27 protein-coding genes (1 of these 27 running past the window's edge) are annotated in these 40,675 nt (G+C 45.0%); 6 read left to right on the top strand and 21 right to left on the bottom strand.

Annotated elements, in window-relative coordinates:
- Positions 1–53: 53 nt before the first annotated feature.
- Positions 54–8,966 (top strand): invasin domain 3-containing protein, encoded by an 8,913-nt coding sequence (locus ABWP91_RS15185; protein ID WP_353243957.1) that lies wholly within the window; start codon positions 54–56, stop codon positions 8,964–8,966.
- A 44-nt stretch (positions 8,967–9,010) separates the two neighbouring features.
- Here the strand turns inward: ABWP91_RS15185 and rtcR are convergent, their stop codons facing one another.
- Positions 9,011–10,588, bottom strand: coding sequence for an RNA repair transcriptional activator RtcR (gene rtcR / locus ABWP91_RS15180; RefSeq protein WP_353243953.1), 1,578 nt, complete (start codon positions 10,586–10,588; stop codon positions 9,011–9,013).
- Between the two features lie 979 nt (positions 10,589–11,567).
- On the opposite strand from rtcR, the gene ABWP91_RS15175 reads away from it, so the two are divergent.
- Positions 11,568–12,623, top strand: a complete 1,056-nt coding sequence (locus tag ABWP91_RS15175; protein ID WP_502935818.1) for a slipin family protein — start codon at positions 11,568–11,570, stop codon at positions 12,621–12,623.
- A gap of 2 nt (positions 12,624–12,625) precedes the next feature.
- Positions 12,626–13,852, top strand: a complete 1,227-nt coding sequence (locus ABWP91_RS15170; RefSeq protein ID WP_353243952.1) for an RtcB family protein — start codon at positions 12,626–12,628, stop codon at positions 13,850–13,852.
- A 62-nt stretch (positions 13,853–13,914) separates the two neighbouring features.
- Here the strand turns inward: ABWP91_RS15170 and ABWP91_RS15165 are convergent, their stop codons facing one another.
- From ABWP91_RS15165 to ABWP91_RS15140, 6 genes are all read right to left on the bottom strand, one after another.
- Positions 13,915–14,745, bottom strand: a complete 831-nt coding sequence (locus ABWP91_RS15165; protein WP_353243951.1) for a hypothetical protein — start codon at positions 14,743–14,745, stop codon at positions 13,915–13,917.
- Positions 14,746–15,046: 301 nt separating this feature from the next.
- Entirely contained in the window at positions 15,047–15,469 is a 423-nt protein-coding gene (locus tag ABWP91_RS15160) for a DoxX family protein (RefSeq protein ID WP_206086291.1), read from the bottom strand.
- 223 nt (positions 15,470–15,692) lie between these two features.
- On the bottom strand, positions 15,693–16,259 hold the full coding sequence (locus tag ABWP91_RS15155) for a molecular chaperone TorD family protein (protein ID WP_353243950.1): 567 nt from the start codon (positions 16,257–16,259) through the stop codon (positions 15,693–15,695).
- A 39-nt stretch (positions 16,260–16,298) separates the two neighbouring features.
- Positions 16,299–17,198 carry a dimethyl sulfoxide reductase anchor subunit family protein gene (locus tag ABWP91_RS15150; RefSeq protein WP_353243949.1) on the bottom strand — a complete coding sequence of 300 codons (900 nt, stop codon included), beginning with the start codon at positions 17,196–17,198 and terminating at the stop codon, positions 16,299–16,301.
- The gene (locus ABWP91_RS15145; RefSeq protein ID WP_353243948.1) at positions 17,195–17,836 is read right to left on the bottom strand and encodes a DMSO/selenate family reductase complex B subunit; all 642 of its coding nucleotides are present in this window, start codon (positions 17,834–17,836) and stop codon (positions 17,195–17,197) included. The genes ABWP91_RS15150 and ABWP91_RS15145 overlap by 4 nt, the downstream gene beginning before the upstream one ends.
- On the bottom strand, positions 17,833–20,253 hold the full coding sequence (locus ABWP91_RS15140) for a DMSO/selenate family reductase complex A subunit (RefSeq protein ID WP_353243947.1): 2,421 nt from the start codon (positions 20,251–20,253) through the stop codon (positions 17,833–17,835). The genes ABWP91_RS15145 and ABWP91_RS15140 overlap by 4 nt, the downstream gene beginning before the upstream one ends.
- 192 nt (positions 20,254–20,445) lie before the next feature.
- Here ABWP91_RS15140 and ABWP91_RS15135 point away from each other — a divergent pair, with 192 nt between their 5' ends.
- On the top strand, positions 20,446–21,219 hold the full coding sequence (locus ABWP91_RS15135) for an AraC family transcriptional regulator (RefSeq protein ID WP_353243946.1): 774 nt from the start codon (positions 20,446–20,448) through the stop codon (positions 21,217–21,219).
- Positions 21,220–21,334: 115 nt separating this feature from the next.
- Entirely contained in the window at positions 21,335–21,955 is a 621-nt protein-coding gene (locus ABWP91_RS15130; protein ID WP_353243945.1) for a flavin reductase family protein, read from the top strand.
- Positions 21,956–22,004: 49 nt separating this feature from the next.
- Here the strand turns inward: ABWP91_RS15130 and ABWP91_RS15125 are convergent, their stop codons facing one another.
- From ABWP91_RS15125 to ABWP91_RS15075, 11 genes are all read right to left on the bottom strand, one after another.
- The gene (locus ABWP91_RS15125; protein ID WP_353243944.1) at positions 22,005–22,520 is read right to left on the bottom strand and encodes a P-loop nucleotide/nucleoside kinase family protein; all 516 of its coding nucleotides are present in this window, start codon (positions 22,518–22,520) and stop codon (positions 22,005–22,007) included.
- Between the two features lie 361 nt (positions 22,521–22,881).
- Positions 22,882–24,528 carry a Na+/H+ antiporter gene (locus ABWP91_RS15120; RefSeq protein WP_353243943.1) on the bottom strand — a complete coding sequence of 549 codons (1,647 nt, stop codon included), beginning with the start codon at positions 24,526–24,528 and terminating at the stop codon, positions 22,882–22,884.
- A gap of 266 nt (positions 24,529–24,794) precedes the next feature.
- Positions 24,795–25,328 (bottom strand): MarR family winged helix-turn-helix transcriptional regulator, encoded by a 534-nt coding sequence (locus tag ABWP91_RS15115; RefSeq protein ID WP_353243942.1) that lies wholly within the window; start codon positions 25,326–25,328, stop codon positions 24,795–24,797.
- Positions 25,329–25,407: 79 nt separating this feature from the next.
- Positions 25,408–26,163, bottom strand: coding sequence for a maleate cis-trans isomerase family protein (locus ABWP91_RS15110; RefSeq protein WP_353243941.1), 756 nt, complete (start codon positions 26,161–26,163; stop codon positions 25,408–25,410).
- Positions 26,160–27,188 carry a carbon-nitrogen hydrolase family protein gene (locus ABWP91_RS15105; protein WP_353243940.1) on the bottom strand — a complete coding sequence of 343 codons (1,029 nt, stop codon included), beginning with the start codon at positions 27,186–27,188 and terminating at the stop codon, positions 26,160–26,162. The genes ABWP91_RS15110 and ABWP91_RS15105 overlap by 4 nt, the downstream gene beginning before the upstream one ends.
- Positions 27,189–27,203: 15 nt before the next feature.
- Positions 27,204–28,115: a fumarylacetoacetate hydrolase family protein gene (locus tag ABWP91_RS15100; RefSeq protein ID WP_353243939.1), complete on the bottom strand. Its 912-nt coding sequence runs from the start codon at positions 28,113–28,115 to the stop codon at positions 27,204–27,206.
- 159 nt (positions 28,116–28,274) lie between these two features.
- Positions 28,275–29,402, bottom strand: coding sequence for a cupin domain-containing protein (locus ABWP91_RS15095; RefSeq protein WP_353243955.1), 1,128 nt, complete (start codon positions 29,400–29,402; stop codon positions 28,275–28,277).
- A 28-nt stretch (positions 29,403–29,430) separates the two neighbouring features.
- Positions 29,431–31,728 carry a bifunctional salicylyl-CoA 5-hydroxylase/oxidoreductase gene (locus ABWP91_RS15090; protein ID WP_353243938.1) on the bottom strand — a complete coding sequence of 766 codons (2,298 nt, stop codon included), beginning with the start codon at positions 31,726–31,728 and terminating at the stop codon, positions 29,431–29,433.
- A gap of 16 nt (positions 31,729–31,744) precedes the next feature.
- Positions 31,745–32,167, bottom strand: a complete 423-nt coding sequence (locus ABWP91_RS15085) for an acyl-CoA thioesterase (protein ID WP_353243937.1) — start codon at positions 32,165–32,167, stop codon at positions 31,745–31,747.
- Between the two features lie 10 nt (positions 32,168–32,177).
- On the bottom strand, positions 32,178–33,692 hold the full coding sequence (locus ABWP91_RS15080; RefSeq protein ID WP_353243936.1) for an indolepyruvate oxidoreductase subunit beta family protein: 1,515 nt from the start codon (positions 33,690–33,692) through the stop codon (positions 32,178–32,180).
- 10 nt (positions 33,693–33,702) lie between these two features.
- A complete protein-coding gene (locus ABWP91_RS15075; protein WP_353243935.1) occupies positions 33,703–35,901 on the bottom strand; it encodes a thiamine pyrophosphate-dependent enzyme in 2,199 nt (732 codons plus the stop codon).
- A 753-nt stretch (positions 35,902–36,654) separates the two neighbouring features.
- Between ABWP91_RS15075 and ABWP91_RS15070 the strand changes: the two genes are divergently transcribed.
- Positions 36,655–37,662 carry an AraC family transcriptional regulator gene (locus ABWP91_RS15070; RefSeq protein WP_353243934.1) on the top strand — a complete coding sequence of 336 codons (1,008 nt, stop codon included), beginning with the start codon at positions 36,655–36,657 and terminating at the stop codon, positions 37,660–37,662.
- A 121-nt stretch (positions 37,663–37,783) separates the two neighbouring features.
- Here ABWP91_RS15070 and ABWP91_RS15065 read toward each other — a convergent pair whose 3' ends face one another.
- The 3 genes from ABWP91_RS15065 to ABWP91_RS15055 form a co-directional block, all read right to left on the bottom strand.
- The gene (locus ABWP91_RS15065; protein ID WP_353243933.1) at positions 37,784–38,677 is read right to left on the bottom strand and encodes a SphA family protein; all 894 of its coding nucleotides are present in this window, start codon (positions 38,675–38,677) and stop codon (positions 37,784–37,786) included.
- 81 nt (positions 38,678–38,758) lie between these two features.
- Positions 38,759–40,363: a phytoene desaturase family protein gene (locus ABWP91_RS15060; RefSeq protein WP_353243932.1), complete on the bottom strand. Its 1,605-nt coding sequence runs from the start codon at positions 40,361–40,363 to the stop codon at positions 38,759–38,761.
- Positions 40,364–40,366: 3 nt separating this feature from the next.
- Positions 40,367–40,675, bottom strand: the final stretch of a protein-coding gene (locus tag ABWP91_RS15055; RefSeq protein WP_219245536.1) for a cyclase family protein. The gene runs 474 nt beyond the window's last position; only the last 309 of its 783 coding nucleotides appear in the window; its start codon lies beyond the right edge, outside the window; the stop codon is at positions 40,367–40,369.

The raw sequence follows: 40,675 nt of genomic DNA, 5'->3' as shown, positions 1-40,675 counted from the left end.
AAGACATTCAAAGCATTGATGTCACCATTGATGGCAACACACACACCTTGCCTGTGACACCCAACGCCGATGGCAGCTACACCGCCGAACTGCCTGCTCTGCAAGCTGGCGATCATCAAATTACGGCCACGGTGAATGGCAAAAGCTCCGCTCAAGATACTTTAGAAGTTAAAAAACCAACACCAATTAGTTCAAATAACTCAAGCGGAACGGGTAATCGTGGCGAACGAGGCGTTATCAATAACATCACCATGGCGACAAGTGATATCACGCGTCTGCAATCAGGTGATAATCTAAGTATCACCGTAACAATTATTGATGCATTTAATAACCCGTTAACGGCTATCGCCCCTAATAATATCATTCTGGATGGATATAAAGCGAACTCGCTGAAATGGTTAGATAACGGTGATGGCACTTACACGACACCTTTGCTGTTAATGCAAACAGGTACTAGTGAGTTAGTGGCCTCTATTAATGGCCATAAATCACCATTGATCACCATTACAGTAGGCAATACGACTGATATCAATAAAGTTGCTAATATCGAACTGGAACCCATCACCCCAAGTGAAGCAGGCGAAGCCCAAACTATCACAGTGAAGGTTACCGATAAGTATCAGCACCCCGTTACCACGATTAACAAGATGATAACGGCGAATATCAACGGCCAGTCAGCACCCATTATTTTAACAGAGTCACTCACTCAAAAAGGGACTTATACCGGAACGTTACCAGCACAAAAAACGGGTAAATATACCGTTGAAGTGACAGCTAACAATAAAGCGGCATCGAAACCTTGGGACGTTAAAACCGCAGCAACCATCACTGCGAAAGAAAAAGATGGGAGTGGCACAGCAAATCAACGCGGTGTCGTTAAAACCGTGACGTTGGTTTCATCACCGATTAACGACCTAAAATCAGGCCAGTCATTACAATTAACCGTGGCGCTTAAAGATGCTTTTGGTAACCCCCTTGAAGGGATCAGCGGCGCTAGCCTTCAATTAAAGCATCAACAACCTAGTGTGAGTTCCGTTAATTGGGTAGACCTCCGTAACGGAGACTACACCACTATTTTGCCACTCACAAAGATTGGTCAAGACACTTTAACCGTGAAAGTGAACCAAATAACCACGTCTCCACTTAATATTAATGTTGGGAATGCCACGGGTACGACTCAAATTCACAAAGTTGATATCAAAAATATCGAAAAACCCGCAGCAGGTGAAACTAGTGCCATTACCTTGATACTTTCCGATGCCAATAACCAACCCATTACAGGGGTAAATAATAACGCAGTCGTCTCTATCAATGGCGCAGAAGAGCTGCTTAAGATAGCTGAAACAACCAACAAAGGAACTTATATTGGCACACTTTCTGGCCAAAAATCAGGAGACCATAAAGTCATTGTCGCGGTGGGTGGCGTTAAATCCACAGAATCAACCTTAACCGTTAGTGCTCCAGTTCCTATTGCGATTAATAACAGTGGTAAATCAGGCTCTCGTGGTGTGATTAACCATGCAACACTTGCCGTTTCACCAACCAAAGACTTAAAGTCTGGCGACGCGTTAACGCTAACGGCGACATTGGAAGATGCCTTTGGTAATCCATTGACGGGTATCGATTTAACACAATCACTCACCCATAAGCAAACAGGTAAAGTCACTTGGACAGCACAGAAAGATGGCACCTATACGGCTAACTTAGTCCTAACACAATTGGGGCCAGACCACTTATTTATCACCGCCAATAAGATACAAAGTCCAACCATTATTATTGATGTCAAATCACAGTTAGGGACTAACGCTATCCATAAAATCGATATCAGTGATATCACCAACGCTGCAGCAGGTGCGCAAAGTACCTTTACCGTTGTCTTGAACGATGCTCAAGGTAACCCTGTTAATGGTATCCAAAACCTTGATGTCACCCTCGATAAGCAAAAACTGCCAAACATCGTAGTGACTCAGCAAGCAGATGGCCGTTACAGCGGGAAATTACCGGGGCAACAAAGCGGGTCTTATGACGTGGTGATTAGCGCTAATAAACAATCATCCACGGCAAAAACACTGATGGTGGCACAACCCGATACCATAACCGCAAATGGTGGTGGCACAGCAGACCAACGTGGTGTGGTGAGTCAGGTTACGCTTCAGGCAATCCCAAACACCAAGCTAACATCCGGTGACACCGTACAGTTGACGGTGGCGTTAAAAGACAGCTTTAATAACCCATTGAAAGGCGTCGACAGTGCCAGCATTGTGCTACAACACAACCAACAAGCCGCTACCATGACATGGATTGACCAAAATAACGGCAGCTACACCACCACATTGCCATTAAACGGATTGGGCCGTAATACGCTGAAAACTACGGTGAATCGCAAAGAGAGCTTGCCTATCAATATTGACGTGGCCAGCCCACATCACGTTGCACAAGTTCACCAACTGACCCTTGAGCCTATTTCATCCTCATCGACAGGTTCAGCGCAAACTATTACCGTAAAAGTCGCTGATACGAATAGTCATGGTGTAACACAAGTTGCCGATGACATTAAAGCCACTCTTAATGACAAGCCACTCAACTTAACCTTTGCTGAATCTAAAACGGATAAGGGCACGTATACCGCCCCCCTACCAGCACAAAAAGCAGGAAGCTATCTGGTTAAAGTGGCCATGAATAAACAGGAAGCGAAAGAAACGTGGATTGTTAGCGCGGCGACGACCCTTAAAGCAATTCATGCAGATGGCTCTGGCGTTCAAAGTAACGCGGGCGTTGTAAATACCGTTGAACTAACAACGACCGCATCAAGCTTCAAATCCGGTGAGTCAGTAAAACTGACACTGACCTTAAAAGATGCGTTTGATAACGCGCTGAATGGCATTGACGTGAAAAATATCACATTAGCGCATCACCAAACAGGTACCAATGTGACATGGGTTGATAACCAAAACGGCACCTATACCACTGACTTACCACTTACCACATTGGGTGCAGACCGCTTAGTCACCACCGTTAACCAGATCAAAAGTACATCAGTTGACATCAACGTGGAAAAAGCAAGTGGAAATAGCCAGATCCATCATATTGAAATCGTTGATATCACCAACGCAGCAGCAGGTGCGCAAAGTACCTTTACCGTTGTCTTGAACGATGCTCAAGGTAACCCTGTTAATGGTATCCAAAACCTTGATGTCACCCTCGATAAGCAAAAACTGCCAAACATCGTAGTGACTCAGCAAGCAGATGGCCGTTACAGCGGGAAATTACCGGGGCAACAAAGCGGGTCTTATGACGTGGTGATTAGCGCTAATAAACAATCATCTACGGCAAAAACACTGACGGTAGCACAACCTGACACCGTGACTGCGGCCGCAAATGGTGGTGGCACAGCAGACCAACGTGGTGTGGTGAGTCAGGTTACTCTTCAGGCAATCCCAAACACCAAGTTAGCATCCGGTGACACCGTACAGTTGACGGTGGCGTTAAAAGATAGCTTTAATAACCCACTAAAAGGCGTCGACAGTGCCAGCATTGTGCTACAACACAACCAGCGAGCCGCTACCGTGACATGGATTGACCAAAATAACGGCAGCTACACCACCACATTGCCATTAAACGAATTGGGTCGTAATACGCTGAAAACTACGGTGAATAGCAAAGAGAGCTTGCCTATCAATATTGACGTAGCCAGCCCGCATCAAGTTGCACAAGTTCACCAACTGACCCTTGAGCCTATCACATCCTCATCGGCAGGTTCAGCGCAAACTATTACCGTAAAAGCCATTGATGCAAATAGTCATGGTGTCACACAAATTGCGGATGACATTAAAGTCACTCTCAATGACAAATCACTCAACTTAACCTTTGTTGAATCTAAAACGGATAAGGGCACGTATACCGCCCCCCTACCAGCACAAAAAGCAGGAAGCTATCTGGTTAAAGTGGCCATGAATAAACAGGAAGCGAAAGAAACGTGGATTGTTAGCGCGGCGACGACCCTTAAAGCAATTCATGCAGATGGCTCTGGCGTTCAAAGTAACGCGGGCGTTGTAAATACCGTTGAACTAACAACGACCGCATCAAGCTTCAAATCCGGTGAGTCAGTAAAACTGACACTGACCTTAAAAGATGCGTTTGATAACGCGCTGAATGGCATTGACGTGAAAAATATCACATTAGCGCATCACCAAACAGGTGCTAATGTGACTTGGGTTGATAACACAGATGGCACCTATACCGCGAATGTAGACTTAAAAATACTTGGCAAAGATGCACTAACAGCCACGGTTAATAAAATCAACAGCCAACCCATTGATTTCGAGGTGATAAAAACTGACGACATCAGTAAGGTCAAGAACGTTGAGATAGTATTGACCCCTACTGCAATTGCAGGCATGGACAGTACATTAGTTGTCGCATTGACAGATTTAAATCATCACGCCGTCACAGGTATTAAAGAGGTTACCGTTCAAATCGATAAGACACATTCATCGACAATTGCTGTCGCACCACTCGATAATGGTCACTACATTCTTACACTGCCCGCTAAGCAAAGTGGCTCCTATGATATTGTTGTTACGGCGAATAACATCAATTCAACGCCTAAAACATGGATAGTGTCGAACCCAAGTACTATCGTTGCCGAAAATAGTGACGGGAGTGGAACTCCAGGCCAACGTGGCGTGGTTGCTAACGTGCAGTTTAGTACCGTACCGTCAGGCAATCTACAAGCAGGCAGCCACCTGATATTAACGGTAATGTTAAAAGATAGCTTTAATAACCCACTGAGAGGTATCGATAGCAACAGTATCGCGATTACTCATCAACAATCAGGCGCAGTAACTTGGAAGGACAATGGGGATGGCACTTATACCGCTAACTTATTATTAAGTAAGTTAGGCACCGATACCTTAAAGGTTACGGTTAATACCATTAGCCAATCACAGGATATTGATGTGAAAGCTCCTCAGGGTGAATCCGCTGTGAACAAGGTGGAATTAAAAGCGGCTAACAAGACGTTTAAGGTAGGTGATTCTGTCGAATTACAATTAACCTTGACCGATAGCTATGGCAACGGTGTTGAAAAGGTACAAACCTCAGACATTCAATTAGATCATAACCATGTGCTTGTGACTAAATTGACGTGGCTAGAGAAAGGCGCAGGTATTTACACAACTACGCTCCCATTACACAAACAAGGGAAAAACACCTTTGTCAGTCAAGTGAATAACAAAGCAAACGCATCACTTACAGTCAATGTCAGCGCACTAACAGACCCAACACAGGTAAAAACCGTTGAGCTCAAAGCCAGCACAAACCAACTGACAGTAGGAAGTCAAACAGAACTGACGCTGACATTAACAGACCAATGGAATAATGGTGTTGAAGGGATCACCGCTAAAGATATCATCATTAATGATGCGCATATTAAGAAAAACCTCACAGGTTTAAGTTGGATATCAAAAGGGAATGGCATCTATACTGCACCAACAGTAGTCTCTATCGCAGGGATCCACTCGCTAAGAGCAACGGTTAACCAAATACAAAGCCATAATATATTGATTGACGCGCTGCCATCAACCAACCAAAGCCATATCAATAAGGTTCTGTTAACAACAAACTTAAGCGCCATTACAGCGGGCAGTAAAGTCACGTTATCTTTAAAAGTGACTGATGCGGATAACAATCCAGTCATTCACCTTAATAATACGATCACACTGACTGATGGTAACCATAAAATATCCACTGTCTGGGATGAAGATAACCATGGCTTAGGTCTCTACAGCACTAATATCCTGCTCAGTGATGTTAAAACACATAATCTGACGGCGAGTATTGGTCAGTTTACTGATACTGCAAGTGTCACGGTCAATTCACCCGTGGGTAAAGATGCCGTGAAGACAATCACCATGACACCTGTCGCCAACAGTGATGCAGGGCAGCCATCATCACTATCCGTTGGCTTAACTGACCAGTATAAAAACCCGGTCAAAAATGTCAGCAGTGGCGATATCACCGTGACAATAAATGGGCAAAAGCAAGACATTGTATTTATGGAAAAAAATGTATTGAATAAATATATCGCTCAACTACCAGCATCTAAAGCAGGCCGCTATCAGATAATGGTGGAAGCCAACGGGCAATCAGAAACTGTCGATTGGAATGTTAATTCACCGAAAGAAATCTCTATCACCTCTTACGATAAAAATGGGTTAAGAGGTTCATTAGAGACGATTTCGATTACCCACAGCGCGAAAAATAACACTGCAAATTCAGGTGATAACGTTACGCTAACGGTTGGGTTAAAAGATAAGTTCGATAACAAACTGACTGGCGCAGCAAGTTCATTGAAATTGTTGACTAATTTACAGTCTGCCTCTGCATGGAAAGAACTTAGCGGGGGGCTGTACACTCAAGAACTCACAATGAACAAGCTACGCAAGCAGCCAATTCAAGTGGTGGCAGATAAAGCACTCAGCGATAAACTGGAGCTAAACGTTGACCCTGCTAAAGGTGCAAATCATGTCCATAAAACCACACTTGAAACCAATGAAGATACCATTGAGGCGGGTCACGACGTGCTATTGACGTTAGCCTTAACGGATAAGGTTAATAATAGTGTTATTGACGTCGATACAAATGCTATTCAGCTCACCAACAATGGGAAACCCACAACGGTTACATGGGCGAATCCACAAGATGGCCTATATACCACCAAACTGCGGTTAGACACGGTAGGTAATCACCAATTTAAAGCCACGGTAAATAACCAACCAAGCCGTATTCAAACCATCGAGGTGACCGCCCCGAGTGGTCAAGCGAAGGTGGCTAAAGCGCAATTAGTCAGCAATATCGCATCACTAGATGCAGGTAAAGACGTAGAATTAACGCTAACCTTGAAAGATCAATACGGTAACCTCGTTATTGGCGTCAATGGTGCTGATATTGCACTAAAAGATAGCCACACCACTGAAACTATTGCTAGCAGTAATATTGCTTGGCAGATGATATCTGCCGGAGTGTATAAAACCGCCTTACCATTAACCAAAGTCGGTAAACACACATTAACTGCGGCGGTAAATAATATCACCGAATCCACAGATATCACGGTAACGGCATTAAAAGGGGCTAGCAATGTTAATGAGATTAAATTAACCGCAGATAATACCACCATCAGTGCGGGCGAAAGCACAACATTAACCCTGACCTTACTCGATAGCTATGGTAATGAAGTGGTAGATGTTGCACCTAAAGATATTCAGCTCAAAAATACCGATAGCACTATTACCACAACAGCATCGTGGGTGAAAGATCCGTCACACAATCATGTTTATACCGCTAAAGTCACATTAGAGAAAGTGAAACGACACACTTTATCGGTTGATGTGAATAGTCAGTCAAAAAATATCGCGATTGAAGTGAAGACACTAGAAGGCGCTAAAAATGTCGCGAAAATTGAGCTAAATATGTCAGAGGCTGCCAGATTAGGGGCAAATATGCCACTAACGTTACAACTCAAAGATAAGTTCGGTAATGGTGTCATTTATGTTGCAAGCCAAGATATTCAATTAACGAATAACGGCCAAGCAGAAAACATCACTTGGACCGAAGGTTCTCAGGGGCAATACGAAGCAAATTGGCTATCGAGGAAAGTCGGTAAACACCAATTAGATGTAGTCGTTAATGCTAATCGTTTGGCTAAACCTATCGATATCGAATTGGCACCGCCTCAAGGTGCAAAGAGTGTTGATAGCATAGGGATAGACATGTTAGACACCGCTGAGGTTGGCGATACCGTTAACGTCACTCTCAAATTACAAGATAAGTATGGTGTCGATGTTATTGATATCAGCTCAAATGATATTACTTTATTGAGTGATAAACAGACTTTACCTACATTAGTTTGGAGCGATGATAAGCATGGAAACTACACAGCGGATGTGAAGTTTGACACTGTAGGAAAACATACCTTAACCGTTAATATCAATAACTCAGCCAAAACAGCGGAGAAAAAAGAGATTAATATCAAAGCACTTCCTCCTGTGTTCGCTAATGGGAAAAGTGAGTTCTCTGTTGATACCGATTCGGTTGAAGGGAATGGCAAAGATAAAGCGACAGTAACCTTAAAATTGATGGATAAAAATAGCACCCCTATTTCAGGCAGAAAACCAAAGCTCACAGCGACGATGGGAAATATAAACTCAGTGATGGATGAAAAATCACCTGGTGAATATACCAGCACCTTTAATAGCTCAACAGTGGGCACATCAAAACTGGCAATCGATAGTAGTTCCATCGACTACTCAGGTTCAGTCCCTGAAATTACAATCGTGACCTACGGTACCCCTGAAATTCAAACAATAGGAGACCAAAGTGTTTTTGCGATAGATAGCGGGTTCCCTAATACGGGATTTGAGGGGGCACAATTTAGAATTACGGTTCCAGTGGGGCAACCGACTGATTATAGCTGGAGTGTTGATAGTGATTGGCTTTCTATTGATGATAAAGGTGTTGTCACCATGCAGCGTAAACCCACTACAAGCGCGATGACCCCTACATTTAAAGGTGTACCAAAACCACACACTGGCTATAAACGCACTGTTGATTATCGATTTACCCTGAAAAAATGGTATGTCAGATCTGGCCAGTCGTATAATTTTAATAGAATCGCAGCAAGAAATTGCGCAGCCCGTGGTGATCGTTTGGTTAAATACAATGACTTGGCGGCAGCTGGGGCCATCTCTAACCGTAAAGTTGGCGAACAACTTCTTCAAGAATGGGGGGCTACATTTACCCTAAACAAATTAGGTATAGTATATAGCCTTTGGACTGACGATTATGAGCACACTAGTACACTATATTCGTTTTTCAAGCGATCTTCTCTGGAGCACGTCACCTTGAGCAGTAGCCAACTTAGAGATTATGCCGAGCTTGATATTTTATGTGTCAATGATTTGAACTAAACACACAAAAGCCCCTTCGGGGGCTTTTTCCTTTATCGATAAGGCTAGTTTTTCACCCCATCCCAATCCAAGCCAAATTTCGCCAAATATTTTCGTAACCTATCCGCATCATTGGGTTGTTTTTTCTGTTGCCGAGAGACCGCAAATAACGCTCGCCCCGCCTCTGAAAGGGATGAAGAACGGCGGCATACATCCAGTACGGTAGCTAATTGCTGTTGGTCGAATAAATCAATTTCACCCACCTGTTTAGGTAATGAACTGCTTGATTTGACTTGCCATTGGGATTGCAAACGCCCAATTTCCTCTTCAGCTATCGGCTTGGTTATTCGCCCTTTTTCCGCAAAGGTCGCCATTCGGCTAATCGATGCGCCCAATTCACGGAAGTTACCGCGCCAGAGTGCTTGTTCAGAGCACGCAAATTTCACATACACATTGCGCGCTTCACTATCAAAACGGATTTGGTTTTGCGCATCTTGGCTGAATTTCACGAGTTCATAATCGATATTTGGTTCGATATCTTCACGGCGATCACGCAAGCCGGGTAAGGCAAATGTCCACATATTGATGCGGGCGAATAAATCCTCACGAAATTTGCCCTCTTCCACTTGTTGCGCCAAGTTGCGATGCGTTCCCGCAATTAATTGAAAATCACTGTGAATTTCGTCATCCGCACCATAAGGGAAAAAACGTTTTTCTTCGATGGCTTTAAGCAGCATCGCTTGCTCATCAAGGCCAAGTTCGGCAATTTCATCGAGAAATAAAATGCCGCCATCCGCTTCTTTTAACAGCCCTTTTCGGTAGTTTAACGCCCCCGTAAATGCCCCTTTCACATGGCCAAACAACGTCGACATGGCATTATCGCCGCGTAACGTAGCGCAGTTTACTTCCACAAACCGCCCTTTGACTTGATGGCGGCTTTCACGTAATTGATAAATTCGCCGAGCCAAGAAGGATTTTCCCGCCCCTGTCGGGCCATTGAGTAAAATCGGGGCTTTTGAGCGTAACGCCACCCGTTCAATTTGCTCAATCATGGTATTAAACGCGCTGTTGCGTGTGGCGATACCCGATTTTAAAAACGAGACTTGCTGCTGTTGCTCTTTCTGGAAACGGCTGGTGATATGGGTGTAGCGACTTAAATCGAGGTCAATCACCGTGTGAATACCAATCGGGTCTTTTTCCCTACCTTTCTCACTGGGTGACGTTTGAATAAGTTTAGCGGGCAAATAGTGTGCTTCGGTTAATAAAAACCAACAAATTTGCACTACGTGCGTCCCTGTGGTGATGTGCACAAGGTACTCTTCGTTGTCCGTATCAAAGGGGTAGCTCGCAGAAAAATCCAGTAGCGAGGTATACACTTCCTCGAAATCCCACGGGTCTGCAATATCCACCTCATGCAAAACAACTTCCGTTTGTGGTGACGCTTGCTCAATATCCTCTTTGACGCGGTGTGCCATCGAGTAGTCATTGACCTGATGAATTAATTCAAAGCGGCCAATATTGATATTCGGCTGTTGGCATAGCCCAACCGTTGGGCGCCATTTGGTCCAGCGATTGGCTTTTTTGCCCCGCCTGTCCAATACCGTACCAAGCACACCGATCACAACCTTGCGTTTTTCACTCATGATTTATATAAATTTATAAAATACGATATAAAAAGATAATAAATAGACTAATTCATTTTCTCGCTCATTGTAAGCCACCTTTAGCTCAAAAATAATTAATTGTTATTTTTCATTAAGATAAAAAAATTTATCACTTTTTTTAAAAAGTTGGCACGCTTCTGGCAATTATATATTCATCCACTGCCGGAAAATGTCTGAACTTCGCGTTCAACCGGTGCAGACATGGTGGCTATTGTCACTACATGGTCTGTATGCCGCCGTCGGTAAGATACCTTGGTAATAGCCTAGCTATCAGGTTCGACTCCTGAACTTAAAAATACGATTCCAAACGTAAATAAAACCTAGCTGAAGTTTAGCTAAAAGCTGGCACTCGAGAGCCTTACCGAGTGATGAGCAGAAATTTAGACAGCCAATTCGGCGCTCTTTCTTTCCCCTCATGACTTCGTTTTGTTCTTCAGCGTCAGACTCATAAATAAAAGGAAAAATAATGAAAAAAATAAATGTAGCTCAAGGACTTATTGCACTAACCTCAAAAAATGGTGATTTCAAACAACTGTTAGTGGCAGGCGAGCACCGCGTACAAGATTGGTTTAATAAACTGACGGTTTCATTTTTCACCTTAAACAATGAACCAATTGAAGAAAAGCTGGCAAACCATTTGCGCCAATTCCATATGGATTGGGTGAGTGAGTATTGTGTTGACATTAATTTATCTGATGATGAAGTCGCTTTTTTATACTTACATCACCATTTGGTTGAAATTATCGCGCCACAAACACGCCGTTTATACTGGAAAACCAACGATGATTTACGTATCGAAAAACATAACGTGACTCAATTAGCGATGACAAACGAGTTAACCGAACATTTAGTGCATAAAAAAGGGGTTAAAGGCCGTGAGTTATGTGTGATGGCGCAAATCTTTGCGGGGCAAATTGGCCTGCTTAAAGTGGATGGTGAAATAAAAAGCCTGTTAGAAATGGGTAATTACGGTTTTTGGTCAGTTAAGCAGAAGCCTGAGATTCAAATCATCGATGTTTGCTCGCAATCCATTGATAACCCAATTGACGCAGTACTTGCTGAGCAAATTCGCCAATATCACCCAAATTGGGTAGCCTCCTATGGTGTCGATATTGATTTATCTGATGATGAGATTGGTTTTTTATATTCACACAATAACTTGGTTGAGATCTTATCGCCCGCAACACGTCGCTTGTACTGGAAATCAGGCAATACACTGCGTGTCGAAAAACAAAAAGTGGGCCATTTAGTGTTACCAGAAGCGTTAACTCAGCGCTTAGCTGCAAAAAAACGCATCAAAGGCAGCGAGCTTTGCCTTGTGGCTCAAATACCGGCTTGGCATATTGGCGTATTAAAAATTGACGGTGAAATCACGGGATTACTTGAAGCAGGTACCCACGGTTACTGGCGTGTAGAACATACCCCAGAAATTGACATCATTGATACGCGTTTACAGTCACTGGAAGTTAGCGGGCAAGAAATCTTAACCAAAGATAAAGTGACGTTGCGTATTAATTTGTCGGCTAACTGGCGCTATGCCGATGTGCTACATGCATTTTCTCAATTGAGTCAGCCAGTGGAGCATTTATACCGTGAATTACAGTTTTCATTAAGAGAAATCGTGGGCACTCGCACACTGGATGAACTCTTAGAAAACAAGCAGTTAATCGATGAAATAATGCTAACACAAGTGGTGCAAAGTATTGCGGAGTTTGGCTTAGAGGTCGATAGCATTGGTGTGAAAGACATTATTTTACCGGGTGAAATGCGCACTATTTTGTCCCAGGTGGTTGAAGCTGAAAAATCAGCACAAGCTAATGTGATCCGCCGCCGCGAAGAAACGGCCGCCACGCGTTCGCTGTTAAATACCGCCAAAGTGATGGAAAACAACCCTGTCGCGCTGCGCTTAAAAGAGCTTGAAACCTTAGAAAGCATCGCACATCGAATCGACCAAATTTCCGTTTACGGTGGATTAGACCAAGTATTAAACGGATTGGTAAAAATTAAGGAATAACAATGAGTAATAATAACTTTAATCAATTAATTCAAGAAACTGGCGTACCGGTAAAAATGTGGACCAATGGAGTGCCCGTTGACCCAAAAGCGGTAACGCAATTGCAAAATACCGCCAAGATGCCATTTATTTTTAAACACTTAGCCGTAATGCCAGATGTGCACGTGGGAAAAGGGTCAACCATTGGGAGCGTGATCCCAACCAAAGGGGCGATTATCCCTGCTGCGGTAGGGGTTGATATTGGTTGCGGGATGATTGCGGTACGTACTTCCCTAACCGCGTCTGATTTGCCAGATAGCTTGCAGAATATTCGTTTTGCTATCGAAGCCGCTGTACCCCATGGCCGAACAACACATCGACATGGACGTGATAAAGGCGCATGGCACCGTACACCGGATATCGTCGATACCCATTGGGCGCATTTAGATGAAGATTTTAAACGTATTTGCGATAAATACCCGAAACTACGTGGAACTAACCATTACAACCACTTAGGAACGTTGGGAACAGGGAATCACTTTATTGAGCTGTGCTTGGATGAGCAAAACCGCGTTTGGGTGATGTTGCATAGCGGGTCACGTGGTGTGGGAAATGCGATAGGTAACCTATTCATTTCATTGGCACAAAAAGATATGCAGCAACATATCGCCAACCTGCCAGATAGGGACTTAGCCTACTTTGAAGAAGGCAGCGTGCATTTTAATGACTATATGGAAGCTGTGGGTTGGGCACAGGATTTCGCCCGTCATAACCGCGAAGTGATGATGCACCGTGTGTTGGAAGCGCTTTCACGTGAAATTCCAAAGCCGTTTACCACGCAACAAGAAGCGGTAAATTGCCACCATAACTATGTGCAAAAAGAGCAACATTTTGGTGAAGAAGTTTTGGTAACACGAAAAGGCGCTGTGTCTGCTCGAAAAGGCCAAATGGGGATCATCCCAGGGTCGATGGGGGCAAAAAGCTTTATTGTGCGCGGATTGGGTGATGAAGAAAGTTTTTGCTCTTGCAGCCATGGCGCAGGCCGTGTGATGAGCCGAACGGAAGCCAAAAAACGTTTCTCCGTGAGTGACCAAAAAATGGCAACCGCGCACGTTGAGTGCCGAAAAGATAGCGATGTGATTGATGAAATTCCGATGGCATACAAAGACATCGATGCCGTAATGGCAGCACAATCATCATTAGTTGAAATCGTGCATACTCTACGCCAAGTGGTGTGTGTGAAAGGTTAGAGTTAGGCTTAAGTATTAGGATATAGGCTATATATTACAAGATAAGGCCTATATCCTATAAATTAACGAGTAAAATTAGAAATAGGTTTATCAAATTGCGCTCTGTAAGATTTTTGCGTTCTTTTTACAAACGCCAAATAATCAATATGTTCTATTTTATCTATTTGCTTATTTACGAGGCGATTAATATCATCAAAGCTTTGTACATTATATTTTTTATTTTCACTGCCAATAGCTATGCTATTAATTGCACCACAAATGATGTTAAGTAATTTTATTTTTTCATTAGTCAAAAGAATACTATCTTTTCTAAAGTCTTGAACTGATTGAGGGCAGATAGTAAATGAAGTTGAATTTATCCACATATTTTGCATATTCTGAAAAGGGTTTAACCATTGACCATGAGCGACTTTATTTCGATTTCTAATGACAGGAGCTAGGTGCCCACTAATCCATGCTTTTATTCGCCCATATATCGTAAAAACAATAATTCCTAAGCTATCTTCATTAGCATCATCTTCAAACGGAATATTTCCATTCTTTTTAACCGCTATTGCAAGAGCGGTTAGCCATCGTTGTTCTAAGCTATTTTCGTTGTATATAATGCTGCGTTCACGTTCTGTAAAGACACTGTCTTCATAAATAAGCACATGTAATCTAGCTTCACACCATACGGATAATAACATTGAATACAAACGGGTAAATGTTAAAACATCATCTTGTATATTCTGATACGCTGAAGATGCGATAGTTTTTCTTAGCTGCCCCTCTAAATGACGCAATCCACTACCAACCTGCTCGAAGTTTTGTCGGTGATATTCTCGTATTTTATCTATATATGATGATGGGTCACAAGCATAAAGGGTATCTACTCTGCTTTTTATTTCTGTCAATGTACCCTCCCTTATCAACTCTATAAAATCCTGATGCCAAAACCGTTTCAATATATTAAACAGTTTTGGCATCCAGGATTCGAACCATGGACCTCCTATCCATAAAGATAGATGTGCGACCTTACACCAATGCCCCATAGTGATACTAAATCTATTTTTTCAATGATCAATACAAGGATTTAATTACCACGAGCCGCTTCGCAAATATATTGAGTAAATTAATTTCCAAAAAAATAAGACCATCAGAAAATTTTGATGGTCTTTTCTCAAAGCAATGTCGAAACTCTTAACTAAAATTTATTTATCGCCAGCATGCATTGCGCATCACTGAAAACCGTCCTGAGCCCATAAATGCTAACGCAATGGCACTTAAGAAGAAATACACGATACTTTCAATTGCCCATGCCCCTGTTTTATCCAGAACAAAGGTTTTATCTAAACCAATCATTAACCATGCAACCACCATGGTAAACGCCACTAACAATGCTGATGGGCGAGTTAAAATCCCTAAAATAATAAAGATAGGGGCAACGACTTCACCTAAAATAGTCCCGTAAGCAATAAATTCAGGTAGGCCATAAGAAGCCAGTAGCGCCTTGATACCGCTGGCACCTGTCATTAATTTGCTCATACCGTGGAACAACATCAAACCGCCCACAGAAAGACGTAACAGTAATTTTCCCGCATCTTCATGGGACAACAGCCGATTAAATAGATTGACCACTTTATACCCCCTTCGCTTTAAATACCGATCATTAAGTAGTATGACGTAAAAATGTATTATGGCTCAGAAAATTAAAGTGGGAATCATTTTAATTTGCATTTCTTATAACTAAATCAATTTTCATTTAATTATAAATTGTTAACTATTTCCTCATTCAAATATTACGTTTAATTAACCATTTAATAATCAAATATACTGAATGAAAAACACTATCAATAAACGATTAGCTACATGATTTTACCGTTACCAGTGCTAACTCCGTTAATGACGTATAAAACGAATTTGACGTTGTTCTATTTAGTTGATGAGAAAATTGTGGCAACCAACTTTCCAAGTGTTCAACCAGTAATTCTTTTAATGCACTTTCTCTGACCTCTGACGCTAATACTGCTGCCTGAAATAACATTAAACCAACATGGTCTGAAGGTTCAGGGTAGTGTGTTTGTACTTTTAACCGCTCACGCTGTAAAAACGCGCTCAACGCTTGTGTTGATGAACCTTGCAATACCCCCTCAGGGTCGAGATATACCGAGCCCCAAGGCGGAGCCGGTAATGTATTGGGGCCTACAAACAAATCAGCCCATTGCTCATGTAACTTTTGTCGTTCAATCTTTAAAGACTGCGTGATTCGATTACTCAATTGAGGGCTTATTTTGCAAGGCCACTGAGTAGCAAAGTCATCCAATTTAAAAAAGCTTAATGCATAGTGACTTGCATCATCATTGGGCGAAAACAGATAACAAGTCCCCAAAATATTAAAGGCCGCTGCATAATGTGAAAAATGGATCATAATGACGGATAACTTCCTAAAAAATTAATCACAATTGCCTTAAATATGAATAGAGTAAAAGCAATAACGCAGCATAAACTCAGCCACAATCGCACAGCCACACCCCAACACTAAATACCCCTGACCACTTGAGGTTAATACCTCACTTGACGCTGTACGCATGCGGCGGAATATGCCAAACCCGAGCACTATCACGGCTAACATCCCCACCACCCAACTGGTCATACGCAATGACCAAATGGCTTGATAAGCGTGAATGGAGTCAATAGGAAAGGTTATCGACTCGTTGTTATAACTGGTGTGAATAAGGTAGCTTTCATAAGCAGGTTGATAAACTAAGCGAATAAATAAGCTAACACCAATAACCGCCCATAATACCCATAACCCACGAGTCGGAATTTGTATCCCCGAACTCCCTGCTTTAAAACGCAGTAATACACTGATTAATAAATAATAACCCGCCGCACCAGCCGTTAGCATCGTGCCATAAAACATCAGATAAGTATTATCATTCATCCACGTTAACATTGAGGTATAACGATAGATTGACGCCATGGCATACACATCGCACAGCCCTGCAATAATCGCCATACCCAGCAGCAGATAAGACAATTCTTTTTTAAACCAAAGCCATAAAAAAGTGAGCCCTAAAAATGTAAAGTAGGTAGCAGTCAATACCACTTCTCGGCTTAACCAAGAAGAAAAGAGATTTAACAACGAATTAGGCGCATTAAGTGGCACACCTAAATGGGTAATTGATGATAATAATCCTACGCCTGCGAAAACACAGGCTACAAACAGATACCATAGAAAAAATTGCGAATTAACTTTCCCCGCAAATACAGAAGACAATTTCTTTGCAGAAATTCCCAACATGATGCTTAACCCAATAGATAGCTGCATCAAAAAGGTGAATAACAATAATGGCCATTCGTTCATTTGGCTTCTCCTTGAGTGTCTTGAGATTGGCGACCAGAACCTTGGTGTGGATGAATGACAAGGTTCGGGTGTGTGATCGCCGAATCTGGTAGCCCTCGCACATCTGCCAATTCACCATAACGTTTTCTGAGCTCGTCGATTGGACCAAACTGAATCGCACCTAGCGGGCAAGTTGCCACACAAACGGGCTGCTCACCTTTAAGTTGCAGGTCAATACAAAAATCGCATTTCGACATTTGCTGTGTTTCAGGATTCATTTGTGGCGCACCATATGGACAAGACCATGCACAAGTTCCGCATCCAACACATTTGTCGGTATTAACCATCACAATGCCGTCCCCTTCGCGCTTATGCATCGCTGTGGTTGGGCAATTCTTGACACACATAGGGTCGGCACAGTGGTTGCATGAAATGGATAACGTATAGGCAAAGACATTATTCACCAGCCCCCCTGTGCCGTTTTCGATAAACTCGCCGCCTGTGACTTCGTATACACGGCGGTATTTGCGCCCGACGTCGAGGTTGTTTTTATCTTTACAGGACACCTGACACGCTTTACAGCCAGAACAGCGCGCCGAATCAATATAAAACCCGAGTTGTTTGTCACTCACTGCGGGGTAAACGTGGAATTTACTCATGCTTTTGTTACCTCCACCAATAATGTTTGATGGGCATTTCCGTGTGCCATTGCTGTACTACGTGCGGATGTTAATACGTTCGCACATCCACCTTGGTCGATACCGTTTTCATCAGGCTGCCACCATGCACCAGCTTGCAGTGCGACTACTCCTGGCATGATGCGCTGAGTGATTTTCACAGGCACTTGTGTGACACCACGGTCATTATTCACTTTGACAGAGTCACCTTCGCTAATATTACGACGCTTAGCATCAGTGGGGTTGATCCACAGTTCTTGGCGCTGGACTTCTTGCAACCATGGGTTAGCAAATTGTGTTGAGTTGGCGCGGTTACGGCCTTTCCACGTAATGAGCTGCAACGGAAAACGTGTCGTTAAGTCGTCTTCAGGCCCTTCAATCGCGGGGACATAATGAGATAACGCAGGAATATCAACATCATTACGCTCATACAGGCGCTTCGAAAAAATCTCAATCTTCCCTGACGGTGTCTCAAACGGGTGGTTTTCAATATCATTAATGTTTTTTTCGAAAGCCACATGCCCTGTATGCGGCTTGTGTTTCAACAAATGGCGGCGTTTAACCAACAGTTCATCAAAGGTAGGAATACCATCCTCAGGGCGTTTTTGGTGGGCATCATTAACAAGATGTTCAATCCACTGTTTTTCCGTACGACCTTCACTAAACTTCTCGCCAACCCCCAGTTTTTCAGCCACTTCACACAACCACTCATAATCACTGCGGCGTTCAAATTCAGGCTCAATCACTTTTTCAGATAAAATAATATAGTTACCCGTTCCCCAAGTTCCCCCTACATTCCAGCGCTCTAAAAAACTGGTTTCAGGTAGTAAAATGTCGGCATATTTGGCGCTCGGTGTCATATACAAATCGCTGTATACGATAAACTCCACCTTGCTTTCATCCTCCAAAACTTTAGCGGCATGCAAAATATCGGGGTTTTGGTTGGTCATATAATTACCCGCTAACGAGAAAATCATTTTGATCTCGGTATCGAGTTTTTCGGCATTTTTCAGGCCATTGTTTGGCGTAACAAGTTTTTTATCCTCACAGGCTTGAACCCAATTGGTGATGTTGATTTTTGCCTTAACGGGATTTTCAAATAGGCTTGGCCCCGCGAGGGTTTTACGTAAATCAGGCGTGACCGCAACACCATAACCCGCAGCCCAGCCGCCTTTCACACCCACATTACCTGTGATAGTCGCTAGCAACGTTGCGCCACGCGCTGAGCGCTCCCCACAAATATGGCGTTGAGGTCCCCAACCTTGCATTAGTGCAGCGGGTTTCGTGCTGGCATATTCACGTGCTAACTGGCGAATTGTATCTGCGGGGACTTTGGTTATCGGTTCTGCCCATTCTGGAGTTTTCACCACACCATCTTTTTTACCCATTAAATACGCGACGAGTGACTCGTTTTCAGGCACACCTTCCGGCATTTGGTGTTCATCAAACCCGACGGTATATTTGTCGATAAAAGCTTGATCATGGCGATTTTCGCTGATGATCACATACATCATCGCATCCATCATGGCGTTATCCGTCGTCGGTAAAATTGGGATCCATTGATCAGCTAGCGACGACGCCGTATCGGAATAGCGTGGGTCGACAACAATAAACTTGGTGCCGTTTTTCTTCATTTTTTGGAAGTAATGATTGGAATGTCCAAAAATGGTTTCATTGGGGTTGTGCCCCCATAAAATCACCAGCGGGGTATTTTCCAACGTATCCAAGGTGCTGCCACTTGCGGAAGTGCCGTAAGTATACGGCGTCACCGCCATCGTGTTGCCGTTACTGACTGAGTGGTAATTCTCTAAAAAACCCCCCGTCATATTGAATAAACGGCGTAGCATATTCGCACCAGAGAAAATCCCCCCAGTGACACCCGTACTTAAGCTAACAAAGCGCGAAGCTGGGCCGTATTGTTCATTGATGCGTTGCATGTTGCTTGCGATAAGCGTAGTGGCCTCTTCCCAACTGATCCGCTCAAAGCGCCCTTCTCCGCGTTTACCCACACGTTTCATTGGGTATTTCAAGCGATTCGGGTGGTACACAAATTTCCGATAGCTACGACCACGCACACACGCACGCATGATTGGCATCTCTTCATCGAGACTGGCATCAGGTCGAGTGCTAATTCGTGTGACCACACCTTCTTTGACATGCGCTCGAATATCACATTTCCCCCCGCAGTCAAAACTACTGCAAGTGGAAACGACACGTTCACCCTCATTATTAATGGTTTTTGTCGGGATGATATCTGGGTTTTCTGGTGTTGAAGCGACCGTATTTGCGGCTAAAAATGGGACAGCCATGAGTGCAGAGCTGCCTTGAATAAACCGACGACGGGTTAAAGGTTCAATCAGGCCGACTTGCTCATCATTCTGACTGTTGTAATTTTCCATGATAACTCTACCTCAGGCATACATTAGGTTTCCGCGCTAGGGTAATCATTTTCCGTTTTGCCAACTTTCGAAAAACAGCCAAAGAGATCGGAATTTCAGCCAACCATGGAAAATATGTGGTTATATCAATAAAAATTGCCTATATTCGAAAATTAAATCACTATGTTTGAATTTCAGCCAAGAGAAATTTCCATGCGAAATATCCCCCTTAAAACTGTTGATGCGGTTCCTCGTGATGTTCTTGCGATCGGAACTGACTACTTACCGAATGTGTTGCTGGACTCCCACGTTCACCGCCGCGCGCAGTTTTTGTATGGCGCCACAGGCTTGATTGAGGTAAGCACTGACGATGGCGAGTGGGTTATTCCGCCAGATAGCGGCGTGTGGATCCCCTGTAATACCCCCCATGAAACCCGTATGCTAAATGTGAGTACGCGCAGTTTGTATATCGAACCCGCTGCGGCACCACGTAAAGGCAATAAATGCGAAGTGCTTCGCGTTTCACCACTACTTCGTCAATTATTACTGGAAGCGGTCGATACGCCGATCGAATACGATCTTCATGGCCGTGATGGTGTGATGATCCAGTTGATCTTGCTCGAAATTGAACGTGCAGAACCTTTGCCATTTTATGCACCGATCCCACGGGATGAGCACCTCGCACAAATGTGTCGTGAGTTTTTAAAAGCCCCCCAAATCACCTCACTTCCCCAAGAATGGGCAGCGAAACTACACAAAAGTGAACGCTCTTTTAGTCGTTTTTTCGGGGCACAAACGGGGTTATCTTTTTCGGATTGGCGACAACAGGCTTGTTTGCTCAGTGCCATCACCCATATTTCCGCAGGAAAATCGATTACCGAAGTCGCTTTTGACTTGGGTTACAGTAGTGTGGGGTCATTTTCCACGATGTTTAAAAAGTGGTTGGGGCAAACCCCTTCCAGTTTTATCCAACGAATTGGTGAGTAATATCCAAGAACACTATCCATTGTCTGCAAACTTTATGCGTTCATTGCATTTTTCATTTTTTAGCCTTACGTCGGCCTCTATTATCCGTTAGGATAAAACAAAAAAGGAACTTGTAATGACAACCAAATTCTATAGTTATCAACCCGCTAAAGGCCATGGACTTCCCCATGACCCTATTCCATCGTTAATCGGCCCACGCCCGATCGGTTGGATTTCAACGTGTGATAGCCAAGGCCGTACTAATCTTGCTCCTTATAGTTTTTTCAATATTTTCAATTACTCACCACCAATTTTGGCCTTTTCCAGCGTGGGTAAAAAGGACTCCGTCACCAATGCCATCGAAACAGGGGAATTTGTCTATAACCTTGCGACATTAAGCCTTGGCGAGCAGGTCAATTTGAGCAGTGCAGCCCTTGAACGAGGGGAAAGCGAGTTTGCTTTAACGCAGCTTTCCACATTACCATCAAGCTTAATTACACCACCTCGCATTGCACAAACCCCTGTTTCTATGGAATGTATTGTGACTCAATATCAGCAACTTAAACGTGCTGACGGGCAATTACTGGATACGTGGATGGTAATGGGGGAAGTTGTCATGGTGCACATTGATGAATCCACCCTAACCGATGGACTTTATGATTGTGCAGGGCAAAAACCGTTGCTACGTGCGGGTGGCCCCGCAGATTATTATTGGATTGAACAACAACAAAACGTGAAAATGCACCGTCCAAAATAACCAATATTTTAAGCGGTCTGCGAACAAGTTAGACCGCTGAAAACATCACCTATTTGGGATAAAACTGGCAATTTAATTGCTCATCAAGCGCAGGATACGAAAAATGTGCGGTGATTAAATCAAACTGTGCTTCTGAGGTTTGAAACGGGTTTTCCCCTGTTAAATTACGCGCCGAAAGACGTGCTTTGCACTCATCATTGTCAACCTGTAAAACGTGAAAAACGTACGGCACATTCGATAATTGAGCGAGTGATTTTAACCATTGTCGCTGATTCAGTGTATTCGCAGGGAAGTCCATCACTACCGTATTACCTGCATCCATCAATTGCTTGATGTGTTTTTCCAACACCGTTTTCACCAATGTGCTTTTGGCGATATAGTGTGAAAGCTCTTTGATTTCATTGGGATACAATGTCGAAAGCCATTCATCTTCACTCAATAGTACGGTTCTAGGCTGCTTAGCGAGTTGCTTAGCAAGCGTTGACTTCCCTGAGGCAATTTTTCCACAGAGAAAATGTAGGCGTACTTCATTATCGGGGGTTTGTGGCTTTCCAGTTAAATTCATCAATATTTCCTTGCTGATAATTGACCAGACAAGAACAAAAAACCCGCCTTGTCTGGCGGGTTTCGGTTGTCACTTATCCCCACCACTAAGTGATGGTAATGATCATGCTTAAGCGTGCGACAACCTGTGACATATTTCTTTCCTAAATGCAGTTAACACTAACCTATCAACTATTAATATGATTAGTCAAATAGTGTTTTCGCTCTCATTTATCTGCAGGTTGGATAGGTTTTGAAAATACACTAGGAAAATCAATCCATTGATTTTCGGCTGATAACACAAAGCAGGAAAAACCACGCTTTTATCCTGCTTTGTCAACAACCTAAAGGCCTGAACATATTCAGGCCTTTAATTTCATAAACTAGTGCTTACCATTTTTATGATGATTCAGCGTTTCTTCTTTCAGATCCAACTCATCACGTAAACGATGATAAACCCGCTCATTAATGTTTTTATTTTTCCGCATTAGGTATAACGCTTCACGCTTCGCTTTCAATGCAGAATTAGACATTTGACGTTCCATCTCAATCATTCGATGTAAATCATACACATCAGATTCAGTTTCATCGGTATTATCAAGTCGTCTGCCATAAATTTCTAACAATTGTGCCCCAACTTCCGTACGCATGGCGATTTCATCTACATCCTCTGAAGGGTGGTTCATTAACTCACGTAAGTGAGCCATCGCCGCTTCATTTAGTGCTAAGCGAGCACGGATTTCATCATTGTCATACGGTAAATCTTGGACAAGGCCTTTTGTTAAAATCGGCAATGCAATACTGGCAATCAATAATGAACATAAAATAACACCCATTGCCAAGAAGATAGCCACATCACGATTTGGGAATAAAGAGCCGTCTGGCATCAACAGTGGCAGCGTTAAAATACCCGCCAATGTAATCGCACCACGAACACCCGCAGTCGCCATAATCGCCATCATCCGAATATGCACCACATCCGCTTCTTTACCACGGCGACGGTTATGGAATACGGTTAAGGTCATTGAGATCCAAACCCAACTAAAACGTAAAATTGCCAGCGCCACTGTAATGATTGCAACATAAACAAATAACATCCAAGGGTGGCTCGCTCCAGCGGCTTCAGCAACCTCTGGCATATTTATCCACATACCTGGTAATTGCTCACCCAGTAAAATAAAGATCATCCCGTTAAGTGCAGTTTGAACGGTATCCCAAACCGCTTTACTCTGCATCCGTGTAGCAGCCTGCATACGGCCTGCAATTTTCTCATAGTGCATGGCAATACCAGCAACAACCGCCGCTAAAATACCCGATACGCTCAAGTGTTCTGCAAGCAAATAAGCTGTAAATGGCATTAGCAGGCTAATCATAATTTGGATAGCTGGCTCTTCACCCGTACGCTTAACCAAGAACTGATTCAACCAACCAATCGCCCAAGCGACCAATAAACCAATTAAAATCCCACCAAAGGCAACAAAAACAAATTCACCTGCCGCTGAAGCTAGGGAAAAGGTCCCCGTTAACGCAGCCACTACAGCAAAGCTAAAGCAGACTAAACCTGTTGCATCGTTAAGCAGTGACTCACCTTCCAATATGTGCGCCATCCGCGATGGGAGCGGCGAGTTTACCGTCATTGCAGACACTGAAACCGGGTCAGTCGGCGACAAAATCGCCGCGAGTGCAAAAGCAACCGCCAATGAAATGGCAGGAATTAACCAGTGAATAAAGAAGCCCATGCCAATAACGGTAACCACGACAAGGCCTATCGCTAATGACATAATCGGTTTAATTTCTTGGAATAAGGCTTCTTTTGGAATACGCCAGCCATCAAGGAATAACAATGGCGGAATAAATAAGAATAGGAACAAATGCGGTTCAAACTCAACCGTAAAACCGTACAGAGACAGCCCTGCTCCCAATGCTATCTGAATAAGGGGTAATGGAATAATATCTTTGAGCAATCGCGAGATAAACACACTCACAATAACCGCAAGTAAAAAAACGAGTACAAGTGTCACAACTGACATTGATTGCTCCATGTTTAGCTAATCATTAATTATCAGTAGTAAAGTTAATAGATAAATTGAATCAATGTAAAGTGGCAATTAATTAACAGATACAAAAAAATTAAAATTCAGAAATGACCTATCTATCATCACGTTACCGTTTATCCTAATAGTGTCATTACTCGTATAAATATTGCCTATCAATTTGATAATTAAAGATAAAAACCCCTGTAATACAAAAATTCTTAGTCTAAGATAAGATAATCATCTAAATCATCATTAACTGATTACTCGGTTGAGTTTTTAGCTATGTTTTTATTTCTTAATTGTTTTTTTCTGACTGTTTTTTTCTCAGGTGTTTCTTTCTCATTAGTACTTTCGAGGCTGTAACGTGCTATTAATTCCTGTAATACTTCTTTGAGCATCTTACTTTTACGCAGGCCTAATGGGGCAAGTACAGCCTCTTCATGTTGTTGTGCTTCAACTAGTAGCCCATCCACTAATGCCATCCCACTGGAGGTGACACTCACCAATGTAATCCGCTTATCGCTACCACTATGATTGTTGTGACGAAGCACATGCCCTTGTTGTTCTAACCGTTGTAAAACACGGGTAATTGTCGGTTGTTTACTGACTGTTTTTTGTGATAGTTCAGTGATCCCCATCGAGCCATTCCCTGCTAATGTTGATAACACCCGCCACTCCAATACAGATAGCCCTTTTTTTTCAACAATCGCATGAAATTCAGATGAAACTAGCATCCATGCCTGCCCCAATAGGGCAGGCAAGTAATTATCAACAAAAACCTTTGAATCTGACATCTGTTCCTCTCGATCTGCACTATGCATAATTGCATTTAATCTGGCTCCTCAAGAGTAGCAGAAGGAGATGATAATTCAGCTAAAACTTTCCACTTAGTAACGACCCAAACCCGTCAACGCGTGTTTCTAAGCCCAGTTTTTTCAACATCATGTAAGTTGTTGCCACCGAAGAAGACAACACTGGCAAGCCCACGCGGTCTTCAATCAATTGCACCGAGGGCAGCGATGGCATTTGTACACAGGCCGATGCCACTATCGCATCCACATTGGTGTTCAGCCGCTTGGTGATTTCCACTGGTGCCAGCGGGTCTTGTCTACCAACGGCTAAATTATCGGGAATTTCCAACGAAATGCTGTCCACCACTTCTATGCCTTCGCTTTCAATATACTCAATCACCAATTGCGTCAGTGGCTTCATGTATGGCGTCAGAATAGACACTTTTTTGGCCCCAATGGCATGCAGCCCATCCACTAATGCCCCCGCACTGGTCACTATCGGCGCGGGATGACCATTATCCACCGTGCATTGATGCAAACGACTTTCAGAGATACGATGATACCCTTTCCCCATGCTCATGATAGCGACCAAGCAGGCGTAACCGAGCACATCCACCGCTGCATCCGAGAGTTCAAGGGCACAGCGGTCGCTGTCGGAATCCATTTTGGCCAATTCTTCTTTGGTGACCTTTTTCATCCGCATGCGACTGGAATGAAACGTAAAACGCTCTGCAAACTGGGCTTCCCGAGCGCGTAAAATCGCAGGGATCTCTGTTTCCATGGTGGTGTTCGAGGATGGGACTATTTGCCCAATCCGAAATGTGCGTGCCAGACTCATCCTTTTTTCTCCCCAAACAGTGCATCACTCTCAGTCGGATTTAATTCGTCCACACTTTGCCCCTCGCCATAAAAGCGGGCGGCACTCAGTGGACGGCGGTTCACCTGTAAATCAAAGATATCAAAGCGGTTGTAGTGCCCCGTAATATCGTGCATTTGCCGTGGTTGAATACAGCGGTTTAAATCAATATCGCCGTACACAATCCCTTCTTTATCAATCAGCGGTTCGCCAACCACACGGCCATCAGGGCCGATAATGCCCGAAAAGGCACTGTTTGGGCGAGCTAACAGCTCACGCGACTCAGGGTGGCTCGCGGACATCGCCTCAATAATCTCTTCCGACACCGTCGAACACGAAACAATGGTGAACACTTTGCCCTCAAAACAGTGTGCGGACGCACGCAAGCGGATGGCCTCCGCCATATCGTAGTCTTTGGGTGCCACAGGCAAGGCGATATAGCTGGCAATGTGCACGAGCTCCCCTTGCGCCAGTAACGCAAAGCGCGCCAAGGTGTTGGTGTTTTCCCCGCATGCCAAGGCACCCAGTGGCCCCACGCTAGTTTGGTGCACTTTTAACGACGATGCATCCCCGTTGGCCCACGTCAGTTTTTCTGCCCATGTCGGCACCAATTTGCGGTGACGACCGAGAATGGTGCCTTCATCAGAAATGGTCACCAAGGTGTTATACAAGGTGGCGATACTGTACGGGTTGCGCTCATTGACCCCAATCACCACATTGATACGATAGCGCGCTGCGGCGTGGGCGATTTTTTGAATTTCCGGCCCCGGCACTTCAATGGCGGATTTGCACAGCTTTTCAAACCACGGGCTGCCGTCAATCGGGTTCATCACCCAACTCCAATACGGGTAGCCAGACACAAACACTTCAGGGAACGCCACCAATTTGGCGCCGTTATCCGCTGCTTCTTCTATCAGGCGGCAAACTTTATCAACCGTGGCGTCGGTATCGAGAAACACGGGTGCCGCTTGCACCGCCGCAGCTTTAAATTGCGCTAAGTTCAACATGGCTTTGCTCCTTGTTTACACTGCGACGACAGGGTGGCGCAGTTCACCGATGCCTTGTACATACGCCTCAATCACATCCCCTGGCCATACCCATTCTTGCGGGGAACGCCCTGCACCGACCCCTTCTGGCGTACCAGTGGCGATGATATCCCCCGGCTCAAGCGTAATACCTTTGCTGATGTCTTCAATCAACACATTGACGTTAAACAGCATGTGGCGGGTGTTGGAGGATTGCTTGGTGACACCGTTGACCTTCAGACTTAAATCCAGCGAGTGTGGGTCGGGGATTTCATCCGCTGTGACAATACACGGACCAAACGGCGCATAGGTATCTTGCCCTTTGGAGTAAATCCATTGCCCTGCTCGGCGGCAGTCACGGGCACTCATATCAATCATCAGGCTATAGCCAAATACGTAATTCAGGGCATCTTTCGCCGCAACCCCTTTGGCACGCGTGCCCATAATCACTGCCAGTTCTACTTCCCAATCCAGTTGCTGAGTAATTTGGGCATTATGTTCAATCGCATCCCCGGGGCCAATTACCGTGGTCGGCGGTTTAGAGAAAATGACGGGCTCTTTCGGCAGCTCTTTGGACGTGTCCAAGGTACGGCTGGATTCTGCGACGTGCTCAACATAGTTCAACCCAATGCCAAAGATGTTTTTACGCGGGCGCGGAATAGGCGCCAAAATTTTCACATTTTGCACCGGCCATGCGGTCCCTGCGGGGAACTGCCCTTCGTAGCCATTAAGCAGTTCAGTCCCTACGCGCACCCCTTGTGGCCCTAAATCGATAAAGTCCAACATATTGTCTGGCAGGTATTGCCCCTGCTCTTCGGCAAGGCGAGCCAAGTCAACCACTTGGTGGTCAACAATCGCCCCCAAACGGGCCGCAGCGGTCACATCAGAACGGTAAGTAATCAAGCGCATGGTATTTTCTCCTCGGCTTGCAGCGTCTCGCTGTCAGCCTGTTTCACGTAAAATCGGTTAATCGATATCAATAAAAAGTAAAATAAACACACAAAATCAATTTAGTAGAGCAAGGTCATCGAAACTGACCGGGCGTATCTTGCGCCCTAATTTCATCCCCTAACTTGTCACTGCTTGGTGACCGTCGTTGTCCACCAAAGCCTCTTCGTAATACAGCCCCAGTGACTGCATCACGGGTAAGTCGTTAAAGCAGAACAAGCATGCATCGTCAGTTTGTGACGTGTTCACGTGCTCATGGAACATCCACGATGGCACACAGAAAATGTCGCGTTCTTGCCAATCAAAACGTTGCCCGTTGATAATCGAATACCCGTGGCCTTTTGCCACTTGGTAAATAAAGCTACCTGTGTGACGATGGGCTTTGCCCACAAACCCTGGACGCAGCAGTTGCATGCTCGCGCCGATGGTTGGCATCACGTGCCCGCCGGTTATCGGGTTGGTATAGTGCATCAGCACATCATCAAACACCGAGCCATCTGCCACTTTTGCGGCGCGACACAGTGCCTCATATGTTGGCCCCCACTGGTATTTAAACAGCGGCGAATAGGGCTTATTCCAACCGATATCATGCGGACGAAGAGCTGTACCACCCCACATCCCAACAGGATAATCAATGGGGCGAGTGTGTGCTTGGTGTAAGTCAGGGTGAACCTTGTAGAACCCCGCTTCCAACGCATTGACCAACGGGATATCTAACCCATCCTGCCAAATGCACGGTAAGCCATCTTCTGCCACGCCGTGTTCATGCCACGTGCCATTCGGGGTTAACACAAAATCATTCGCTTCGAGCATCATTTTTTGCCCTTCCACGATGGTGTATGCCCCACGCCCTTCCATAATAAAACGCAGGGCTGACGATGAGTGCGCATGGGCAGAGGCGGCTTCCCCTGGGTGCATCACTTGTAAGCCCGAGTACAGCCAACCCACGGCCGCCGCCACGTCTTGGCGACCGGGGTTATTGAGATACACCACACGGCGCCCCGCTTTTTCGGGGGTGACCAGCTCCACTGAACGTAATACGTGTTCACGCAAGTCACGGTAGCGCCATAACACCGGTACGGAAGAGGACTGCGGTTGCCATGGCTCAATCTTGTTTGCCACCGTCCACAGTGCCCCCGTTTTCAGTTCAGCCAGCTCTTGGTAATACGCCACAAGCTCTGGGGTGTCTGCCACATCGGCGCGCCCTGCAACACTTTCGCGGTATTGGTCATGGGATTTCTGGTTCATCGGCTCGTTCTCCTCATTCGCAGGGCGATTAGCGCCCGCTGGATTTAACTTGCTGTAACAGTTGTTGACGCCCGTATTCATATGGCGCTGGCCAGTTGACGTCCCAGCCATGGCGAGCACATTCGTGCAACAGCCACGCAGGGTCAGCAAGCAGTGGACGCGATAAGGCGCACAAGTCCGCACGCCCTGCGGCAATAATGCTGTTCACTTGGTCTGCATCCGTAATCGCCCCCACGGCGATGACGGGGATACCCGCTTCATTGCGCACACGGTCAGCCATTGGCGTTTGGAACATACGTCCGTACACCGGTTTTTGCTCAGGGGAGACTTCCCCAGAAGAACAATCGATAAGGTCTGCTCCCGCCTGTTTCATCGCCTTGGCTATCAATACGGCCTCATCCACTGTCGTGCCCCCCTCCACCCAATCGGTGGTTGAGATACGTACCGCCAACGGTTTCGACCACACTTGGCGTACCGCCTGAATGACTGCCAGCGGAAAACGCAGGCGGTTTTCAAGGTTGCCGCCAAAGTTATCGGTGCGCACATTGGTGAGTGGCGATAAGAAGCTCGACAATAAATAGCCGTGACCCGCTTGCAACTCTAACCAATCAAAGCCTGCACTGTCCGCGCGTTTTGCCGCCGCCACAAATTGGTCTATCACCGTTGCCATTTGCGCTTCCGTTAAGGCCGCTGGCGTTTGGGATACGTTCGGTAAATACGCTAACGCAGAGGCCGAGACGAGCGGCCAATTTTCACTCGGCAACGGGTGATTTTCCTGCTCCCAACCCCGCTGAGTTGAGCCTCGGCGCCCTGCATGGCCCAATTGAATGCCGATTTTGGCGGCACTGTTTTGATGGACAAACTGCGTCACCCGCTGCCATGCAGTCATTTGTTCGTCATTCCACAACCCTGGGCACCCTAATGTTGCGCGGGCATCTGGGGCAATGGCGGTCATTTCGGTCATCACGAGCCCGACACCACCTAATGCACGACTCCCTAGGTGAACCGTGTGAAAATCCCCCACCACGCCCTCAGTAGCACTGTATAAAAGCGTCGGCGAGGCCACCACACGGTTATTCAAGGTGGTATCTCGCAAGCAAAAAGGCGTGAGCATTGGCGGTACCTGCTTAGGTGCCCCCGCTTGCGTGGCAAACCACTGCTCGTAGTTATCCAGCCACGCCCCATCGCGAACCCGTAGATTTTCATGGGAAATACGCTGGGAGCGCGTGAGCAATGAATAAGCAAACTGTTCAGGTGCTAAATTTTCATAGCGGCTGACATTCTCAAACCACTCGGTTGAGTTACGTGCTGCGTTTTGAATTTTCAGCACTTCCACACTGCGCACCGCTTGGTAATGTTCAAGCCCTTTGCGCAAATCACCACCCGTGGTGTTTAAGCTTTCACACAATTCAATGGCATCTTCCAAGGCCAACTTGGTGCCTGAACCAATAGAGAAGTGGGCGGTGTGCGCCGCGTCCCCCATCAACACCACAGGCACATCTTTGCCTGCCGAAGGCTGTGTCCAATGCACCCAGTTATCGCAAATCACCCGCGGGAAACGTATCCAAATCGCCGCGCCGCGTAAGTGCGCCGCATTGGCAATCAGTTTTTCCCCGTCCAACCACGGGGCAAACAGGTTTTCACAGTAGGCAATGCCGTCTTCTTGGGACATCTGGTCGATGCCTGCTTTAAGCCACGTTTCTTCGGTGGTTTCGACGATAAAGGTCGATAAACCTTCTTGGAACTGGTAAGCGTGAACTTGGAACCAACCGTGCTCATTTTGGGCAAACAGGAAGGTAAAGGCATCGAAAATCTTTTTGGTGCCTAACCAAACGAAACGGCAACGGCGTGGATCAATGTCTGGTTTAAAGACGGTTTCATAGCGGGTGCGTACCGCGCTGTTAATACCGTCGGAGGCAATCAGTAAGTCCGCGTTGTACTCGCGGGCAATGGCTTGGTCGTCGGTGACTTGGGTTTCAAACATCAACTCCACACCCAGCTCAAGGCAACGGTCTTGCAAGATATTGAGCAGTTTTTTACGCCCAATGCCAATAAAGCCATGCCCGCCACTGCGGTTGCAGGCACCGTTAAAGTGAATGTCGATATCGTCCCAATGGCTAAACTCGTCGGAAATAGTCTGGGCAGACACGGGGTCAGCTTGGCGCAAATTGTTGAGCGTCGCATCAGAGAACACCACGCCCCAGCCGAAGGTATCAAATGGGCGATTGCGCTCAACCACCACCACACGGTTTTGTGGATTTTGCAACTTCATCAGTAACCCAAAGTACAGCCCAGCGGGTCCCCCGCCAATACACACAATATTCATGAAAATTCCCCTTTGCTTATACCGCTGGCTGAGCCGTGAGTGCCTGATGTAAGGCCTCTGGAATAGGAATGGCTTGGTGCGTGAGGAGCGACGTGGTGACGTAGGTTTGTATCACTTGCATACGCAGTTCGCCCTCCGCACTGACACAACGCTGGCACAATGTGAGTGACTTGCGCCCAATCCGCTCAACCACCAGCTCTAACATGACGTCATCCCCCATGCGGCTAATGGCTTTAAATTCAGCCTCTAGGTGCACGGTGGGTAACCCAAAACGTTGTTCGAGGATGTAGCCTGCAAACCCTTGGGGGATCAGCGTATCGACCCAACGCTCAAGGAGGTTATTGAACATCACGAAATATTGCGGGTAGAACACGATCCCCGCGGGATCACACTCAGAGAAATGGATCTTGTGGGGTTTGGTAAACTTCTGCAAACTCATGTTGTTATCCTTAATCCATAGCCAGACGTTGGCGACATTTTTGCAATTCTTTCCCGTGTTCATCCGCAAGGGCTGCTTCACGTAGTTCTCGTAAATTAATTGGCGCTAATTTGCTACCTTGTTGCGTCACTATGTCCATTAGAACCTGAAAATTACGCAAGCCTCTCGCATGAGTATCGCTATACCCTTTTACTACTCGCTGGCATTGTGCGATTTCAGTCGCCAAAGCAGGGTTTGTCCGTGCGACATCAACCACCGTGGCTAACCACTTTTCAATTCGCTGATTTTCTAATTGGTAGCGTAAAGTTGAGCGTCTACCTCGTCTCCATGCTGCTAGCACGTATAACTGTAAAAAGCCCCACAATGAACTGGTAGTGATTGTGCGACCCCGCTGCGTCAGTTTGCGAAGCGCTTTGTGAAACCAATGTGGTTTCATCAACCAATTACCTAAACTTTTGGGAAGCGTTTCGCAAATCTCTTCAATACGTGGATGCATAAATTCATTGATATCCAATAATTGGTTATCTTTTGCTTGAACTTCATTACGCACTCGGGTGAATCGGCTATCACGAATTTTGAGATCAGCCACACGAATGGTGTCCTCATAAGACATCCATAATGCTAAGTGGCGAACAAGCGCACGTTGTAAACGCTCATCTTGGCCACCTTCTTGCGCAAATAGGTTGTTAAGGCGGTCTAAATACAACGTGGCATAAGCAGGGTCTTGGTAATCAATTAACCGGCGTACACCTTCCGTCGCTAAATAATGAACATGGGGAGCAAATTCATTATCGATACGCGCTAATAACGCAGAAATTTGTTTATTTTTAGAGGATGATAACGCGGTTTGAGATGATTGAGCTTGGTATGCCTCTTCGGGTTGCGCGGCTTTTTCTGCACCGAGTGCAAAAGCACGTAGGCTAGGTTTTACCCCTACACCACCGCGCACAATAGTTTCTTCAAATTGTACGCGACTAAAAGGTAAAACACCGGAGCCAAATAAAGCACCAAATAATACTGCGCTGATCACGCTACCGCTTTCTTGGGCTGCTTGGGCCATATCAAAGTGAATAAATTGGCGAGCCGCAAGGCCTGCGTGGCGGATCAGTGCTTGGCTATCAACTCGACCGTCCCCCATCGCTGACTTTTCAGCAATGGAGTAAACACGGTGTGTGGAGCTAATTAACGTCGTACGTTCTGGTGTGACAAAACCGCGCTGAACAGAGCGACCCGCTTCCATTAATTCGGAGGCAAGAACAACATCCACATCGCCTGGCATTGGCATCAATGCTAAAACAGGTACTGGTGTTTCAAGGTTATCGGCACCAGGAAACAATTCGACGTAATAAATCGTTGCACCTGTACGTTGAGCAACACCTGGCACGGAGGTAGTTTGTGCGAAATAGCCGTTCTCTTCGCCTAAATTGACAATCCAGTCTGCGAGAACGCCACCGCCCTCGCCCCCCATCGCTAAAATGGCGATTTTAATGGGCTGTAATGCAATTGATGATGGAGATGAAAGCATTCGTTCCCCCTTAGAAACTGAGCTCTTCACGACGACGTGCATCACGACGTTGTAAATAGCCAATAAACCAACCGCGAACACGATGGCGTAGTTTGTCCCAACGATTTGGGTTGGTAATAATTTGAGCTTTAAAAAATGAAGGACATAAAACAGCCGCGTGGGAAACCTCACCGCATAAACCGCATCCCACACAGCTATCCATCACAGTGGCCACAGGGTCTGTTCTTAATGGATCTGGATTCGGTTTTATTGATAACGACGGGCAGCCAGAAAGACGAATACAAGAGTGATCACCAGTACAAGTGTCAGGGTCAACACCGAAGCGCTCGCGCACAACTCGTTTACCTGCGGCTATGTCATTGCGAACCTTTTTCTTTTCACGGCGCTGTAGATTTAACATGCATTCGCTTTGTGCAATCAGTACCTTTGGCCCTTTTTCATCCGTCGTCAACGCTTCACGCAATGTGTTAGTCATTGTTTTTAGGTCATAAGTACGCTTGATGGTTTTCACCCAATTTACACCGACCCCTTTGACGGCCTTTTCAATTTCATGGCCTGTACTGCGAGTTGGGTTCAGCGCTGTTGATGACAAAATATCTTGTCCCCCCGTTGCCGATGTATAACTGTTATCAATAACAATAGTTAAGTTATCGCTACGGTTAAACACGCTATTAGCGATACCACTGGTTAAACCGTTATGCCAAAAACCACCATCGCCCATCACTGAAATTGCGCGTTTCCCAGCTTTAGCATTTAGCGCTGCCGCACCAGCCCCCCCTAAGCCATAACCCATCGTTGTATTACCGAGGTTAAATGGTGGGAGAATTGAGAATAAGTGGCAGCCAATATCGGCACTGACATGATGCTCGCCAAGCTCACGCTCGACCAGTTTCATAGCCGTAAAAATAGGCCTTTCAGGGCAACCCGTACAAAACCCTGGTGGGCGCGCATGTACAGTTTCATCGAGTGTTGGTTCAGCGGCATTGACGTATTCAGGTAAAGATTCTTCAGCTTGTCCAGTGGCAATATTGATTGTGGGAATCCGGATTTGTTTCGCCGCCGCTTTGACTTGAGGCTCTATTTTCCCGTGCCGTTCAAAAAACGAACGTAACCCAGCAAGTACTGTAGCAGTGTTGTATTCCCCCGCCATTGGTAACATATCTTTGCCGTGTAATTCGATATCGATATTCCGCTGACGCAAAATATTGGCAACATTCTGCTCAACAAAGTTAGGTTGCCCTTCTTCCAACACTAAAATGGCTTTTTTATTGCTGCAAAAACGTTCAAATTCGTCATCAATCAATGGATAAGCCACATTCATTACGTATAGCGGAATTTTGCTATTACCGAACACATCCGCTAAACCAATTTGGTTGAGTGCGCGGATCAATGTGTTATAGCAACCACCTTGTAACGCAATACCAACATCGTCAGCATCCTCAGAAAAAAACTCATTTAACTCACGCTCTTGAATAAATTTAACGGCGGCTGGCCAGCGTGCTTCGATTTTTTCTTTTTCATGTAAAAAACTCGCAGGCGGCAACACAATCCGACTCACATCTCTCGTTGGGTTTTCAAGTGCGTCTTTAACTGTAAATTTAGGATGCTGATTATCCGCACACACAAATTGGCCATGAACGTGGCATGAACGAATGCGCATTTGTAGCATAACGGGGGTATTGCTGGCCTCAGATAAATCAAAGCCATCTTTAACCGCTTGAACAATCGAAGGTAAATTTGGACGAGGGTCGAGTAACCACATCTGTGATTTCATCGCAAAGGCATGGCTACGTTCCTGCATAATTGAGGAACCTTCGCCATAATCTTCCCCAACGATAATCAGTGCACCACCTAACACTCCGCCTGACGCTAAGTTAGCAAGCGCATCAGAAGCAACGTTTGTTCCAACCGTTGCTTTGAACGTCACTGCACCACGTAAAGGGTAATTAACAGAAGCCGCTAGCGTCGCGGCGGCAGTAGCTTCGCTTGCACTATTTTCGAAACGAATACCATATTCAGACAGAATATCCTGTGCATCTGCCAGAACATCCATTAAATGTGAAATTGGCGCTCCCTGATACCCTGCAACATAGGAAACACCTGATTCTAACAAGGCTTTTGTTACTGCAAGAATGCCTTCACCACTGAAAACATCACCTTGCCCTTGTCGTAATTTTTGAACTTCTTGAACAAACGAGCGCTCAGCCATTTTAACCTCACCAGTCAACGTCAGAACGTTTTTTATCTTTTTTGTGTTTATTAGTTGTATCCCTTTTGTTAATTAAAGGTCAATCCATGATTAATCATGTAAATTGAATTTATGCAGAGAGTGGATAAGCCCTGCACATAGGGGACAAATTACCTTTAAAAACAAGAGAAACTGGGGAGTCTACGATAAGAAACAGTCGGTAAAGAAGAACAAGAGGTAATATATAAAAAAGACATTAAATCATTAAGTAACAGTTAATTCCCCCTATAACAAAAAAGGGATTAGTCATTTAAACCAGTGAAATTATAATTTTTAGATATTTAAACCAATCAAAAACAAAACAAAAATACAAACAGAGCAAACAACATGATTAATCATATATATCTTACTGAAATAAACTAAAAATAACTTTATTTTTTATATTGTTATGGGTATCACAATAACCACACTGTTTCTGATTTCTTGCACTTTCTGGATAGTTTTTGCACATATTTAGCTAGGTAAGAAAAGGTGTTTATGATATGTTCAATTAACAAACAGTTAAAAATACTTTAATGAAATGTTAATGAAATAACCGTTTAGCACCATCATAAATACAACAAAATATATCTACCACAAACCTGAACCATTTTTGCTATAAATATAACAATTAATTGAATTCATTGAGAAAACCTATAATAAGTAAAAATAGCCAAGCCACTACCTAATCAATCGCAAGGGAATGGCTGGCAATTAATTTTGGAGGTACCTCCGATGTTGAGCAACTCGCGGTCCCATTCATCTGCACCTCAGATTGAAAATCAGATCTGTTCGTCAGAACGTTTGTTATTTACATCAGCTGATCCTGAAGAAATAAAATCCATGGTTGGTCGAGTGATGAAACCGCATCAATTTCACCTACTCAATCCCCATCAACGCCTTGATGCTCGAATGCATTATATTCCAATGGGAGATATTTCCTTAAGCCGCTTACGCTATGGTGCAGACGTTGCAATTGCCCCCGGAAAACTAGAAGATTTTTTTCTTTTACAAATGCCCCTTGCAGGCAGTGCGATTATTGAAAGTGGCGGAAAGCGGTTAGAATCCACACCACAAATAGCGTCTTTACTTAGCCCTGAAGAATCAACAACCATGCGTTGGAATAGCGATAACGACCAATGCATGTTGCGAATTTCACGGTCCTTATTAGAAAGATCGTTAGTTGGTCAACTCGGCCATACGCTCGATAAACCACTGGTGTTTGAATTGGGTTTTGCGTGGCAATCCTGTATTGAATGGCGTACTTTAATGAATTACCTGATTGAATGTGCTACACGGACACCTGACCTTCTACAACATAAATTAATTGCAACACAAGTAGAACAATTGGTTTCTGTCACGCTACTTTCCACCCATATCCACAATTACACTGAAGATTCAGGCATGCGCAGAGCTACCATCCGCCCTCGTCATGTTCGCCGAGTACAGGAATATTTAGAAGCTCATGCCCATGAGCCAATTACGGTTGAGCAACTAGCACATATTGCAGGTGTCAGTTTACGTAGTTTATATGCAGGTTTTAAAGAGTTTTTAGATATTAGTCCCATGCAATATTTACGCGATTTGCGCATGGAGCGTGTGCGTGCTGAATTGTTATCAGGAGAAGCTAGCAATGTCACTGGAGTTGCACTGCGCTGGGGGTTTGCACATATGGGTCGCTTTAGCGCTGAGTATAAACAACGCTATGGTGAATCACCAAGCCAAAGTATGAAAAAAGCCTAATATCCAAAATCTATATATTTATTAATATATTGTGTGTAATCGGCTATTAAAATATAAGAAAAACAAAAAGCACAGCATGATTCTTATTATGCTGTGCTTTTCCGTCAACAAAATTAAATAATTAGAAAGGAATCGATGCTTTTAAATAAATTTGTGAGCCTTCTGGACGGTTTCTCACTTCAAAGTCTTTTTCCCATTTAGCGGTAAATAACCAACCTTGTGGATTAGCGTAACGAATTGAAGGGCCGATGGAATATGCACGAGCCTTTCCTTGGGCAGAATTTGGTCCGCTATCATCCGTTGTTTGCCAAAACGCATAACCGCCAATCCCTGCTACCCAGCCATTGCCAAACCCCCAACCTAAGCCATAATCAGCATGGAAGGCTTGCCCTGAGCGAGTTTTGGTATCGTTATTGCGAAAGTTAAAATCATACATCATTTTTAAATCCGCATTCACACCAACTGGGGGGATGTAGCTAATCGCCCACACAGGTTGTAATGCCCAATAGTTTTTACCTAGACTAGAAGGGTCTGTTTTACTGTATTTTCCTGTCGGTGCATAGGCATCTAACCCCACCACATAATGTAAATCCGCAGAAGGGTGAAAACCCAAAGCAGGCCCGAATGTCACATCGCCTAATCCACGGCTAGTGTCTTTTTTGCCCGCGGCTTTTGCAGTCACATCCAATAACGGTACGATGGTATGAAAAGCTAAATCGCCGCCCAATATTTTTTGATCTGTAACCCAAATTAAGCGCGGTGCCAATACATTCACATTCACACTAAAGCCAGGAACAGGAATTTTATCCCCTTTATTATCACGAATGCTGTCATAGTGCGCATTCCCGCCATACATCAACACATGTACGCCTGGCGGTGGTAGTGCGCCCGACATAAAGTTTTCAAGGCCATCGGGATAGACACCCAACCCGCCCCCTTCCGTCGCCAAGGCGCCAAACGAAAGTACGCTGAGACACGAACCTGCAACAAGCTTACTGATTGTTTTTTTATTCATCATGTTTCCTGCCATAGTGGGTTGTCTTACTGTGTGTGCTTTGCCTGTTATCTCGCAGTTCCCTTGCGTTTTATTTATGTCCTATTTTTTCGCCAGTTTTTGCGCAACAAGGTAACCAGACCCTCCGCCAAGACCGGGACCCGGATGTGTTGATGCGCCAATATGAAAAAGGTTTTTAACCGCTGTTTGATGTGTTTTTGTTTGGCCTGATGCCGCAAAAGGCCGTAACCAGAAGAATTGATCAGGTGAACAAGTGCCTGAGTAAGGATCGCCGCCGACAAGATTGCAGTTATAGTTTTCCAGATCCGCTGGCGAAATGGCTTTTCGCCCTACGATCAACGAAGAAAAACCGGGCATAACCCGTTCTAAACGTTGCTGAATTCTATCTGCGACCGCTTCACGCACTTCATCATTCCACCGCCCATCATCAGGAATAGTAATTTCCCCGGCTGAATCCCCTTTTAAACGTCTTGGTAATTCTTGCATTTGGATCCATAAGATCCACCCACCATCAGGAGCACGGCTGGGATCTAATGCAGTCGGTTGCCCAATCCCAAATGTTGGTTTATCAGGTAGATAGCCATTATTTGCTTGAGTTACAGATAAACAAACCTGCTCCATACTTTCAGTGAAATGGACGAGCGGAACATTTAATAGTTCAGGGTTGCACCAAGGGGGCGGCGCACTTAATGCAAAGTGAATTTGCATCCCTGCACGACCATAGCGGTAGCCTTTCGCCTTTTCCATCACTTGAGGTGAGACATTATCAAGTAATGAGCCATACAGCTGCGTTGGGGTGACGTTGCACACCACACTTTCTGTGGCTTGGATCATTTGACCATTGACGATAACACCCGTCGCACGGCTATTTCTCCCCTCACCTTGCGTCATCACTTTCTCGACGTGCATTCCCGTTTTGAGCTCACCACCATGGGCTTCAATCACTTTCGCAAAAGCCTCAACGAGGCGATAACTGCCACCTTTCACGACAGGCATCCCACCAGCAACAACGGCAGCGAAGGTTAATTTGCCAATTAGCGCCGAACTCGCTTCATCAGGCCCTAACCCTGTGTGAAGTACCCATGGCGCCATCAACGCGCGGCTAAAATCATGCTGCAATTCACGTTCTGACCAACGACGAAAGCTTTCCACACCTGATTTAGCAAAGTCCAACAACCCATCGACACCCCGTTTACGCCATTCGGAAAACAACAGCTTTAATATGCCGCCGCTATAAGGGTTTTGCCCTAATAAACCAAATGTGAGCGCCGCATCTTGGGTAAATAATTTGTCTGCCATTTTACGAAATACTAGCCCATCACCAGGTGCAATGAGATCGAGCTGTTTCGCGGCCTCAACAACATCCCGCTTCAGCGCAATAGACTGCCCATCGGGTTGGACTAACCCTGTTGAATAGTCGCATTGGGCAAACGCTAATCCATGCTTTTTCAGCTGCGGTTCGAGTTCTTGATAGCCGGGGCTACCAACAAACAGTGAATACCAGCAAGAAAGCAGATCATGGGTATACCCTTCAAATAAATTTTCAGTCCGAATACAACCGCCTAAGCGATCGTTTCGTTCTAACACCAACACCGATTTTCCGCGCACCGCCAGCAAAGCCGCGCACATCAAGGAATTCATCCCGCTACCAACGACGATCACTTGTGGGTTAGAAAGTGTTGCCATACCTCACCCCACTAGTGCCAAGACGCGTAATGGGCTGCCTGATCCCCCTTCGATTTTCAGCGGCGCCGCAACAATTACCACACCTGTAGGCGGTAATTTATCGAGGTTTTTCAAGCACTGTAGGCCATATTTATTATTACCATGCATTAAGGTATGGCATGGATAAGGCACAGGCCAGCTATAGGATTGCCCCGCATCCGTATTAATGGTTTCAACACCAAACCCTTTCACATCACGCTCATGAATCAACCATTCGACAGCTTCTTGAGAAGGCCCCGGCGTATGGGCACCATCTTCACGCATGCTCACATA

The sequence above is a fragment of the Providencia sp. genome (genome assembly GCF_040396775.1).
In the GTDB taxonomy this organism is placed as follows: Bacteria; Pseudomonadota; Gammaproteobacteria; order Enterobacterales; family Enterobacteriaceae; genus Providencia.
The sequence above is the reverse complement of the archived record's forward strand: the minus strand, read 5'-3'. Positions and strand labels throughout refer to the sequence as shown.

Bases quoted from the DNA above. Each gene is read 5' to 3' on its own strand.
- ABWP91_RS15065 (WP_353243933.1), bottom strand. From the start codon at position 38,677: ATGAATAAAAAAACAATCAGTAAGCTTGTTGCAGGTTCGTGTCTCAGC.
- ABWP91_RS15175 (WP_502935818.1), top strand. From the start codon at position 11,568: ATGGGTAATTACGGTTTTTGGTCAGTTAAGCAGAAGCCTGAGATTCAA.
- ABWP91_RS15125 (WP_353243944.1), bottom strand. From the start codon at position 22,520: ATGAATTTAACTGGAAAGCCACAAACCCCCGATAATGAAGTACGCCTA.
- ABWP91_RS15115 (WP_353243942.1), bottom strand. From the start codon at position 25,328: ATGTCAGATTCAAAGGTTTTTGTTGATAATTACTTGCCTGCCCTATTG.
- ABWP91_RS15110 (WP_353243941.1), bottom strand. From the start codon at position 26,163: ATGAGTCTGGCACGCACATTTCGGATTGGGCAAATAGTCCCATCCTCG.
- ABWP91_RS15095 (WP_353243955.1), bottom strand. From the start codon at position 29,402: ATGAACCAGAAATCCCATGACCAATACCGCGAAAGTGTTGCAGGGCGC.
- ABWP91_RS15080 (WP_353243936.1), bottom strand. From the start codon at position 33,692: ATGCTTTCATCTCCATCATCAATTGCATTACAGCCCATTAAAATCGCC.
- rtcR (WP_353243953.1), bottom strand. From the start codon at position 10,588: ATGAGTGAAAAACGCAAGGTTGTGATCGGTGTGCTTGGTACGGTATTG.
- ABWP91_RS15085 (WP_353243937.1), bottom strand. From the start codon at position 32,167: ATGAGTTTGCAGAAGTTTACCAAACCCCACAAGATCCATTTCTCTGAG.
- ABWP91_RS15070 (WP_353243934.1), top strand. From the start codon at position 36,655: ATGTTGAGCAACTCGCGGTCCCATTCATCTGCACCTCAGATTGAAAAT.
- ABWP91_RS15120 (WP_353243943.1), bottom strand. From the start codon at position 24,528: ATGTCAGTTGTGACACTTGTACTCGTTTTTTTACTTGCGGTTATTGTG.
- ABWP91_RS15130 (WP_353243945.1), top strand. From the start codon at position 21,335: ATGACAACCAAATTCTATAGTTATCAACCCGCTAAAGGCCATGGACTT.
- ABWP91_RS15170 (WP_353243952.1), top strand. From the start codon at position 12,626: ATGAGTAATAATAACTTTAATCAATTAATTCAAGAAACTGGCGTACCG.
- ABWP91_RS15090 (WP_353243938.1), bottom strand. From the start codon at position 31,728: ATGAATATTGTGTGTATTGGCGGGGGACCCGCTGGGCTGTACTTTGGG.
- ABWP91_RS15150 (WP_353243949.1), bottom strand. From the start codon at position 17,198: ATGAACGAATGGCCATTATTGTTATTCACCTTTTTGATGCAGCTATCT.
- ABWP91_RS15100 (WP_353243939.1), bottom strand. From the start codon at position 28,115: ATGCGCTTGATTACTTACCGTTCTGATGTGACCGCTGCGGCCCGTTTG.
- ABWP91_RS15075 (WP_353243935.1), bottom strand. From the start codon at position 35,901: ATGGCTGAGCGCTCGTTTGTTCAAGAAGTTCAAAAATTACGACAAGGG.
- ABWP91_RS15060 (WP_353243932.1), bottom strand. From the start codon at position 40,363: ATGGCAACACTTTCTAACCCACAAGTGATCGTCGTTGGTAGCGGGATG.
- ABWP91_RS15135 (WP_353243946.1), top strand. From the start codon at position 20,446: ATGCGAAATATCCCCCTTAAAACTGTTGATGCGGTTCCTCGTGATGTT.
- ABWP91_RS15105 (WP_353243940.1), bottom strand. From the start codon at position 27,188: ATGTTGAACTTAGCGCAATTTAAAGCTGCGGCGGTGCAAGCGGCACCC.
- ABWP91_RS15145 (WP_353243948.1), bottom strand. From the start codon at position 17,836: ATGAGTAAATTCCACGTTTACCCCGCAGTGAGTGACAAACAACTCGGG.
- ABWP91_RS15140 (WP_353243947.1), bottom strand. From the start codon at position 20,253: ATGGAAAATTACAACAGTCAGAATGATGAGCAAGTCGGCCTGATTGAA.
- ABWP91_RS15155 (WP_353243950.1), bottom strand. From the start codon at position 16,259: ATGATCCATTTTTCACATTATGCAGCGGCCTTTAATATTTTGGGGACT.